Raw genomic sequence first — 57,049 nt, forward strand, 5'->3', positions numbered from 1 at the left:
CAGCGCCGGCGAGTGAGACAAACTCATTTTAATCGTGATGATCACAAGTTCTTCTCATGATCCGTAGCGCTGCGCCACCGGCGCTGGATGGACACCTGGTTCAACGCGCTCGTCTCAATGTCCAACCTGCACCGTGGCGTGTACGTAAGCCGGGCGTCGATGGCATCATCACGCGCTATGAAGTTTTCGATGTCCGCCCTCTCCGATCGACCAAGGAATAGTCCCGATGCGTATCAAAACACGGCTGGCCGGTGCCACGGTGCTCCACCCGGACGCCACAGCGCAGACCGGCTGGATCAATCCATGACGGCCATTTTCCGGCCGCGTCCGACCTTGATCTGTTTGCTGCTGTTGCTGGTGCTGGTGTTCTGGCTGTCCCTGGCCCTCGGACCGGTGAGCCTGCCGCTGGGCGATACCTTGCTGGCCGGGATGCGCCTGATGGGGTTGCCGCTTGACGGGGGCGACACACAACAGGCGGAGCTGATCCTCGGGCAGATCCGTCTGCCGCGCAGCCTGCTCGGCATCGCCGTGGGCTCGGTACTGGCGTTGTCCGGCGTGGCGATGCAGGGGTTGTTCCGCAACCCCTTGGCGGACCCGGGCCTGGTCGGCGTGTCCGGCGGTGCCGCGCTGGGTGCCGCCCTCGCCATCGTCGGCGGCAGCCTGCTGGGTGGGGTGCCACCGGCAATCGAACCTTACCTGCTGTCGGTCAGCGCCTTCGCCGGTGGCTTGATCGTTACGGCGGTGGTGTATCGCTTCGGCCGCCGCAACGGGCAAACCGACGTTGCCACCCTGCTGTTGGCGGGGGTGGCGATGACGGCCATGGCCGGTGCCGGCGTGGGTCTGTTCACCTACCTGGCCGATGACGCGACCCTGCGCACCCTGACGTTCTGGAACCTGGGCAGCCTCAACGGCGCCAGCTATCCGCGCCTGTGGCCATTGCTGATCGTCACTGTGGGCGTGGCGCTGTGGTTGCCACGTCGCGCGGCGGCACTCAATGCCATGCTGCTGGGCGAGTCGGAGGCCCGTCACCTGGGCTTCGACATCGAGCGCATCAAGCTTGAGCTGGTGTTGTGCACGGCGCTCGGCGTCGGCGCGGCCGTCGCGGCGGCGGGCCTGATCGGCTTCATCGGCCTGGTGGTACCGCACCTGATGCGCCTGCTGGTCGGCCCGGATCACCGGGTGTTGCTGCCCGCGTCGTTGCTCGCCGGTGCCAGCCTGCTGTTGCTGGCCGACCTGGCCGCGCGCCTGCTGTTGGCGCCGGCCGAATTGCCGATCGGCATCGTGACCGCACTGATCGGCGCGCCGTTCTTTCTTTATCTGCTGGTACGAGGGCGTTCCTGATGCTGCGGGCAAATAACTTGCTGGTACGTCGTGGCAACCGCACGGTACTGGCGAACATCGATATCCAATTGCGCCCCGGCGAAGTGCTCGGCGTACTGGGACCGAACGGCGCCGGCAAAAGCACTCTGCTCACCGCCTTGTGCGGCGAACTGCCAACCAGCGAAGGCACGGTCAGCCTCGACGAGCGTCCACTCGCCGACTGGCCAGGCCAGGAACGGGCCAGGCGCCTGGCCGTGCTGCCGCAGAGTTCGAGCCTGAACTTTGCGTTTTCGGTCAATGAAGTCGTGGGCATGGGGCGCCTGCCTCACGCCAGCGGCCGCGTGCGCGATGGCGAAATCGTCGCCGACGCGCTTTCAGCGGCCGATGCGCTTCATCTTGCCGGGCGCAGTTATCTGGCACTGTCCGGCGGTGAACGCCAGCGCGTGCATCTGGCGCGAGTGCTCGCTCAACTCTGGCCGGGGGCCGAAGGGCAAACCCTGCTGCTCGATGAACCGACGTCGATGCTCGATCCGCTGCACCAGCACACCATTTTGCAAGCCGTACGCGACTTTGCCGAGCGCGGTGCAGCGGTGCTGGTGATTCTGCACGACCTCAATCTGGCTGCACGCTACTGCGATCAACTGCTGTTGTTGCAACAAGGCCTGCCCCACGCCTACGGTCCACCAGCAGAGGTGTTGACCGCTGAGGCGCTGGCGGCGGTGTATGGCCTGGAGGTGCTGATTCACCAACACCCGGAACGCGGCCACCCGTTGATCATCGCGCGCTGATTCCGTCCCCTCCTTCATTGATCGAGGGGGCTTCTGTCTATTCAAGGAAAACCGATGCGCTTTCTGTTGCTGTGTGCGTTCAGCCTGTTGGCTGCCTGCCAAACCCATTCTGTAACGCCGCCCCCGGCGCCGATTGCCCCGCAAGGACGCGATCACGCCGACCTCGGCGTCATCCGCGAACTGGCCAGCGGTCGCACGCTGACACCGCAGGAACTGGTCGAACGCCTGGCCGCCGCGCCGCGGGTTCTGGTCGGCGAACAGCACGACAACCCGGACCACCACGCCCTGCAATTGTGGTTGCTGCGCGAGCTGGCGGCACAGCGTGCCCAGGGCAGCCTGCTGATGGAGATGCTCAATCCCGACCAACAGGCCAAAGTCGATGCCGCGCAAGCCGCGACCCGCGCTGGCCAGCCGCCAGCCGATACGTTCAAGGCGCTGGCCTGGCAGACCAATTGGGACTGGAGCGTCTATGGTGCCCTTGTCACCTACGCGCTGCGCCAACCCTATCCACTGCTGGCGGCGAATCTGGACCGCACGCAGATCATGCAGATCTATCGACAGCGCCCTGAGTTGAAAGGCGAAGCGTCCACCACCCGACAGGTGCAGGCGACCTTGCTGGACGACATCCGCCAATCCCATTGCGGTCTGCTGCCCGAATCACAAATGCCGGCCATGCTCGCCGTGCAGCAACAACGCGACCGGCGCATGGCCGAGCGCCTGATGGCCGCGCCGACGCCGGCGTTGCTGCTGGCCGGGGCCTTTCATGTGCGCAAGGACCTGGGGGTGCCGCTGCACTTGAAAGACCTCGGTGCCGGTGAAGGCAACGCCGTGCTGATCCTCGCCGAAGCGGGCAAGACCGTGACCGCCGAGAGCGCGGACTACGTGTGGTACACGGCCGCACAGCCGGAACAGGATCATTGCGCGAAGTTGCGCCGTTAATTCTGGCGAGGGAGCTTGCTGTGGCGAGGGGAGCTTGCCTGTGGTGAGGGGGCTTGCCCCCGTTGGACTACGAATTAGTCCCAAACCCGCATAATGCGGTATGTCAGGTAAACCGCATGCAACTTATTGCGACCGCTTCGCGGTCGAACGGGGGCAAGCCCCCTCGCCACAAGAGCACTATTGCCCTCTGCCGAACATGCTGCGGCGCGACACTATGTCACGCCTCTGTGCCGGTCCAATGGTCGTATCCACCCCGCCGCTACCGGCACAGTTTGTTAACATCCCCACGTTTTTTCGTCTGTACAGTCACCACGCTGTCAGTTTCAGCCTGTTCAACAGGATGCTTTTTTCCATGAGTACTTTGTATACCCGCCGAACTGTCCTGCAAGGCATGGGCCTGTTGAGCCTGGGCCTGCTCGCCGGTTGCGACGACAGCAGCAAGCTGTCGTTCAAGTACGGCAAAGACCTCAGCGACAAGATCATGGGGCGTAACTTCAAGCTCACGAACGCCGAGGGCGAAACCAGGATGCTGGGCAGCTATCGCGGCCTGATGCCAATGGTGTTCTTCGGTTTCACCCAGTGTCCGGCCGTGTGCCCGACCACGCTGGCCCGTGCCGCCCAGGCCAAAAAGCTGATGGGCCGCGATGGCGAAAGGTTGCAGGTGATCTTCATCACCCTGGACCCGGAGCGCGACACACCAGAGCTGCTCGACAAATACGTCAAGGCTTTCGACCCGAGTTTCGAAGCGCTGTACGGCACCCTGGAACAAACCGCCGCCACCGCCAAGGAATTCGGCGTGTTCTTTGAAAAAGTCCCGAGCGGCGATACCTATACCCTCTCCCATACCGCGACCAGTTATGTCTTCGACTCCCGGGGCAATCTGCGCCTGGGGCTGTCCGCGTCCCTGACGGCCAAAGAGTGCGCAGAGGACCTGCTCACCGTGATGGAGGTTTGCTGATATGAACGCCCCGCAGGCTAAAAACCGTTTCGCACAACGCTGCAAGCAACTGGCACTGGGCTTGTCCCTGGTCGGCCTGGCCTTCCAGGTATCGGCACAAACCCGGGTCGACGACGCCTGGGTCCGCGCCACCGTAGCCGGCCAACCATCGAGCGGCGCCTTCATGACCGTCACCGCGAGCAGCGACAGCAAACTGTTGAGCGTGCAAACGCCGGTGGCAGCTCTGGTGCAGATTCATGCAATGAGCATGAAGGACGACGTGATGAAAATGCAGCAGGTGGACGCCGTGGCACTGCCGGCCGGTAAAGCGGTGAGCCTGGATCCCAATGGCTACCACATCATGCTCATGAACCTGACGGGCCAGATCAAGGAAGGCGACAAGGTGCCGCTGACCCTGACCGTGGTAGATGCCAAGGGCGAGAAAGAGTCGATCCAGGTTGAAGCCGTTGCCAAGGCGATTGGCACCATGGATCACGGCAACATGGCGCATGATCACAGCAAGATGAATTGAGCTTCCTCGCAATACCAAAAAGATCGCAGCCTGCGACAGCTCCTACGAAATCGGTGTAGGAGCTGCCGCAGGCTGCGATCTTTTTTTAGATCAAAACCTCAACTCAAACGAGCTTGAGCACGACGTTGATGTTGTTGCGCGTGGCTTTCGAATACGGGCAGTACTGGTGCCCGGTGTCGACGATTTTCTGGGCGGTTTCACGGTCCAGCCCCGGCAGGCTGACATTGAGCCGCGCCTGGAGCAGGTAGCCGCCCTCATTCGTGCCCAGGTCGACTTCCGCATCGACCGCCACATCCTTGGGCAACGCCACTTTCATTTCCCGGGCTGCCACTTGCATGGCGCCGATAAAGCAGGCTGACCACCCGGCAGCGAACAATTGCTCGGGGTTGGTACCGCCACCGCCCGCACCTGGCGACGAAAGCTTCACATCGAGGATGCCGTCGGAACTGCGGGAGGCGCCGTCACGCCCGCCGGTGGTGTGGGTCTGGGCGGTGTACAACACTTTATCGATCTGGTTCATGCTGACCTCCTGATTGAGTTGTAGAAAACCGGTTTAACACCCCCATCCGGTCGCCGGGATGGTCAATCAATATAGACGTCACCGGCCCGTGCCGCAGTCGATCCGACCGGCGCCCGCTTCTTCCTTATTTGCGCGCCAACTTGTACCTGACGCAGTCCTCATAAAAGCTTTGCCGCACAGCCGTCGGTTTCAATCGCGACGAACTGTCATAAGTTTGCTCTGTAATACCAAGAGCCATCATGCGCATCCATGTTTTTGAGAACTTGTAGGCCTGGATTTTCTGCCGTGCGGCGTACAGGGAAACCCCTGAGAGCTTGAGCTCCTGTGCCCTTGCAGCAGTGCCCGCGCCCCAACTGCACATGTATTGATCCTGGGTGGCCAGTTCTTTGGCTTGCGCCGAATTGGTGATACCCGCAACAACTAGCGGAATTAACGCGATCCATACCTTGCGCATCTTGACCTATCTAACTAGTTGAAAATGAACTAATTTTGCGGGGGATTTTTTAACTTGGGGGCCAGCATCGTGCCTTTTTTGCAAATGAGTGCAAAAAAAGAGATGGCTAAAGCCATTTCTTGCGAGTTTTCAATCCTTTGCTATAGCTAAGACTCTCAATCGCCAACTAAGTGAGGCAACGGAATGTCAGTCGCAAAAAAAATGAGTGTAGGGCAACTGACAATGTTGACCGCCGTCAACATGTTGGGCTCAGGCATTGTGCTACTACCGACGAAACTAGCGGAAGTCGGTGCAATTTCGATTCTTTCCTGGCTGGTGACGGCCACCGGCTCCCTGGCTCTGGCCTACGCCTTTGCGCGATGCGGGATGCTCAGCCGCAAGACCGGCGGCATGGGCGGTTATGCCGAATACACGTTCGGTAAAGCCGGTAACTACATCACCAACTACACCTACGGCCTCTCACTGTTGATTGCCAACGTGGCGATCAGTATTACCGCGGTTGGCTACATACAGACGTTGTTCGGAATAAAACTTGATTCACTGCAGGTAGGTCTCGCGACCATTGCCTTGTTGTGGATCACCACCTTCGCCAACTTTGGCGGCGCGCGCATTACCGGCCGGATCGGCGCGATCACCGTCTGGGGTGTGATTGCACCGGTGGTGCTGGTGTCCACGGTGGGCTGGTTCTATTTCGACAGCAGCGTCTACGCCGCTGGCTGGAACCCTCATGACAAAGGCTGGTTCGAAGCGGCAGGCGCCTCGGTGGCGATCACCCTGTGGGCCTTCCTTGGCCTGGAATCGGCTTGCGCCAACACCGACGCGGTGGAAAACCCTGAGCGCAACGTACCGATTGCGGTGCTGGGCGGCACCCTGGGTGCGGCGGTGATCTACATCGTCTCCACCAACGTCATCTTCGGTATCGTCGGCAACGAAGAACTGGTCGCGTCCACCGCGCCGTTCGGCCTGGTGTTCGCCAAGATGTTCACCCCGATGATCGGTGACATCGTGATGGCGGCCATGGTGCTTGCCTGCATCGGTTCGTTGCTGGGTTGGCAGTTCACCATTGCCCAGGTGTACAAAAGCTCGGCCGACACCGGTTACTTCCTGTCGATCTTCGCCAAGGCCAACAAGGCAGGTACACCGATTGTCGGCATGCTGGTGCTGCTCGCCGCACAGACCGCGCTGGCCCTGCTCACCATCAGTCCCGACCTGAGCAAGCAGTTCGACACCCTGGTCAACCTCGCGGTCGTGACCAACCTGGTGCCGTACATCCTGTCCATGGCCGCGTTGATGACCATGCAGAAAGTCTCCAATGTGCCGGAAGGCAAGGCGCTGGCCACCAACGTCATTGCGCTGATCGCAGCGGCCTACAGCTACCTGGCGCTGTACAGTTCCGGCGAGCAGGCCCTGATGCTCGGTGGCGTCGCCACGATCTTCGGCTACACCCTGTTCGGCTTCGTCAACAACCGCCTGATCCGCCTCGAAGCACTCAACAACAGCGTACCGACGCAAACCGTCAGCGCGCAGCACCTCACTGCCGCGCCAGTGCCGGTGAACAATCTGAATAAAGCCACTCTGGAGACTCAAGCATGACGGACTATAAACATTCGCTGGGCATGCTGGCGCTACTGGTCAGCAGTCCGCCGGACAAACGAACGGTGTTTGGCCGCGCCCTGGATCATCTGGTCCACGATGTAGAGGGACGTGGCGTCAGTGTTCTGGCCTCGGAAAGCCTCTCGGATGCCGCATCGATCCTGCGTTCGGACCCTGCCGTTCAGTGCGTGCTCATCCGCTGGGAAATGGACACCAGCGAAGGCCACGCCGACTGCATCAAACTGCTGGTCAAACTGCGCGAGCGCAACACCCGCGTTCCGGTGTTCCTGATCAGTGACCGTACCACCGCGTCGAGCATTCCGTTGCTGGTCATGCAACACGCCGACGACTTCATCTGGCTGCCCGAAGACACCACCGGTTTCCTCAGCGGGCGCATCCTGGCCGCCATCGAACGCTATCGTCAGGCGGCCCTGCCACCGATGTTCGGCGCGCTGGTGAAATTTGCCCGCACCTATGAATACTCCTGGCACACCCCGGGCCATGCCGGCGGCACCGCGTTTCTCAAGAGCACCGCCGGGCGCGCCTTCTACGAGTTCTTCGGTGAAAACCTGCTGCGTTCCGACCTGTCGATCTCGGTCGGCGAACTGGGCTCCCTGCTCGATCACAGCGGCCCCATCGGCCAGGGCGAACGTTATGCCGCCAAGGTCTTCGGTGCGCACCGCACGTACTACGTGACCAACGGTTCGTCGATGTCCAACCGCGTCATTCTCATGGCCAGCGTCACGCGCAACCAGATCGCCCTGTGCGACCGCAATTGCCACAAGTCCGCCGAGCATGCGATGACCCTGTCCGGGGCCATTCCGACCTACCTGGTGCCGACCCGCAACCGCTACGGCATCATCGGCCCGATCCTGCCGCAGACCCTGAGTGCCGAAGGCGTGAAAGCCGCCATCGCCAACAACCCGCTGGTCAAGAAAGGCATCGACCCGACGCCGGTGCACGCGATCGTCACCAACTCGACCTACGACGGCCTGACCTACAACGTCACCCGCGTCGAAGAGTTGCTGGGCGAAAGCGTCGACCGCCTGCACTTCGACGAAGCCTGGTACGGTTATGCGCGCTTCAACCCGCTGTACAGCGGACGCCATGCCATGCACGGCAACCCGGCCGACCACGACAAGTCCAAGCCGACCGTGTTTGCCACCCAGTCGACCCACAAGTTGCTGGCCGCCCTGTCCCAGGCCTCGATGATCCACGTGCGCGACGGCCGTAACCCGATTGAACATGCGCGCTTCAACGAGTCGTACATGATGCACGCCTCGACCTCGCCGAACTACGCGATCATGGCGTCCTGCGACGTCAGCTCGGCGATGATGGAAGCGCCAAGCGGACAGATCCTCACCAGCGAGTCGATCGAAGAAGCCATCAGCTTCCGCCAGGTTCTCTCGCGCATGCACAACGAGATGCTGAGCAAGGACGACTGGTTCTTCACCTGCTGGCAGCCGCCGACCGTACAGGTGGGCGCCGCGACCGTGCCGTTCCATGAGGTCGACCCGGTTACGCTGAAAACCGACCCGAACTGCTGGGTCCTGCACCCGAACGCGGTATGGCACGGTTTCGGCGACATCGAAGACGGCTATTGCATGCTCGACCCGATCAAGGTATCGGTACTTGCCCCGGGCATGGGCGACGACGGCAACCTGCTCGCCTCCGGTATCCCGGCCTGTGTGATCACGGCGTACCTGGGCCGCCAGGGTATCGTGGTCGAGAAAACCACGGATTTCACCATCCTGTTCCTGTTCTCCATCGGTATCACCAAAGGCAAGTGGGGCACGCTGCTCAACGCCCTGCTCGACTTCAAGCGCGACTACGACGACAACGCCGAACTGGAGCTGTGCCTGCCCGACCTGTACAACGCCAACCAGCGACGCTATGCCGGCATGGGCCTCAAGGATCTGGCCGACGAAATCTTTGCCGCCATGAAGAAACACAAGACCACCGCCAACATGTCCCAGGCCTTCGGCACCTTGCCAAAAGCCGAATTCAGCCCGGTGGAGGCCTACGAGAAACTGGTGCGCAACGACATCGAACTGGTCACCCTCGAGCAAGCCGCCGGACGCCTTGCCGCCACCGGTATCGTGCCGTACCCGCCAGGCATCCCGCTGCTCATGCCAGGTGAGAACGCAGGCCCCGCGGACGGTCCGCTGCTGGCGTATCTCAAGGCACTGGAAGCCTTCGACAAATCCTTCCCCGGCTTCACCCATGACACCCACGGGATCGAAGTCGAAGACGGCGTTTACCGGATGCTGGTACTGAAGTAAGTCAAGCAGGCTCACCGCAACCCCCTGTGGGAGCGGGCTTGCTCGCGAAGGCGTAGTGTCAGTCGACGCAATTGTCGAATGACAGGACGCTTTCGCGAGCAAGCCCGCTCCCACATTTTTTTAGATCGTCTTCACGCCAAAATCCCTATGGGCAAACTCAATCACCGCGCTCTATGATTGATCCCCATGACCACCACCGCTCCAATTCGCTCACCCTGCCCGCCCGGCGCCTGCGACTGCGGGCGTGACCCGCTGCTGGAAACACCAGGGGCGGACCTGCGCATTCTGTTTCTGACCCGCAACGAAGAAAAACGCCTGATCGAACGCCTGGAGAATCTGCAGAGCCTGAGCGATCTGGAGCACCTGCAACGGCGTATGCTCGAACAGTTGGGCATCCGCGTGGACATCGCCCCCGGCGTCAATGAGGTGCGCACCATGCGCGGCATCGGTATCCAGATCGGCGAACTGCCGGGGCTGTGCCGCAAGACCCGCGCCAACATCCCGGCCGCCATTCGCCGAGCCATGGAAAAGCGCCCGGAAATTGCCTACGAGCTGCTCAATGCCAACGACCTGTTGCGTGACGCCTGATGAAGCCCATTCTCGAATTCCCCCTCACCGACGAGATTCTCACCTCGTTCGCCCTGGCCATCGGCGCCGACCTGCAGGGCTACCGCAACCACATTTACCGGGTGCTGAATTTCCATGCGGCCCTCAGCGGTACCGAAGGTTTGCCCTCGGATGCCGTACAGATCGCAGCGGCGTTTCATGACCTGGGTATCTGGACCGATGACACCCTTGACTACCTGCCGCCGTCCATTGCACTGGCCACTGAATATCTCGACAGCCGACATCGCCCGCAACTCAAAGATGAAGTCAGTGCGTTGATACTCGAGCACCACAAGCTGCGTCGGTATCACGGCGCCTGTGCCGACAGCGTCGACCCCTTCCGCCGGGCCGACCTGGTGGATGTGTCACTGGGCCTGGTCCGCTTCGGCCTGCCTCGAAGCTTCATCAAGACCGTGCAATCGACCTTTCCCGATCACGGTTTTCACTCGATGCTGATGAAGCTTTCCGCCCGCCAATTACTCCGCTCGCCCCTACGGCCGCTGCCCATGTTTCGCTGGTGAAACAGGCGTCTGTCAGCCCCCCGAAAATGCACCGAAACAGGATCAGTGGTCGTACGTGAGTCGCGGCGCACTGCTATGCCTTCCTTGGGAGATTTCGCTGCAAGCCAGCCAGGACGGAACTGCAAACCCAAGCGTGGCCACGGCCCGGCACCAGCCAGGTACGCGCAATGACAGGTGCCGATGCGCAACAGGAGGTGGCCGATGTTATTCATCGTCAGTTGGACAATCAGCCCGGACAACCGTGATGCCGCAATCGCACGTTTCCTCAAGACCGGTGGCGCGCCGCCCGCAGGCGTTACCATGCACGGACGCTGGCACGCCGTAGGGAGTTCGGCCGGCTTCGGCATTGCCGAGGCGAGCGATCTGGTGCCGATTCAAAAATGGGTGCTGGAATGGAACGACCTGATGAGCATGGACGTGCACGCCGCATTGACCGATGAGCAAATCGCCCCATTGCTGGCCGCCACTGCAGCCCGGTAATGACGATGCAGGCGGCGAGTATCGCTCGCCGCCCGATTTGACCCGCGCATTGACCAGTCCGCCCTTGCGGTGCAAAGCGCCTGAAACACTCACTTTCTGACTAACCAATACTGGATATTTTGTAATTCAAACCTACGCTCTTGGCGGGGATTACGAATTTCAATGACGGTCGGGGGCTCGTCTCGATGTACTCACGCAGGTACGCAGGAGCTCTACATGAATCGGACAACCTTATCCTCGATGTTTGCGGTACCGCTGTTGCTGTCTGCAATGGCAATTCCCGGCCTGACCCTGGCCGCCGACAAAGCCCCCAACATCCTGGTGATCATGGGCGACGATATCGGCTGGTCGAACATCGGCGTCTACAACCAGGGCATGATGGCTGGCAGAACACCCAACCTCGACCAACTCGCCGCTGAAGGCATGCGCTTTACCGACTATTACGCCGAGGCCAGTTGCACGGCCGGGCGCGCCAATTTCATCACCGGCGAACTGCCGATTCGCACCGGCATGACCACCGTCGGCCAGGCCGGCTCGCCCGTGGGTATTCCCGCCGAAGCCGTTACCATCGCGACTGCGCTCAAGGCCATGGGGTATGCCACCGGCCAGTTCGGCAAGAATCACTTGGGTGACTTGAACGAGTTCCTGCCCACCGTGCACGGCTTCGACGAATTCTTCGGCTACCTCTATCACCTCGACGCCATGGAAGACCCGGCGCACCCCAACTATCCGCAAGAACTGCTCGCCACCGTTGGCCCGCGCAACATGGTCCACAGCTGGGCCACCACCACCGATGACACGACCGTCATGCCGCGCTGGGGCAAGGTCGGCAAGCAGAAAATCGAAGATGCCGGCACGCTCTATCCGGAGCGGATGAAAACCGTCGACGACGAGATTCGCGACAAGGCCTTCTCGTTCATCGACAAGGCCAAGCAGGACAACAAACCGTTCTTCGTCTGGCTCAACCCGACCCGCATGCACATCGTCACGCACCTGTCCGACAAATACGAAGCCATGCGCAACTCGCAAAATGGCTGGTCGGAACAGGAAGCCGGCATGGCGCAGCTCGATGACGTCGTTGGCGATGTCCTGGCGAAGCTGAAAAAAGACGGCATGGACGACAACACCATCGTCATTTTCACTACCGACAATGGTGCGGAAAACTTCACCTGGCCGGACGGCGGCACCACCCCGTTCGCCATGGGCAAAGGCACGGTCATGGAAGGCGGCTTTCGGGTGCCGGCGATCATTCGCTGGCCGGGCAAGGTGCCGGCCAACCAGGTCGCCAACGGCATCATGTCCGGCCTGGACTGGTTCCCGACCCTGGTCGCAGCGGCGGGCAACCCGAACATCACGGCAGAGCTGCTCAAGGGCAAACAATTGGGTGATACAACCTACAAAGTTCACCTGGACGGCTATGATCAAACACCAATGATCACCGGAAAAGGTCCGTCGAACCGGCATGAAATCTTCTACTTTGGAGAGAGTGCCCTGGGTGCAGTGCGCATAGACGACTACAAATATCGCTTCATTGACCAGCCGGGTGGATGGATGGGGGCTAAAGTTGCTGTGGACGTGCCGATCCTGACCAATCTTCGACTCGACCCGTTCGAGCGCATGGGGTGGCCGGAGAATCAGGCCGCGCAGGGTTCGCAACAATACTTCGACTGGTTCAAGTACCAGTTCTGGCGCTTCGTATTCGTGCAGCAACAAGTCGCCAAACTGGCCGAAACCGCGATCGAGTTCCCGCCGATGCAAAAAGGCGCGAGCTTCAACCTTGACTCGGTGAAAGCCAAGATCGCAGCAGCACGGGCCGAGATGGCCAAGTAAACAGCCGAATCCACGGGTGGCCGGCACCGTCCACCCGTGTTCGAAATGGACATTTGCTGAGGTAGATACATGCCGACCAGAACATTTGCCCGATCTGCATCCGCGCTACTCGCCCTGTGCTGCCAACAGGCCTGGGCCGGCGGCATTATGCTTTACGAAATCGGCACCGATAACGCCGGCCTGGCCAACGCCGGTGCCGCTGCCCGGGCCCAAGGCCCCTCGACCATCGCCAGCAACCCGGCGGGCATGAGTTACCTGCCCGGCACGCAAATCACCGCCGGCTTGCAGGTGCTGTACGGTGACTTGAGCTTCGACCGCGACGCCGGCACCAACACCCCGGGCAGCGGCAGTGGCAACGCCCTCGACCCGATTCCCGGCGGCAGTTTCTTCATCAGCCATGAACTGGACGAACACTGGAGCGTCGGTTTCGGCCAGTACGGCGACTTCGGGTTGGCGGTCAACTACGACAACGACTGGTCCGGACGCTACTTCTCGCAAAACGCCAGCCTGCTCGGCCTGTCGTTGGTGCCGAGCGTGGCTTATCGCTTCAACGAGCAGTGGTCGGTGGGTCTGGGCGTAAAGGCCATGTACGGCATGCTGCAAGCCCAGACCGCGATTGACCGCTCGCCGTTCGGCTTTACCGACCGCACCGACGGCCAATTCAAGTACAAGGACCAGGATTGGGGTTTCGGGGCGAATGTCGGCGTGATCTACGCCCCGCAAGCCGGCACGCGGATTGGCCTGACCTACACCAGCCAGGTCGATCTGGACTTCGAGGACCGGCTGGATGTGAATGGCGATGGTCGACTACTCGAGCGCGTCAACAACACCAAGACCGAACTCGATGTGAAGGTGCCGCAAACCGTCACCCTGAGCCTGTTCCAGCAACTGGACCGGCAATGGGCCTTGCTGGCCTCGGTCAACTGGCAGGACTGGTCGGAATTCGGTGACATCGGCGTGCAGGTCGACACCACCGCGGTCGGTGCGCAATCGACAACGGTCGACGCCGACTTCAAGGACACCTGGCACCTGTCCCTGGGGGCGCAATACCAGGCCACCGAGCAATGGCTGTGGAACGTCGGCGTGGCGTACGACAGCAGTGCCGTGTCGGACGGTCACCGCAGCGTGATCGTGCCGATGAACGAATCCTGGCGCATTGCCACAGGAGCCACCTATGCTCTGAACAAGGACACCGATATCAACGTCAGCTGGGCCATGGTCTGGCTCGGCGACATGCCGGTTGACCAGACCAAGTCCGTATCCGGCAATCAGATTTCCGGTGAATTCGACAATGCCTGGATTCAAGCCCTGAGCGGGAACATGACCTGGCGATTTTGATGTCTTGTAAACGAAACAACGACGATTTTATCCAAGGAGTAGACACCACTATGAATCTGTCCCGAAAACTGCTGGTCGGCGCTGCGCTGACAAGTCTGTTGCTAGGCGGTTGCACCTCGAAAGTGACTGAGAAGGAACAGTACTCAGGCTTCCTGTCCAACTACAACAACCTGCAGGAAGTCGAAACGCCGAGCGGTGGCACCGCGATGCGCTGGGTCAGCCCTTCGTGGAACCCGAACGCCTATGACACCGTGGTGTTCAACAAGCTGGAGCTGTACCCGGCGCCCAAACCCGATGAGCGGGTCAACCAGCAGACGCTGACCGACATTCAGAACTACATGACCAGCAAGGCCAAGGCCACGCTGGGTCAGCGGTACCGTGTGGTGTCGTCCCCTTCGGCCGCTCCGGCGGGTTCCCGGCCCCTGATCATGCGCGCGGCGATTACCGGGGTGAACGCCGAGAACGAAGGCATGAAGTGGTATGAAGTGGTCCCCATTGCGGCCGTCGTCGGGGCCACCCAGGCAGCCACCGGTCACCGTGACCAGGACACCACCCTGTTCATCGAAGCCGAGTTCATCGACGCGAAGAGCAATCAGACCGTGGCCAAAGTGGTGCGCAAGGTGTTTGGCACTACCCTGGAAAATGAAAGCCAGAAGATTACCGCCAAGGACTTCAAGGCGGCGATCGACAAACTGGGTACCGACTTCCAGGCGTTCCTCAAGTAACACCCCACCCTTGTGGCGAGCGAGCTTGCTCGCGCCGGGCTGCGTAGCGGCCCCAGGACTGTCGGTTACGACATGTTTTGCGACTGCTGCGCAGTCGAGCGGGAGCAAGCTCCCTCGCCACATGAGGGGGCCTTCCTGATCCTTGCGGTCACTTCTTCATCCCCACCCGCCGGCGCATTTCGGCAGTGATCGCCTGCCGGGTCTTGCGCATGTCCGCCCAGGGTTCATCACCGACTTCAGCCAGGCGTTCAAGCGCATTGTGCAGGTTCCACTGATTGCCGCCCTTGAGTTCGGCAACCTCTTGGCGAAAGATCGGCATCGACACCGGCAGGCCCTCACGGGTACGGACGGCGTAGGCGCAAATGGTGGTCGCGCCCAGGCCGTTGCGCAGGTAATCGATGAAGATCCGCCCCACCCGGTTCTTCGGTCCCGACACCGCCGAAAAACGCTCGGGCAGCAGCCTGGCCATGTGGCTGACAATGGCATGGCTGAAGTCCTTGACCTCATCCCAGCCGAGCTTGCGGGTCAGCGGTACCACCACATGGATGCCCTTGCCGCCGCTGGTTTTCAGAAACGCCTTGAGCCCCAATTCATCCAGCACCGACAGCGTCAACTCAGTGGCCTCGATCATGCGTTTCCATGGCAGCGCCGGGTCCGGGTCAAGGTCGAGGACAAAACGGTCCGGCTTGTCGAAGTTGACCGACGTGGCGTTCCAGGTATGCAACTCCACGGTACTCATCTGCACCGCGCCAATCAGCGCCTCGGCATTGTTGATCAGCATCATCGGCTGACCGGTGAGCTGCTTGTCCAGCGTGGCGATGCCGGGGATCGCCAGGTGCTCGGCATTCTTCTGGAAAAACAACTCGCCTGCGATACCGTCCGGTGCACGCACCAGCGCCACCGGGCGGTCCTTGAGTTCGGGCAGGATCCACTCGGCGACACTCGCGTAGTACTGCGCCAGTTGCAGCTTGGTGGTGCCGCTGCCGGGGTCGATCACCCGGTCCGGGTGAGTGATGCGCACCTGCCCCGCTTCCAGGCCGGTTTGCGAGGGTGCGGGGTCGGGCTTCTTTTGTGTGGCAGCGGTTTTTTTCGCAGTGGAGATTTTCACGGTGTTCGCGCGCTCCTCGGTGATGTCGTGTGCCGGTTTGTCATTGCGCAGGCCATGGAAAACAGCATGGCGCACTGAGCCGTCCCGGGTCATTTCAGCGAAAGCCACTTCTGCCAGCAGCTTCGGTTTGAGCCAATGCACATCCCTGACCTCGGCACCGCCGGGTGGATTGACCACCGACGGTTTTTTCACCTGCAACGGCTTGAGCTGCTCATGAAGGCTGCGCAGCGTCGCTTCGTTGAACCCGGTGCCGACTTTGCCGGCATAGCGCAACTCGCCAGTGTCGCGGTCATGCAGCCCCAGCAGCAGCGCGCCGAAGGCATGGCGCGAGCCTTTCGGCTCGGTGAATCCGACGATGACGAACTCCTGCCGATGCCGGCATTTGAGCTTGACCCAGTCACTGCTGCGCCGGGAGACATAGGGCGACCCCAGACGCTTGCCGATCAAGCCTTCCATGCGCATCTGGCAGGCGCTGTCGAGCAAGGCATGCGGCTCCTCGCCAAACGACTCGGAGAAGCGCAGCAAGGGCTGGTCATTGGCTTTGAGCACAGTCGCCAGCGCGGCCCGACGTTCTTCTACCGGCACTTCGCGCAAGTCCACGCCATTGAGGTACGGCAGGTCGAACAGGTAGTAGAGAATGCCATCGTTGCGCTGCGCCTCGAAGGCGTTTTGCAACGCCTGAAAGTCCGGCACACTCTGGTCGTCGGCCACCACCATTTCGCCATCGAGCCACGCCGATTCCAGGCCCAGCGCGACCAGGGCCTGGGCCTGCTCTGGCAGTTTGTGGGTCCAGTCGTGGCCATTGCGGGTGATCAGCCTGACGTCACCATGGTCGATGCGGGCCATGATCCGGTAGCCATCGAACTTGATTTCGTAGCTCCACGCGCCGTCCGGGACCCTGTCCACCAGCGTCGCCAATTGCGGCTTGAGCAGGTCCGGCAACCTGGCTTTGCGGGCGCCGGTCAATGGCGATGGTTTTTCCTTGCGTGAGCGTTGGGCGGCTGGCTCGCCAGTCGCCGAAAAATCGCGCCTGTCATCGAGGTTGCGGGGCATGGCTCACCTGCTTCGCGCCAGGACGTCGGATGCAAACGTCTCTTAACCAAGCAGAGCCGGCGAGCGGCGCAATAATTCAATCGGTGTTGAAAAGGCCCGGACGGACGGGCTTGTGGCGCGTGCTCCCCCACAAACCTGTAGGAGCTGGCTTGCCAGCGAAGAGGACGGCATGACCAGTATTGAGGTTGCCTGACACGCCGCCATCGCTGGCAAGCCAGCTCCTACATATGGATGTGTCATGTAGCCGGTCAGGCAGTGCCCTTGGCCTGCTGCTCCAGATGCAATTGCAACTCTGGCTCGATCTGCAATGCCGCGGCCAGCTCATCCAGATAGTTGCGCTCGGCGTCCTGCTGGTCGTCCACCAGCATCACGCTGGCCAGGTACATCTCCGAGGCCATGCCGGGGTCGGTGGCCGACTGCGCCACTTCATTGGGGTCCAGCGGCTTGGCGACCTCATCGTCCAGCCATTGCTGCAATTGCGGATCGTCGGTGTGACGGCCGATTTCAGTGCTGATCATCTGTTTTTCGGAATCATCGATCCGGCCATCGGCCTTGGCCGCGGCAATCAATGCCCGCAGGATCGCATGGCTGTGTTCCTCGGCTTCCGGGCCGGCCAGCAAGTCCACTGTGCGCGGCGCTTCCTGGGGGGCCGACGCCTGGCTGCGTTGCCAGGCCTGATACGCCTGGAACGCCATCATGCCGAGGGACGCCAGCGCCGCGTAATTGGTGCCGCCACCGGAGCGGCTTTGCGGTGCGCCGCCCATCGGCGAGCCGCCGCCCAGCAAACCACCGAGCAAACCGCCCAACCCTGCGCCACCGCCGCCCGCACCCGCACCGGCGCCACCGCCCAACAACCCGCCGAGCAATCCGCCCAGGTCGCCGAGCCCGCCTTGGGCCGACGCGCCACCGCCCCCCTGTTGCGCCATCGAGCCCTGGCCGGCGCGCAGTAACTGTTCGAGCAGATCGCTGGTGTTCATGACGCTTGTCCTCTTGGGAAGGGTTCTGTCCAGACAGGCAACGATAGACCTCGCAGACGAATGTGCCAGCGCCGTTGGGCTGACACGCCCGCGTCACGGCGGATTGTCCGGGGTATTTTTTTTCAGCGCGGCTAAGATTCATAGGTGGTGAACCTTATCCGCGGATACCCGGTCGATACCTGCAACCCGACCCGGTTGCCACCGTCCCTTATGTGGGGCGTCAACTGGCTTGCTTCATTTACTGGAGAACGCCCCTGTGATTTCAACCCTGTACATCGCCAGACTCAAAGCATGGGGCGCCCATGGTTTTACGGCCACCGGCGTGGTCACCGCTTTCCTCGCCACCCTGTCCCTGCTGGATAACCAGCCGACCCATTGCCTGCTGTGGCTGGGTGTCGCCCTGATCGTCGACGGACTGGACGGCGCACTGGCGCGCAAGGTCAACGTGCAGTCGGTGTTGCCGAGCTTCGATGGCTCGATCCTCGACCTGGTGATCGATTACCTGACGTATGTGTTTATCCCGGCGCTGTTCATCTATCGCTACATCCCGTTGCCGGACTACACCCTGCTGCTGAGCGTGTCGCTGATTCTGGTGTCGTCGCTGTTCTGCTTCTGCAACGTCAACATGAAGAGCAAGGACAACTACTTCCAGGGCTTCCCCGCCGCCTGGAACGTGGTTGCCCTGTGCCTGTACATCATCGCCCCGTCGCCGTGGATCACCTTCCTGACCATCATTGGCCTGGCCCTGCTGACCGTGACCCGGATGAAATTCCTGCACCCGTTCCGCGTGCGCCGGTTCATGCCGATCAACATTGCGGTGACGGCCATCTGGTTGCTGTGCAGCTTGTCGCTGGTGCTCAACCATCCGTTGATCAACCCGATGGTGATGGGGCTGTGGCTGCTGATGTCGGCGTATTTCCTCGGTATCTGCTTCTGGCGCACGGCGCTGGAGTGGTTCGACGAATCGCGGCTCAAGTAGCCATGCCGGTCCATATCGTTCAACTGGGTTCGCCGCGTCGCCCCGACGAAGGCTTGCGCCTGGGCACGGTACGCCGCCCTCCCCGTGGCGTACCGAAAGCCGAATTCGCCAGCCGGGACTTTTATGATGTCTGGCAGCCCTTGCTGGCACCCAGCGCGGAACTGGTGGCCGAAGCCAAGGCTGCGCAGGGTGCCAAGGCCTGGGAGGTGTTCCGGCGCAAGTTCAAGGCCGAGATGAACCAGCCCGCTGCCAGCCAGATGCTGGACTTGCTGGCTGCGCTGTCTCACGGGACGTCCTTGGCCGTGGGGTGTTATTGCGAGGATGAAGCGCATTGTCATCGGTCGGTGTTGCGCGAGTTGCTGGAGGCGCGGGGGGCTGTGGTGGTTTAGTTGCCATGGCGGCTCCACCTCTCTGTGTGTTGGGGTTCAACATCAAAAGATCGCAGCCTGCGGCAGCTCCTACAGGGGGACGGCATTCACAATGTAGGAGCTGCCGCAGGCTGCGATCTTTTGATCAACGCCGCGTGATCACCACCTCCAGGTACTCACTCGGCACCACCAGCGACTTGTCGCCCGCCCGGTTCATCCGGTTGATCAGCTCGGTGAGGTCCGCTTCCAGCGCCTTGGCGCCATCCGCCGGCAGTGCGGCGAAGGCTTTGTGCATCGGCCCGTACCAGCTGCGGAAGGTGTCGATGAAATGCGCCGTCGAGCGATAGCGGAAATTGAACGTGCGGCGCGTCACCTGCAGCAGGAATTCCCGCTCGTCGAAATGCTCGTGCAGCCAGGCTTCGGTGCCCCAGCGCGAGGGTGGATTCGCTCCCGGCGCAGGTGGCAGGTGCTGGCCCAGGGTCTTGAACATCTGGCCGACGAAGCCTTCCGGTGTCCAGTTGGCCAGGCCGATCCGCCCGCCCGGGCGGCAGACTCGCGCCAGCTCCGCGGCGGCCTTGGGCTGGTCCGGCGTGAACATCACCCCGAACGTGGAAAGCACGGCGTCGAAGCTGCCGTCGGCGAAGGGCAAGGCTTCGGCATCGGCGACCTGGAAAGCGACCTTCAGGCGTTCTGCCCGGGCCCGCTCTTCGCCGCGCTCGAGCAAGGCGGCGACATAGTCGGTGGACGTCACCTGGCAGCCCCGGCGCGCGGCCGCGAGGGTCGCGTTGCCGTTGCCGGCGGCGACGTCGAGCACGCGCTCATCGCACAACAGGTCGCAGGCTTCGGCCAGTTGCTCGCCGACGATTTGCAGGGTGGTGCCGATCACGGCGTAGTCGCCGCTGGCCCAGGAGGCCATCTGGCGGATTTTCAAGGCAGTCAGATCAATGGGTGTACTCATGGAGGCAGTCTCTGGGTTGAAACACGTATCGGGCCTGATCGCGGTTACTCCGCTGTCGTCGGATCGATGATGTTCATGACCTGGGAAATGCGATTGGCGGGAAAACCACTGATCCTGGCATGCTCCTGGATCTGCGCCTCGCTCGGCGAGATGTACACGCAGTAGAGCTTGTCACCGGTGACATAGCTCTGCAGCCACTGTACCTCCGGCAACTCACGCAAAGCCTGGCAGGACTTTAGCGAAGCGGCTTTCAAATCCCTTTCCGACAGGGCTCCGGCGCCCTGGATCTCACGTTCAATGACGAACTTAGGCATGGCAACCTCTCTTTATTGTTCTGGATGGCAGGGCGCATTCACCCTGTGATCCAACTATCGTCCTGACGGGCGCTGGCGTCCTGCCCGATCGTCGCCCAAGCCTGCCCGATCGTCCGGAGATTCCACACGGCGCACCGACGCGTTCACAATCAGGAATCCTGTCACGGGGAAATCCCTATGGACGCTCTGTCACAGACCCTGCGGGTGGTGCACCTGGTCGGCGCGATCTTCATCAACGCCCGATTCACCGCGCCCTGGTGCTACCAGTCGCCCAGCGCCGACACGGCCGCGCCGTTCCTGGAGCCCGATGCGGAACGGGTGGTGATCTTTCACCTGATCACCGAGGGCGAGTGCTACGTCGAGCTGGGCGATGACCCGCCGCTGCTGCTGAGCGCCGGCGACGTGGTGATCTTCCCCCAGGGCGACGCCCATCGCATGTGCTCCCGACCCGGATTGCCCCCGGCCACGGGTGCGCGACTGGATGCGGTGCTGGCACGCCGGCCCCGTCAGCTGAGCTATGGCGGTGGTGGCGCGGTCACCCGCCTGGTATGCGGCTACCTGGCGTGCGACACGCGCCTGGCGGGCATGTTGCTCAAGGGTTTGCCACCCGTGGTGCGGGTCAATGTGCGCGATTCGAGTGCCGGTATCTGGCTGGAATCCTCCGTGCGCTACGCCCTCGCCGAAGCCCGCTCGCCCCGCCCCGGCGGCGAAGGGGTCCTGGCCAAACTCGCCGAAGTGTTGTTCATCGAAGTGCTGCGCCTGTACATGAACGAACAGGGCGAAGGCCGCACCGGCTGGCTGGCCGGAGTACGCGACCGCATCGTCGGCGCCGCCCTCAACGCCTTGCACAAAAAGCCCTGCCACGCCTGGACGCTGGACGAACTGGCGCGCACCGCCAGCACTTCAAGATCGGTGTTGGCCGAGCGCTTCCAGCAACTGGTAGGGGTATCGCCGATGCAGTACCTGACGCAATGGCGGATGTTGCTCGCCGCCAACCTGTTGCGCAGCAGCAACAACTCATTGACGCGCATCGCCGAGGAAGTGGGTTACCAGACCGATACCGCCTTCAGCCGCGCCTTTCGACGCGAGTTCGGTGCACCGCCAGCGGCGTGGCGGCGTGGTCAGGAGAAAAAAAACATGGCCCACGAGGCTATGCCCGTGAGCCACTGATCAGGCCGTTCACGCCGCTGGCGCGCTGGCCTTGGCCTCCTCCAGCAACTGCTGGATCACTTTCTCCTGCGTGTCGTAGCTACCTTCGCCGAAGTGGGTGTAACGCACCTGCCCCTTGGCATCGATGATGTAGTGCGCCGGCCAGTACTGGTTGTCGAAGTTGCGCCAGATCGCGTAGTTGTTGTCGATCGCCACCGGGTAGGTGATGCCGTATTCCTTCACCTTGTCCCTGACGTTGTCGATGATGCGTTCAAAGCCGTATTCAGGCGTGTGCACACCGATCACCACCAGTCCGTCCTTTTCATATTTCTTCGCCCAGTCCTTCACGTACGGCAGGGTGTGCTTGCAGTTGATGCAGTCGAAGGTCCAGAAGTCCACCAGCACCACCTTGCCTTTGAGGGCTTCGTTGGTCAGTGCCGGTGAGTTGATCCAGTCCACCGCGCCGGACAGCGACGGCATCGGGCCCTGGGCGTTGCCCATGGTGCTGTCGGCCTGGACCTTGCTGACCAGGTAATCGACGACTTTCGGCACGGTCTCCAGCACGCCTTTCTCGATACGGCTGACACCTTGCGATGAGGTGTTGGCCAGCAACAGGTCATTGGCCCCCGTTGCGATCACCACCGCACCGGCCAGCACCGCAACCCCGGCGCCCCGGCGCAGCCAGCCAGTGACCGGAATCGACGGTTTCAAGCGATTAACCAGGCCACGGCCGGCAAAGATCAAGGCACCCAGGGACAGCGCACTGCCGGCGCCATAGGCCACCAACAACAGGCTGGTACCGGCGTTCGCGCCCCGCAGCATGGCGCTGGTAAGAATCACTCCGAGGATTGGCCCGGCGCAGGGTGCCCAGAGCAGCCCGGTGGCGACACCGATCATGATCGACGCCAGCGGCCCGGACACCTTGCGCGAGTCCGGGTCGATGCGATTGCCCAGCAGCACGAAGGGGCGCGCCAGCCAGTCACCGACCCGGGCGGAAATCAGTGACAGGGCGAACAGCACCATGACGAACAGGGCGACGTGGCGGCCGGTGTTGCTGGCCTGTATCACCCACTCGGTGCTGACCACGGCCAGGCTGGAGACCAGGGCGAAGGTCAGGACCATGCCACCGAGGGTCAGCAGGATCGAGGAACGTGTGCGATCGGCCCCGGCGAACAGGAAGGGCACGACCGGCAGGATGCACGGGCTGAGGACGGTCAATATGCCGCCCAGGAAAGCGATGAGTAACATGGGATCACCTAATACAAATCAGAGGACGACACACGATCATTGTGGGAGCGGGCTTGCTCCGGGCGGCGTTCCGACGAAGAGGCCGGTACATTCAATGGAGATGTCACCTGCAAGGCCGCCTTCGCTGGCAAGCCAGCTCCCACAGTGGATTGAGGTGTTTTCAAGCTGTCTGTTCATCCAGCAACTGCCCCTGAGGCGTGCGGCTGGCACCGTTCTCGGCGAGCATCTGGCCTTGCGGCGTGCGGCTGGAACCGTCTTGCGCAAGGAAGCCCTGGGTGCCCTTCTCCGCCACGGGCGTCAGCTGGAAGCAGGTGTTGCTGCCGCAGGCGCTTTGCTCGACAGAGGCGTTGGCATGGGCTGCCGCACCGGCGACGGAAAAGGCGATGGCGGTAAGAAAGCGGGATACGTTGTTCATGATGTCCTTCCTGATTCAATGGGATTAGGCGGTCGTTGATCGCAGCACTCAGTTTTCCGAGTTGCAGTGGTCGGCGAATTTGCTGTAATCCAGCACCTGGGTTTTCGACTGGGAGTCGAGGTACGTCAGCCGTGCATTGACCACACCGCAGGAAGGCGTAGCGTCCTCAGTCAGCGAAACCACTTTCCTGATGTCAAGATGGCTGCCGTAAGTGTAGGTTTTTGGCGCAACATCGGCTTCGGCGCGGGCCGACAGGGTGCAGATGTTCAGGGCGGCAAACAGGCAAGCGGCGTAAACGGCTTTGGTGTTCATGGCGAGTTCCTCAAGGTTTCAACAGGTCGTTGGTTCGTTGGGCCGAGGCGCTCTGGTTTGCCTCGATGGAACCTATTAAAAGCCTGCGAGGTATCTCGTCTGTGTCGGGAATCGGCGTGAATCAATCGGTACGTATCAGAACCGCGCGCAGATACAGAGCAATACAAAACCCCTGAAAATCGGCTTTTTTGCCTTCGTGTGTATCCCCAGGCAGGCCGGATACACTGCAATACAAAGGGCGGCAGGCGACCCCGCCCGGGCTCGATAGACTGTGTGGCATTCTCCATTCATCAGAGGTTTGGCCCAATGGATCACGTTGATCACATCCTCATCGTTGACGATGACCGCGAAATCCGCGAGCTGGTAGGCAACTACCTGAAGAAGAACGGCCTGCGCACCACCGTCGTGGCGGATGGGCGGCAGATGCGCGCGTTTCTGGAAACCACCCCGGTGGACCTGATCGTGCTGGACATCATGATGCCGGGGGACGATGGCCTGTTGCTCTGCCGCGAATTGCGCGCCGGCAAACACAAGGCCACGCCGGTGCTGATGCTCACCGCGCGCAACGATGAAACCGACCGCATCCTCGGCCTGGAAATGGGCGCCGACGACTACCTGGTCAAACCCTTCGCTGCCCGTGAGCTGCTGGCGCGGATCAACGCGGTGCTGCGGCGCACCCGCATGCTGCCGCCGAACCTGGTGGTGACCGAAGCCAGCCGCCTGTTGGCCTTCGGCCGTTGGCGCCTGGACACCTCGGCACGTCACCTGCTCGATGAAGACGGCACCATGGTCGCCCTGAGCGGCGCCGAATATCGACTGCTGCGGGTGTTTCTCGATCATCCGCAACGGGTGCTCAACCGTGATCAATTGCTCAACCTGACCCAGGGCCGCGACGCCGATCTGTTCGATCGCTCCATCGATCTTTTGGTCAGTCGCCTGCGCCAGCGCCTGCTCGACGACGCCCGCGAACCGGCCTACATCAAGACCGTGCGCAGCGAAGGCTATGTGTTTTCCCTGCCGGTGGAAATCCTGGGCGATCAATCATGACGCGGGCGCTGCATTGGCCGCGGACCCTGGCCTCGCGGCTGTCGCTGATTTTCCTGATCGGCTTGATCCTCGCCCAGGCATTGTCCTTCGGTGCGCAGTACTACGAACGCTACGAATCCTCGAAAAACACCATGCTCGGCAACCTGGAAACCGATGTTTCCACCTCCATTGCCATCCTCGACCGCCTGCCCGCCAATGAACGGGCCGGGTGGCTCAAACAACTGGAGCGGCGCAACTACAGTTACCTGCTCGACGAGGGGTCGCCGGGCACACCCATCCGCACCGACATGCCCGATGCGCCCATTGCCATCGCCTCGATCAAGGACGCCATCGGCCACGATTATCCGATGACCTTTACCGACATCCCCGGGCCGAAAAAACACTTCCAAGTGCACCTGAACCTGGCGGATGGCAGCCCGCTGACCATTGACCTCCGCCCGGCGATGGTGCCGCTGTCGCCCTGGCTGCCCATCGTGTTGCTCGGGCAACTGGCGCTGATGCTCGCCTGTTCCTGGCTGGCGGTCAGAATCGCCATCCGCCCCCTCACCCGCCTCGCCGATGCCGTCGAAACCCTGGACCCCAACGCCCACCCCGTGCTCCTGGACGAAAAAGGCCCGACCGAAGTCGCCCACGCGGCCAAGGCCTTCAACGCGATGCAGGCACGCATCGCGGCGTACCTGAAGGAACGCATGCAATTGCTCGCGGCGATCTCCCACGACCTGCAAACCCCCATCACCCGCATGAAACTGCGCGCCGAGTTCATGGACGACTCCAGCGAAAAAGACAAACTGTGGAACGACCTGGGCGAGATGGAACACCTGGTACGCGAAGGCGTCGCCTACGCCCGCAGCATCCACGGCGCCACCGAAGAAAGCCGCCGCACCGACCTCGACTCGTTCCTCGACAGCCTGGTATTCGACTACCAGGACATGGGCAAGGACGTTCAGCTCACAGGCAAGAGCACCACCGTCATCGACACCCGCCCCCACGCCCTGCGCCGGGTGCTGGTCAACCTGACGGACAACGCATTGAAATTTGCCGGAGCTGCCGAGTTGCGCGTGGAAAAACAGGCCGACGGCAAGCTGTCGATCAAGATCCTCGACCGTGGTCCGGGGATCGCCGAGGAAGAACTGAAGCAAGTGATGGAGCCGTTCTACCGCGTGGAAAACTCCCGCAACCGCAGCACCGGCGGCACCGGGTTGGGACTGGCCATTGCCCAGCAACTGGCGATCGCCATTGGAGGGTCGTTGACCTTGAGCAATCGTGAAGGGGGTGGGTTGTGCGCGGAGCTGAAATTGCCGGGGTAGAGGCATTGGCTTGGGGGTGAGGATGTTCGACCAGCCGTAGAATCTCCCACAGATGCCTACCGGCCGACCTGGTACTGATGGAAGAGTGTTTCCCTGTAGGAGCTGCCGAAGGCTGCGATCTTTTGATTTTGATTTTTGACCATGTCGAAAGGGCGGAAGATCAAGATCAAAAGATCGCAGCCTTCGGCAGCTCCGACAGACCGAGCGTTAGCTCGCCTGCCGCTCTTGATCTTGATCCACCCGCCCCCGAAGATGAATACCGGAGCGAGGGGCCGTACGTAAGGGTGAAACCGCCAGCCGCCATTACATGAATATCGGATATGTACCCAACAAAGACTACACCCCCAGACGAAACTGCTTGGGCGTAATCCCAAACCGCTTACGAAACGCCCGAATAAAATTACTGGGCTGCCGATACCCAAGCCGCTCGGCAATTCGCTCAATCGGCTGATCGCCGGCCGTCAACCAATGCCGCGCCAACTCCAGACTGTCGCTACGACTCTGTTGCGCGGCAGCAGTCTGCCAATGCCGCAACATGCTCTGATGCAAAAACGCATTAGCCCCCAGCAACGGCTCATCCAGGCTAACCGCTGGCAGGCTCAAACACGGATGTTCCCCCTCCAGCACCTCGATACCCACGCTACGCAACCACTGCCCGGCAGCCTGCTGCGGCGTCAGGCGCACGCTGACAAACACCTCGGCCGGCGCCCGCCCCAAACGTCGGGCAATGTTGCGCACCAACGTCAGGGTCGCCGCGTCGAGGCCGAAAAAGTGCGCCTGCCGGTCAGCATTGCGCAGATGCAGGCGAGCCTGCCCGTCACCCTCCTCCAGCTCCGCCACCACATAGTTGGTCACCCGTGGCAGGAAATCAGTGAAGCACGCCAGGCTCGCGCGCAGGGTGGCGGCGGAGTCCAGCAGGATGTTCAAACCCCGCAACGTGGTGGTCGCCATACCATTGACCAGTTCACAGCCAAACGACACCCCCGCGCCCGCACGTTCGCACTCGTTCCACAGGCGCTCGACCAGGTGCGCAGGCACATGCAGATCCTGCCCTTCGAGCAACGAAAGACAGATGCCGGCCCGTTGCAGCAGTTGCTCCTGGCACAGGCCGGACTGCCGGGCATGGCTGAGAATGGTGCGGGTGAAGGCGCTGGAAATGAACGGTTGGCAGGTCATGGCACGTTACGGCGAGAAGACAGGCGTGTACTTATGCCAGCCTCTGTGCTATCGATCCAATGCATTAAAAGTATCCGCAAAATGCAGGAGACGCATGATGGATCTACGACAACTCCGCCACCTTGTCGCCCTGGCCGATTACCGCAATTTCGGGCGTGCGGCCGAGGCGATCAACCTCAGCCAACCGGCCTTCAGCCGCAGCATCCAGACCCTGGAGCGCGACCTCGACTGCGCGTTGGTGGAGCGCAGCAGCCGCGAATTCCGCCTGACGGGCCAGGGTGAACTTGTGCTGCAACATGCCCGGCGCCTGCTCGCCGGCAGCCAGGCCTTGCACAACGAACTGACGCAATACAACGGCCTGACCGGTGGCGAGTTGCACTTCGGCTGTGGCCCGTATCCGGCCCAGGTGCTGGTGCCCGAGGCGCTGGCGGAATTCATCCAGGCGCACCCGGCGATCCGCATCAGTTTTCACCAGGGCGACTGGGAACAACTGGCGGTCTGGCTTCGTGAACAGCAGATCGAATTCCTCGTGGCCGACGCGCGGTACTTCACCGGCGACCCGCAGTATCAGGTACAGCTGTTACGACCCCGGCGCGGGCGGTTCTTTTGCCGTGTCGGTCATCCGCTGGTGCAACAGCAGGACCTGTCCCTGCGCGCCCTGCTCGACTACGCGGTGGTCGGCACGCGAATACCGCCGATGATCCGCAAGATCCTCGCCGACGCGCAGGGCGAGGCGGACTTCAACCCGAGCGTGGAATGCGCGCAGTTTGATGCCATCCGCCGCGTGGTGATGCGCTCGGACGCGGTGGGCATCGCGACCATGGAGGCCCTGGCCGAACTGGTCGAGCAGGGCCAGATCCGCCTGCTGGAGTTTGCCGACGTGCCCAAGGGCGACCCCGGCCTGCAATTGCACTACGGCATCGTCAGCCGCGCAGGACACTCCCTGACACCGGCGGCGCTGGCGATGGTCGAGGCGGTGCTGACGGTTGACCGGCGTTTGCTGGCGTCGAACTAGGCCCCTCAAGCAGCTCCACAAATCCATGTGGCGAGGGGGCTTGCCCCCGTTGGGCTGCGAAGCGGCCCTAAAACTGCCAGCCTGTTTCTTCGGGTAGAACCAACATTGGTATTACGACCGCTTCTCGGTCGAACGGGGCGATGCGGCGTTCCGACAAGCCCCCTCGCCACATTGCAATGCACAACCCTGGTTGGGTGGGCGTCACGCCCGCCGCGCCAGCGCCTGCAATGCCCGGGGCTCACCGAGGGCGCGCAGCAGGCAATGCATCGCCTCCTCGCGGCTGCGCTCGAAGCGATAGCGGGACTCGATGTACAGCGCCAGTTTCAACTCCACGGGCTCGTCCAGGGGCAGCGGCACGTGTTGCAAGCCCAGCACACTGGCGACCCGGCTTGGCAGGCTGATGCCCAGCGGCTGGCGATCGGCGATCAGTTTCGCGGCCAGGGTGCTCTGGGTGCTCATTGCGATATGGCGGCGCAGGCCTTTCAAGCCAAGCTGCAAGTCCACCGGGCTGAGTCCGTCGCGGCGGCTCGACACCTGAATCTGCGGTTGCTCCAGGTATTCCTGCAGGGTGCGCGGCGGCGCCTTGAGCGCGGCGCCATAGGCAAACACGTAATGGTCCGCGGGCAATGCCTGCTTGTGCAGGCCAGCAAGCCCCGCCAGCGGCTGGTCGAGATCGATCAGGATATCCAGCTTGCCGCTGGCCAGGTCCTGCAAGGCGTCACGGCGCCGGGGCTGGAAATAGCGCACCTGCCAATCGGCATGGGGCGATTCGAGCAAGGCATCGAGCAGCACCGGTTGCAGGCAATCCAGGCAACTGATGCGCAGCAGCGGATTGTTCTGCCGCGCAGCGGGGATCATGCGCAAGCCATCGCGCAATGACTCGAGTGCCGCACGCACGTAGTCGGCCAGACGATGGGCGACCAGTGTCGGCGTCACGCCCAGGCGACTTTTGATGAACAGCGGATCGCCGCACAACTCGCGCAGGCGACGCAACGCGTTGCTCATGGCCGGTTGCGACAGGCACATCACCTCGGCGGCACGGGTGACGCTGCGCTGCTGGTAAATCGCATCGAAGGCGAGCAACAGGTTCAAATCGAGCTGGCGTAAATCAAGCATGGTCTTGCTCCGGCAAATCGCTTAACGTCGGGCAGCCTAACCAGTGTTCCGGAACAAGCTGTGAGCCCTACATGACAAAAAGCGATCAGCCACTGCACGATCAAGCCATACCCAATGCGTTCTACGCGCCGACCCTGCTGCCGGCCATCGAAGAGTTGCTGGCCCGTGGTGTGGACCGCGAACACATCGAAGGCCTGTTTCGTCGCAGCCTGTTCGAGTTGCGCACGCCATTCATGCGCGTTCCGCTGTTCATGTCGCGGCGCTTCTGGGCGTTTGCCCTGGAACGGACCGGCGACCCGCTGATCGGTCTGGCGGCCGGTCGGCGCTTCGTTTCCACCGCCACCAATGGCCTGACGTACCTGTTCGATGTGGCCGAATCACTGGACAGTGCCTGCCAGTATTTCGTGCGCTTCTTTCCGTTTTTCAACGGGCACTTCCAGGCGCAGATCCTGCGCGGCGGCGACACTGTCGAACTGCGTCTGCTTGATCGCGGCAGCGTGAAAGCCAGCACAGCCACCGCCGATTACATCCTCATCAGCCTGTGCAGCATGTTGCGGCGCAAGTTCCTCGCCAGCGGCCTGGAACGCGATCCGGTGCTGGGCATCGGGCTGACCGGGCCCTGCACCGCCAACCCGCAGAATCACGAGCAAGCCTTTCGCGCCCCTGTGCAATGGCAACAGGCACAACACTCGATCCGCCTCGATCCACAACTGTTCGTCATCCCGTTGACGCCGGGCAATCATGAACTGGAGCAGACACTGGTCGAACTGCTGGAGCAGACCCGACGCAACAGCGAACCGAACTTGCTGGAGCAAGTCTGCGACCACTTGATCGTCGACCTTGCACAAGCCAACTGGCAGCAATGGTGTAGCGCCCAGCACCTGCTTGAGCGCACCGCAGCCCGACGTTTGAAGGCATTGGGCTGGAGTTTTTCCGAGTTGCTCGACGAGTACCGCCGCTTCCGGGCCGAAGATTTTTTGCAGGGGACAGACCTGGAGCTGGTGGAGATTTCCGATCGCCTGGGCTACAGCGATGTACAAAGCTTCAACCGTGCCTGCCTGCGGTGGCTGGGGTGCGCGCCGGGCGCCTGGCGAGCCCGGCAGGGACAATAAAAAGGTTCTTTGCTCATTCCCGGGAAACTGTAGGAGCCAGGTAAAGCTCCCACAAAAACCAGGCTCGTGCGTCACGGGTGCCATTGGTTTTTGCGTCCCCCCGGTTTCCAGCTACAAATGATGGGTGGGTTGAGTGTCCGCAATCCTGACAGCGATTGTCAGGGGTCGGACGTCGATGGATGGCTGCGGTTTTACGGATGATCAGGCGCATGGCTCAAGGCAAGTATCGCTCCGACATAGATGGGCTGCGCGCTGTCGCGGTGATTGCCGTGCTGCTGCATCACCTCAAGGCCGGTCTGTTGCCCGGCGGCTATGTGGGCGTCGACATCTTCTTCGTCATCTCGGGATTCCTGATCACTTCCCAGGTGTTTTCCGAGGTCAAGCGCAATGCGTTCTCGCTCAAGGGGTTTTATCAGCGGCGCATCAACCGCATCGTGCCGGCACTGGCGACGGTGCTGCTGGCGACCGTGATCGCCGGCGCCTTCATCCTGTCTCCGGTCGACCTGGTCCGGCTCAATGTCAGCGCCCTGCTCTCGCTGCTGGGTGTCTCGAACATCTACATCTGGGTCAAGTACGGTAACTACTTCGCCGCCGATGCCAGCGAAGCGCCTTTGCTGCACACCTGGTCGCTGGGAATCGAAGAGCAGTTCTACGTCATCTGGCCGCTGTTCATCGTTTTACTGTATCGCCTGGCGCCGCGTTACGTGTTGCCCGTGCTGGCCATCGGCGTGGTGCTGGCAGTGGGGGTTTCCGAGTACGCGACGGGGGTCTTCGCCACGGCGGCCTACTACCTGCTGCCCACGCGTTTTTTCGAACTGATGCTGGGCGGGCTGTTGGCGATCTACCTCCATTCACCGCGCGTGATCGGCAAACGGGCGGCCCATGGCTATGCATTGGCGGGCTACCTGCTGATCGGTTTCTCGCTGTTTGCCTTGAACCCCAATTCCACCTTTCCCGGGATCAACGCCCTGATTCCCTGCCTGGGCGCCGCCTTGCTGATCCTGGCCGGCAGCGGTGAACGCCACTCACGCTTGCTCACCAGCCGGCCCATGGTGTTTATCGGCCTGATCTCCTACTCGCTGTATTTGTGGCACTGGCCGCTGATTGCCTTCCTGAACTACGTGGAAATCCCCATCGACCTGCCCGTGGGCGCGCTGCTGATTGCCGCCTCTGTCCTGCTGTCGTGGCTGTCCTGGCGGTACGTCGAGGTGCCGTTTCGCCGTACCGGGGCAGGCCTGCACTTCGCCCGGGTGTTCACCTGCCGGTTTGCCCTTCCGGCGTTGGGGCTGGCCGTGCTGGCGGGGCTGAGCCTGCAGTTCAACGGTTTTCCACAACGCTTCAACGCCGACGTTTCAGCGCTTGAAGCGATGACCCAGAACAAGCCTGCCGAGGTCCGCAGCGGCTGCCATGTGCCCAACGCACTGTACAAGACCGAACCCAACGAGCACTGCCGATTGGGCGCAACCAAGGATGAGCTGGACGGCATCATGATCGGCGACTCGTTTGCCAATCACTTCACCGGCATGGTCGACATCCTGGCCAGGCCCAACAACATCATGCTCATGGACTACACCATGGACTCCTGCCCGCCGATCCTCGGCTACACCGCCGAAATGCCTCCGGTGTATGCGGCCCATTGTGCTAAACGCAACGAACGGGTGTTCAGCCTGATCGAGCAGAACAAGTATCGCTACGTGGTACTGGCGGCGATCTGGCCCAAGGATGACCGGGCCAGGGATCTGGTCGAAGCGAGCCTGCGGCGGGTGGTGGAGAACAGCGGCCAGGTGATCGTCATCCTGAGCAACCAGCACATCGAAAAGGCCGCGAGTTGCCCGATTCGCCGGCTGATGTTCGGCACCGGGCGCAACTGCTCGGTCGCCCAGAGCACACTGGCGCCCTATTGGGCGGACGTGCGGGCCAGGTTTCCGCAGATACGCTTCATCGACCCCAATCAGGTGATATGCCCGGCCGGCGTGTGCAGTCCGATCATCGAGGGTCAGTTGCTGTACCTGGACGACTCACACTTGAACGAAGTGGGCTCGCGGTTTATCGGCCACACCTTGCTCGATCGTGGCTTCTCCCTGCTGCACGACCCCAAGGCCAACCCGCAAACCGCCGACGCAAGGTCGGGTGCCAGCGTGGTCAATTGACCCCACCTCCCCCCGCTCACGGGCGCCCGGCAGAAGGTGCGCCCGGCTCATGAAACAGCCACTGACCCGCCCCCCCTCGACCTCTAGGATCGTTGAATTTGCCATGCCCCGACAGGCACGTGCCAATAGATTGTCGGTCGATTCTTGACGATAGCAAATGGCCACACGCGCGTAAGAGTAGTCGGAATTTGGGGGAAAGCGTCAAGAAACCGGTGACTCAAATCTGACACACTCAAGCTGCTACAACCCTTGTATTTCGCGGCTTACGACCGTTTATCGCTTTCTTTGGATTTTCGCCAATCGCCCAAAATCGGGGGAAAACCCAACAGTGGTGCGAGGTTGATGGCATTTGGCCCCCCGAGTTTGGGGGTGTCTTGCCCTTTTAACATGCCGGATGGTTGACGCGGTTTTCCGAGGCTGGTCTATACCCCTTTTTACAGTTTTCACTTCGCGACTCTCCACCGTCTTACGAGGCACGCCAATATGGACGTGAGCGTATTTGGTACGGGCTATGTTGGCCTGATACAAGCAGCGGCACTGGCCGATGTCGGGCATCGTGTCCTGTGTGTCGACATCGACCCGAACAAGATCCGGCAACTGCAACAGGCCGTGCCACCGATCAGCGAGCCAGGGCTTTCCGGCACCCTTGAAGAAAACATCAAGGCCGGTCGCCTGCTCTTCACCACCCAGGCCAGCGATGCAGTGGAGCATGCCGATCTGATCTTCATCGCCGTCGGTACGCCCGCCGACGAAGACGGTTCCGCCGACCTCAGCCATGTGCTGAACGTGGCCCGGCAGATTGCCAGTTTCATGGAGGCCGACCGCACCCTGATCATCAAGTCCACGGTGCCGGTCGGTACGGCGGACCAGGTCAATGCCACCGCTGTCGAAGAGTTGCAGCGCCGCGGCAAAGGCTCGTTGAAGGTTCGCGTGGTGTCCAACCCGGAGTTTCTCAAGGAAGGCAGTGCCCTGGCCGATTGCATGCGTCCGGACCGGATCATCATCGGTACCGCTGACGATGAAGCCCGCAGCCAGATGAGCGACCTCTACGCGCCGTTCTGCCGTAACCGCGAAAAACTGATGTTCATGGACAATCGCAGTGCCGAGCTGACCAAGTACGCGGCGAACGCGATGCTGGCCACGCGCATCAGTTTCATGAACGAACTGGCCAACCTCACCGAGTTGCTGGGCGCCGATATCGAAGCGGTGCGCAAAGGCATCGGTTCGGACCCGCGCATCGGTTACCACTTTATCTACCCCGGCTGCGGCTTCGGCGGTTCCTGCTTCCCCAAGGACCTGCGTGCCCTCCTGCACACCGCCGAGCAAAGCGGCATGCCCTTGCGTCTGCTGCGCAGCGTGACCGAGGTCAACGACCGCCAGCGCCATATTCTGTTCAGCAAACTCAAGGCGCAATTCCCCGGCGGACTGGCCGGCAAATCCATCGCCGTGTGGGGCCTGGCGTTCAAACCCAACACCGATGACATGCGCGAAGCCCCCAGCCGTTATCTCATGGAGGCACTCTGGGCCGAAGGCGCAAGCGTGCAGGCCTACGACCCGGAGGCCATGTCCGAGTGCCGGCGCCTCTACGGCTACCGTGACGACCTGCACCTGTGCGCCACCCGCGATGACACACTCGAAGACGCCGATGCCCTGGTGATCTGCACCGAGTGGAAGAACTTCCGCGTGGTCGACTTCGACCTGCTGGCGAGCAAACTGCGCTGCCGGGTGATCGTCGACGGGCGCAACCTCTACAACCCGGAACAGGTGGCGGCTGCCGGCCTGCACTACAGCGGCATCGGCTTGCGCCACATCGTGCCTGAGGCCGTGCGCCCATGAAGATTCTCGTCACCGGAGCGGCCGGTTTCATTGGTGCCCATTGCGTGCTGCGACTGTTGCGCGATGGCCACCAGGTATTCGGCCTGGACAACTTCAATAGCTACTACGACCCGCAACTCAAGCACGATCGCGTGCGTTGGGTGCAGGAGCAGGCACGCCCTTTCCAGCTCGCAACGGTTGACCTGGCCGATACGCCGGCCATAGAGGCGCTGTTTGCCAGGGAGAAACCAGAGGTGGTGATCCACCTCGCGGCCCAGGCCGGTGTGCGCTACTCCCTGGAAAATCCCCGGGCCTACCTCGACAGCAACTTGAACGGTTTCCTGAACATCCTCGAAAGCTGCCGCAACCACCCGGTCAAACACTTGATCTACGCCTCGTCCAGCTCGGTGTATGGCGCCAACCAGCACACACCCTACTCGGTGCGCGATGGTGTCGATCATCCGCTCTCGCTGTATGCCGCGACCAAGAAGTCCAACGAGTTGATGGCCCACAGCTACAGCCACCTGTTCGGCATTCCCTGCACCGGGCTGCGCTTCTTCACGGTATACGGCCCCTGGGGACGGCCTGACATGTCGCCGATCCAGTTCGCCCGGGCCATCGCCGAAGAGCAGCCACTGAAGCTGTTCAACCACGGCGAGCACCAGCGCGACTTCACCTACATCGACGACATCGTCGAGAGCATCACGCGCCTGATCGAGTGCCCACCGCAAGCCAATGATCAATGGGACCGCGAACACCCGGACCCGGCCACGAGCATGGCGCCCTGGCGGATTTTCAACATCGGCGGCCAGCACCCGGTAGCGCTCAAGGATTACCTGGCGCTGCTGGAAAAACACATGGGGCAAAAAGCCCGGGTCCAGCTACTGCCGCTGCAGCCCGGCGATGTCCTCAATACCTGCGCCGATGCCAGCGACCTGGCTCGCGCGACCGATTTCCAGCCGCGCATCGAGCTGGATGAGGGACTTGGGCGCTTCGTCGCCTGGTTCCGCGCTTACTACTAACCAAGTAATTAAACAATTAACACTAATCAGACAAGTAATTAACTGACTAATACCAATTAACTAAGTAACAAAGCGATCAAAAACAATTAACTAAACAATAATCTGTTTAGCACTAACTAACTGCCTATCGCCCACGCCGCACGCGGCTGAACTTTGCGGAGGAATTATGACTGGTCATGAGAAAAGTGTGCCCCTGGACACAATGCGCAGAGACAAGCGCATGGACCCTGAGCACCGCATGCGCATGGACGCCGCCATTCACATGCAGGGACGTGGCTGGATTACCGGTCGCGATGGTGGCCGCCCCTGGACCCTGTCGCGCACCAACCGCGTGTTGGCCAGCTGCGGTGCGCTGCTGATTCTGGTGCTGATTGCGCCGGTGCTGCTGGGCCTGGCGCTGGCCATCAAATGCACCAGCCCGGGGCCGGTGATGTTCGTGCAGAAGCGCACCGGTTACCGCGGCCGCCTGTTCGGCATGTACAAGTTCCGCACCATGGTCATCAACGCCGAGGAGCTCAAGGAGTCCCTGCGGCACCTGAACAAGCACGGCGCCGACGCCATCGATTTCAAGATCGACCAAGACCCGCGCATCACCGGCATCGGCGCCTTTCTGCGACGCACCAGCCTCGACGAGCTGCCGAACCTGTTCAATGTCGTGACCGGCGACATGCGTCTTGTCGGCCCCCGGCCCACTTCGTTCAACGCCTACCGCTACAAGGACAAACACCTCGTTCGCCTGAGCATCTACCCCGGCATGACCGGCCTGTGGCAGATCTCCGGGCGCAGCAATATCGACTTCGACCAGCGCGTTGAGCTGGATCTGCGTTACATCGCCCAACAGAGCCTGCTGCTTGATTTGAAGATTCTGTTGAAAACCCCTTTCAAAGTATTCAGCGGCCACGGAGCGAGTTAAATGGACGGTTCAACTGCTAAAAGCCTCAGCATTGCCAGCCCGAGCGAGTCCAACCTGACATCGACCGTGCTGGACCAGGACCTGCGGATCCTGTTCCTGACCGCCGCCAACCCCGGCGCGGGCACCACCACCAGCGCCCTGGCGCTGGCCAGCCAACTGGCACAGATGAGCAGCGGCCTGGTGCTGCTGGTGGACGCCAGCCAGTCGGCGACCAACCTCACGCAACAGTTGGGGCTGACCAGGGAACGGGGGTTTCACGACTTGCTGTTCAACACCCAGAACCCGCCCTTGTTGCAGGACTGTGTGGTGAACGTGTCCAGCCTGCCGTTCCACGTACTACCGTTCGGCCGTCACTCCCGGGGCAACGAACACCTCACACCTGAACGCCTGGGCCCGCTGCTCGATCAACTTGGCAGTCAGTACCGCTTCGTGGTGATCGACGGCGATGCCGTGTATTCGGATTCCGACACCCTGGCCATCAGCACCCAGGCGGACGGCGTGGTCATGGTCGTTCGCTCTGAAGACACTCGCTGGGAAGTGGCCCAGGCCGCGGCCCAGCGCCTGAGCCAGGCTGGCGCGAAACTGGTCGGCAGCGTGTTCAACCGACGCAAGTACTACATGCCCAAGTGGCTGTACAAAAACCTGTGAGCCACCAGAAAGGATGACGCCATGAACGCCAAGATGCTTGTCCTGCTGTTGCTGCCGCTTGCAGGTTGCTCCAGCACTTCCTCCGACCAGTCCCAAAGCATGCCGGTGCAGATCCTCACGGCCCCGCCGGCCAACGCCCAGGCCACCGACGTGCCCAAGGTCGAGCAGACCCTGCGGCCACAGGATGTACTGGACGTGATTTTCCACATCAGCACCAGTGGTTCCGACGCCTATCGCGTGCAGTCCGGGGACATGATCTCGCTGAACTTCACCGCCGCCAGCCAGCTCAACGGCAACCAGTTGGTGCTGCCCGACGGCACCATCGAACTGCCTGGGGCCAACACCTCGGTGAAAATCGAGGGGCTGACCCGCGATCAGGCACGCGAAGCGATTCAGCGCGCCTACGACCGCAAACAGCTGTTCCAGCCCAACCGCAATCAGCTGTCGGTGAATCTGGTGAGCCCGCTGACCAATGAGCAGAACCTCAAGTCCGTGCTCAACCACCCCGGCACCGGCATGAGCCGGGAAATCACCGTGGGCACCGACGGCTACGCCAGCTTCCCGGAAATCGGCGCCGTGCCGCTGCAAGGCATGACCGTCAACCAACTGGAGGCCTTCCTCAATAAACGCTACGCCACCTTGCCGGGGCGCATGACCGTGGACGTGCTGCTCAAGTCCACCGCCGGCAACGAGATCTTTGTGCTGGGTGAAGTCGGCCAGCCGGGCTCCTACCCGATCCGCCGCCCGGTGTCGGTGCTTGAGGCCCTGACCATGGCACGCGGCTCCAACGTCAAGGCGCGCCTGGACTCGGTGATGATCATGCGGCGCAACGGCAACCAGGTGGTCGCGCATCGATATGACGTGGAGAAAGCCTTGTCCGGCGATGCCTCGCAGATCGCCTACCTGCAGGCCGACGACATGCTGTACGTGCCCAAGACCAAACTGGCCAGCGCCGGCGAACTCGCCCGGCAACTGGCGGACGTGGTGTTGTTCCAGGGCGTGGGCATGAGCTTCAGCTATCGCGTCGACAACAAAGACAGCAACGACTAACTCTCAGGTGACCGCCATGAATCCAAAGGAAAACTACCTGCATGAGTTCTTCAGGATCTTCTTCGCCAACAAGCAGTTGGTGAAACGAGTATTCCTGGTCTTTGCAGTGATCGCCGTGGTCTTGCCGCTGATGCTCAAGCAGAGCTTCGATATCACCGCCCAGGTGATCGTGCAGTCCAAGAAACTCTCCCAGGGGGATGCCACCAGCACCCTCAACCAGGAGAACGCGTCCTTCATTCCGCCGTCGCTGGCGGACATGGAGACCGAAAGCAATATCCTGCGTTCGCCGGCCTTGATCCGCCAGACCATCGGTCAGTTGCGCGAAAAGGGTGAATACACACCGCCCGTGAGCGTCTTCAACAAAGTGCTGGTGCAGCCGTTCAAACGCTTTGTCAGCAATCCCGTTCGCGAGCAAGTGATCAACCCCCTTCGCAACATGCTGGGGCTGCAGACCGATCCGGTACGCGACACCGAGCTCGATGTGCTCACCCAGGAAGCGTCCGACGCCCTCAAGGTGGAAACCTTGCCGGGCTCCAACGTGATCTCGATCGTCTACAGCTTCCCTGACCCGGCCCAGGGCACCCGCTTCGTCGCCGCCCTGCTGCAGAACTACCTGGTCAACCGCCAGGAAATGCAATCGATCGACCTGCCGCAGAGCTTCTACGAAACCAAGAAGTTGCAGTACCAAGTGCGTCTCGATGGCCTGGAAGCCAACCGCCTGGCCTTGCTCGAAAGCATCGGCTCGTCCGATCCCAAGGAAGAAATCACCTTTCGCCTCAACGCGATCAACACCGAGGAGCAGGCGCTCAACCTGTATCAGGACCGGTTGCTGCAAAGCCAGCGCTGGCTCGAATACCTGAAAACCAACCTGGCCACCGCCAACAACGCCAGGTTCAACGACTACACCTTTCCCTACACCTTCACCACCACGGTCGACAACGTCGCTTTCGAAGACCGCGAGATCAAGCAATTGGGTGAGCAACTGACAACCCTGGTCAGCCGCTACATGAGCGACCTGGCGATCTTTCAGCCCGGCAGCGAACCGATGCTGCTGGCACGAGAGCAAATCACCCGCACCCGTGGGCAGTTCTTGAAGATTGTCAGCAACCGGATTCAGGAGCGCACCAGCGACCTGGCGACGATCAGTTCGGTCATCGACCAGAAAACCGCGCGCATTGCCGAGTTCAAGAACCGCATCCACCAGTTGCAGGAAACCCAGAGCAAGCTGCGGCAGATGGACACCGAGATCGATGCGTTGCATGCGGCGTTCTCCACCTATGCCCAGCGCTTCGCCGAAAGCAGCACCGCGCGCGCGCTGGACAACGACCTGTCCAACGCCCGGGTGCTCAGCCCGCCGTTCGAACCGACCGAAGCGGCGTTCCCCAAACCGCTGCTGATCATTCCGTTCGGGCTGTTCACCGGTCTGCTGCTGGCGATTGCCCTGGTCTACGTGCGTGAGTTCTTCGACCACCGCTTCAAGCACCCTGCGCAAATCACCCATGAACTGGGCTTGCCGGTGCTGCTGGTGCTCAACGACCAAAGCACCCTGCCGAACAATCCGCACAGGAACTGGAGCGTTCCGGCCCTCGTGCATTGGGTGCGCAATTGAACGCGGCGCTCGGCACCCCCCGCGACCTGCCGATCATTCATTTGCTCAGCAGCGGCGGCTTCTATGGGGCCGAGCGGATGCTGCTGGACCATTGCCTGGCGACGCCGGGGCAGCACCAGGTGCTGTTTCTCGATGCGCCGCCAGAGCTGATCGCGCGTTTTCGCCAGGCCGGTGTCGATTGCCTGGGCTGCGCGGGCCTGGGCGCGTTGCTGGGGCATTTGCGTCAGCGTCGGGACCGGCGGCCACTGATCAATACGCACAACTTCAAGGGCCTGCTGTTCGGCTGGGTCGGCGCCACGCTGTTGCGCCTGCCCCTGGTAATCACCCAGCACGGCTTTACCCCGCGCAGCCGCAAGCAGAAGTTCTACACCTGGCTGAGCCTGCAACTGTGTCGCACGGCTTCGGTGGACCGGGTGGTGTGTGTCGCCGAAAGCATCGCGGCGCTGCATCGCCAGGCCAACGTGCGCACGGACAAGTTGCAGGTGATCCCCAACGGCCTGCCGACGGCCTGCGACCTGCTGCCGCACAGCGGCGCACGTCAACGCTGGCTGGCCGGTTACGTCGGGCGCCTGAGCAGTGAAAAAGGCCCGGACCTGTTTCTCGATGCGCTGATCCCGTTGTGTCAGCAGTATCCGCAACTGGATGCGGTGATGCTCGGCGACGGGCCGGAGCGGGAAAGCCTGCAGGCGCGCATCGACGAGGCCGGCATGCAGGCACGCATCACGTTGCCGGGCTACCAGACCGACATGCGCGTCTGGTGGCGGCAACTCGATGCGCTGGTGATCAGCTCGCGCACCGAAGGCACGCCGATGATTCTGCTCGAAGCGATGCAGGCCGGCGTGCCGGTGGTGGCCTTTGGCGTCGGCGGGATTCCCGATGTCCTGCAGGACCGCCACAACGGCCTGCTTGCCGCGCCCACCGACAGCGCCGCCCTCGCCCGCCAGATCGGCACGCTGGTGCGGGACCCGGCACTGGCCGGCGAGTTGATCGACAACGCAAAACGTACGCAACGGGATCGCTACGACCTCAAGGCCCTGGCCGAACGCTGGTCGCAGCTTTACATCCGCACTGCACGGGAGGCACGCGCGTGATCTTTCCGCTCTCGATCGTCAGTTTGCTCGGCCTGGTCTGCCTCGGTTTGCTGGCCAGCCCTTATCCGTATCTGGCGCCGGGCGCGGTGCTGGGCCTGGTGGGTGTCGCGGTGCTGTACCGCAAGCCTGCCTGGGGCCTGCTGGGCATTGTCGCCATCCTGCCGTTCGAGGGTCTGTTCAAGGACAACGCGTTATCGGGCTCCAAATTCCTCGGGGCCTCGCTGGCGCTGATCCTGATGCTGCAACTGGCGATTCGGCAACTGCCGGCCGATCGCCTGCGCAGCAATATCTGGCACTTGCTGGTCGGTTTCATGCTGCTGTACCTGCTCAGTCTGTTGAACACCGACGACATGGGCATCTCCCTGGGCCACCTGCGCGAATTGAGCGTCGGCCTGATTCTGTTTGTCATCACCCTGCTGGTGGCGCGTGAGTTGAACCTCGACATGTTCGCCCGACTGGTCGCCATCAGTGTCGCGGTGACCTGCGCCATGGCCATGTTCTCCACCAAATACCAGGACGCCGGCCGTGCCTCCGGGCTGCTCAAGGACCCGAACAACTTTGCCCTGCTGATCGCCTTTGCCGTGCCCATGGCGCTGTTGCTGGTGGTGCGCAGCCCGAACCTGTTGCAGCGGTTGTTCTGGGGGGGCTGCACCCTCCTGTTGCTGGGCGGCATGACCAAGACCGATTCCCGTTCGGGGCTGGTGGTGTTGTTCCTCAGCCTGTTGATCGGTGCGTGGCATTACCGTGCGCAATTGCCACGCATTCGCCCGCGCCACCTGGGCTTTGCCATGCTCGGCCTGGCGATTGTGATTCCGCTGGGGTTGTATGCGATGCCGGCCGGTTACGTGGCGCGCATCCAGTCGCTGAGCATCCTCAGTTCCGGGGCCAAGAGCCAGGACCCGTCCCTGGGCCGTCGCGCCTCCTACATTGTGGTCGGCAGCGCGATGATCGCCGAGAACCCCTTGCTCGGCACCGGCCCCGGCACCTTCCCGCTGCATTACGCCACCACCGGTTACGCCAAGGCCTTTTCCATCAAGGGCGAGACGCAAGACCTGTACCGGCGCGCCCACAACACCTACCTGGAAATCTTCAGTGAACTGGGGATTCCCGCCGGCCTGATGTTCGTCGGTATGCTCGCCCTGGGCTTGTACAACCTGATTCGCGCCCGCCGGGCCTGGCTGTTGCGGGGGGACGCAGCGCGAGCCGATGTGATGACCCACCTGAGCATGAGTTTTCTGTCGTTGACCTTGTTCCTGATGTTCCTCAGCGCACCGAACCACAAGTACCTATGGATCATGCTCGCGTTGACCAGCGTACTGCGCACCAAGGCCGAAGAAGCCCCGTTGACGGAGGTCAGGGCATGAACCGCATCAGTATCGTCATCCCGATGTACAACGAAGCCCGGCACATCGCCCGGACCCTGTTCGCGGCACAACATGCCGCCGATGCGGCCAAGGTGCAATGCGAGTTGATCGTGGTCGACAACGGCTCCGACGACCAGGGCCCGCACATCGCCCGGGAGTTCGGCGCCCAGGTGCTGGTCCTGCCAGGCCTGCTCATCGGCGCATTGCGCAATCGCGGCGCGGCGATCGCCCGGGGTGAATGGCTGGCCTTTATCGATGCCGACATCGAGATGCCGGAGAACTGGTTCAAGCTGCTGTTCGACCTCGAATCCGCCGGCCAGGCCGATGTCATGGGGCTTGACCTGCACACCCCGGCCGAAGCGCCGTGGTACGCCGATGCCTGGCAGCGCCGCACTTTGCACCCCGATTCGCAGCCGTTGCATGTCGTGCAATGGCTGCCCAGTTCCAATCTGCTGATGCGCCGTCGCTGGTTCGACAAGGTTGGCGGTTTCAATGAACAACTGCGCACCGGCGAGGACAAGGAACTGACCATGCGCCTGGCCGATGCGGGCGCCAAGCTGCGCTCGGTGAACCGGAGCGTGGCGCTGCACTGGGGCTACGAAGGCAGTTGGCGCGAATGGATGGGCAAGGAGCTGTGGCGCCAGGGCAGTCATCTGCAACTGCTGCGCACCCATGGCCCGAGCCTGCGCCTGCTGCGTTTTCCGCTGCTGTCGATGGCCGCCTGGGGGATCGACTTCCTGGCCATTTCCGCCCTGTTCGACGGCTTCCCCCACCATGCGGTGCTGATGCTGTTACTGACCGTCCTGCCCGCCCTGGGCCTGAGCCTGCGCCAGAGTGCCAAACACCACGACATGCGCCTGACCCTGCAACTCTGGGGCCTGCACTGGGTGCGCCTGCACCTGGCGGGCGCCGGATTCATCCTCAGCCTTTGTCATTGGAATGCCAGGAGGCCCGCCCGTGGCTGAATTCATTTTCTGGTTGTGCCTGTTGCTGCCGGTCTACGCCTACCTCGGCTATCCCCTGTTACTGACGTTGCTGGCCCCCTTTTATCGGGCACCGCGTCATGGACCGGCGCAACCGATGGACGTGAGCATCGTGATTGCCGCACATAACGAGGCGCGGCATATCGAGAAAAAACTGCGCACCGTGCTGGCCCAGGATTACCAGGCCCGCTCGCTGCACATCATCCTCGCCAGTGACGGTTCGACCGACGACACCGTGGCCTGCGCCCGCAGGGTCGATGATCCGCGCATCAGCGTGCTCGACCTGCCCCGCCAGGGCAAGGCGGCGACGCTCAATGCCGGGGTCGCGATCAGCAGCGGCGAGATCCTGGTGTTCACCGACGCCGACAACCAATGGTCCAGCGACACCCTCGGCCATCTGCTCGCACCGCTCGACGACCCGCAGGTCGGTGGCTGCGCCGGGCACATGGTGATCCCGGTGACCGGCAAGGGCCTGAGCATTGGCGACAGCCTGTATCGGCATTATGAAGGCTGGCTGCGCTACGTGGAAAATCGCACCGGTTGCATGGTCTCCGCCGACGGCGCCTTGCTCGCCCTGCGCCGCGAGTTGTTCCAGAACGTGCCGACGGAGGTCAACGACGACTTCTTTATCAGCACCTGCGCCCCGGCGGCCTTCAAAAAGATTGTCTACGTGCCCCAGGCCCAGGTGATCGACCAGGGCGTGGACGAAGCCGACAAGCAGTTCCGCCGCCGTCAGCGGGTCACGGTCGGTGGCCTGCAAAGCCTGGCCCAGCGCCGCGCGCTGCTCAATCCGCTGACCCACGGCCTGTATGCGATTGCCCTGATCAGCCACAAGCTGATCCGGCGACTGGCGCCGATCCTGTTGCTGCCGTTGCTGCTGAGCAATTTCTGGCTGTGGGAAGACCACGGCTTCTATCGCCTTAGCCTGATCGCGCAACTGCTCGGCTACACGGTGGCCATTGCCGGCCTGCTGGATTCGCAACACCGCTTGCCCAAACCCTTTCGCCTCGCTGCGTTCCTTCTGGTGACCCTTGCCGGTATGAGCATTGGCCTGTGGCAGTTCCTGCGCGGTCAGCGTTACGCCCAATGGAACCCCGAGCAAAATCGATAAGAGGCGCGTGCCATGGCGATCAAGCAATTGTTAAAACGCACCAGTGGCTGGCTGTACCTCAATTCCCCGGTCGGGCGCAATCGACTGCACGGCGCCGGGGTGATCCTGATGCTGCACCGGGTGCTGGCCAGCGACCGGGCCGCCGCATTGCCCCACCGCAATGAACTGTGCGTCGGGCCAAAGGCGTTTGAACACCTGCTGCTGTGGTTGAAGAAACACTTCGACTGCGTGCCGCTGATGGACATCCTGCAACCCGGCACGCCACGCTCGGAACGGCCGAAAGTGACGCTGACCTTCGACGACGGCTGGCGCGACAACGCGGTGAATGCTTTTCCGTTGCTGCGGGAATACCAGGTGCCGGCGAGCATTTTCCTGTCCACCGATTTCATCGGCAGCCGCCAGCGGTTCTGGTGGGAAAGCATCGGCGAAACCCTGTGGAACAGCCATGGCGAACAGGCACGCCGGCACCTGATCGAACGCTTGCAGCTCGCGGGGCGTCCGCTGCCGGCACTGTGCGATGACCCGCACGAGCAGCGCCGCAGCCTGGCGTTGCTGAATTTCCTGCAGAGCCTGAAGACCCTGTCGCCACCGGACCTCAATCGCCTGACCGACGACTGCCCGCAGGAGTCGTTGCCCCAGGCGCTGGACTGGCAGCAGGTGCGTACGCTCGAAGCGTCCGGCCTGGTGCGCTTCGGCCCCCACGGTGCCAGCCACGCGATCCTCACCGGTCTCGACGATCAACGCCTGGACGAAGAACTGAGCCGCAGTCGCGACGCGCTGCTGCACGGTTGTAACCGGCCGCTGCCCGTCTATTGCTACCCCAATGGCGACAACGATGCACGGGTGCGCCAACAGGTGGCCAGGCAAGGCTTCCCGTTTGCCCTGGGCACCGGCACCGGCCTTTATCGCGGGGCCGAAGATCCGCTGGCCCTGCCGCGCTTCGGCGTCAGCCAGCGTACCGCACGCAATCCCGAGCTGCTGTCCTGGCGCATCTACCGTGGGGCACGTCCATGAGTCGCAGCCACTACCTCAAGCATCTGGCCCTGAGCATGGGCACCAAACTGGCGATGATCGCCTTGCGCCTGCTGCGCAACGTGCTGCTGGCGCGGATTCTCGGCCCCAGCGAGCGCGGCCTGTTTGCCTTGCTCAGCACCCTGCCCGACCTGATCAGCGCGGCCACCAGCGGCGGCTTGAACTCCGCGGTGGGTTATCAGGCGGCCAAGCAACGACCGATGGGCTTGCTGCTCAGCCAGGTGCTGGTGTTCGGTTGCCTGCTGGCGGCGTTGCTGACCCTGCTGGTGGTGGCGCTGACCCGCGAGTTCGGCAGTGAGCTGGACATCACCACGCAATTGGGCCTGCTCGCCTGGCTGTTGCTGCTGGCGGTGCCGCTGACGGTGCTCAAAAGCGGTTTGCTGACCTTGCACAACGCCTCGGGCGGCGTGGTCGCCTTCAATGCCTTGCGCCTGATCGAATCGCTGGCGCCGCTGTTGCTGTTCCTCGCCTTGTTCTGGATGTGGCAAAGCGCGGCGCTGGAAGCGGCGCTGATCAGCTGGCTGGCGGGCATCAGCCTGGTGGTGCTGGTCGGCTGGGTGTGGCTCAAGCGCAACCAGCCACTGACCCTGCAATGGGACCGCGCCAGCCAGAACGAACTGCTGCGCTACAGCGCCCGCAGCCATCCGGACCTGCTGTTCCAGCAAGTGATCCTGCGCTCCGACTACCTGTTCATCGGCGCCCTGCTCGGCAGCACCGCGCTGGGTCACTACGCCATGGCCAGCGCCGCCGCCGAGTTGTTGCTGATCGTCCCGGAAGCGGTCACCACGCCGCTGATGAAACGCCTGCTGCAACAGGAAGAAGGCATCGACAAAGTCACGCCGCTGGCCTTGCGCCTGACAGCCACGGTGATGCTCGGCGCCTGCCTGAGCATGGCGCTGATCGGTGAATGGCTGATCGTCACGCTGTTCGGCGTGGCCTACCAACCGGCCTATCCGGCATTGCTCGCCCTGCTACCGGGCCTGCTCGGGCTGTGCTACGCGAGCATCCTGCGCCTGGACTTGCTGGGCAAGAATCGCCCGGGATCGATTTCGTTGTTGATGGGCCTCGGTGCCCTGCTCAACCTGGCGCTGAACCTGGTGCTGATCCCGGCCTATGGCATCGTCGGTGCGGCAGCGGCCTCGTCCATCGCCTACCTGGCAGTGACGGTCGCCCTGCTGGTGATGTATTGCCGCCTGAGCCAGGTGCCGCTCTGGCAAACCCTGATCATCCTGCCCAGCGATATCGCGCCGATGCTGCTGGTGCTGCAACGGAAGTCGGCATGAAGTATTTCGCGCTGCTGGTGAGCCTTGGCCTGAGCGTCGACGTCTATGCCGGGCCGATGCGCTGGGCCGATATCCGCGACGGCAGCCTGTACCTGCAAACGGATCGCCCCGACACCCTGAACGTGCAATGGGTGCCGGCGTGGCAGGCCGGGGCCAACGAAGAACATCTGTATCTGCTTGATGGCCAGGGCCGGCTTGCGGGCGAACGAGCGATTGCCGCCGCCGAGACCCAGGGCAGCCAGCGCTGGCCACTGACACCGGGTGCCAGCAGTTATCGCCTGGAGATTCCGGGCTACAGTTTCCGCCGCTACCGCGTGGAACACGATGAGCGCACGGTGGCGCTGTTCGCACCGGCCAAGGTGCATTTCAGCGCGGAAACCCGTGACGGCGACGAGCTGTATTTCAAGGTCGCGGCCGGGGAGCACGCCGTCCTCGCCGGCAAGTTCCACGATGGCGTCCAAGCCCTGCAAGCCCAGCGCGTGGGCGACGGCAAGCAACTGACGTTGCCCCTCAAGCCCTACCGCGCCTATTGGCAATTCGACCAGGCCGAGCTGCCGGTCGCCGACAGCGATCAGGTTTGGCGCCTGCGCCTGCAAGGCAGCGGCAAGGCGGCGTTCTGGCTCGATGGCACGGCCAATCTGTTCGCGCAGAATCCGCAACAGCTCAAGCCGCTGCGCGAGGACGATGGCCGGACCCGGTTGACCCTGCACAAGGACCTGCTCGGCAACACGCCGGACCTGGGCATCGCCCTGCCCTACGTGATGCCCCCACCCGCCAGCTTTGCCGTGCTCGATGCGCTCAAACCGCAGGCGGCGACCTACTACAGCCTCGTCGACATCATGGCCACGCGGCCGCACTACGAAGACGCGTTCCGTCGCCTGTACCAGGAGCGGTTCGGCATCACGAAGGACATCACCCTGTTGGCCGGCAGCCAGCGCCAGGCCGAACTGCGCGCCGACAGCACCAGCCATGGCGGCCTCGAGGCCTGGCTGGCCGCGACCCGTGCCTTGGGCGGCAAAGGCACGCACTACATCGGCTTTGCCGACGAGCCGAACCTCAATTACCCGGACTACGCCAGTTTCCAGACCCAGTTCGACAGCATGGCCCGGCAGGTACGCGGCAACCCCGACAATGCCAGGGCCGGTGTGCGCATCGCCATCCCGGCCAGCTCGCGTTTTATCAACGGGCCGCTGTCTGAATACGCCGGCGAGCGGCGCGGCATCGATTGGGCCCGGCGCCTGCTCAAAGACAACGGCGAGCAGGTTGACGCCCTGGCCTGGCACGAATGGATGATCCGCGACCTGCTCGCGACCCGTGTCTACCGCGACAGCGTGCGCCGTGCCGCCGAACTGGTGGGGCTCGACGCTCAGGGGCGGCCGCGCAAGGCCTTGTTGCTCGACCAGACCAACATGTCCAGCGGTGCCAGCCTCAGCCCTTACGATCAGGAAACCCACTACGCCTCGCTGTGGTGGGCCTCGGTGGTGATCAACGCGTCCCAGGACGGCCTGCTCGACATGCTCGGCTGGTTCCAGGCCGCGGACGAGCCCGAGTACCCCAAGGGCATGCTGCGGGTGCTCGGCGATGATCGTTTCGAACTCAAACCCGTCGGCCTGGCCCAGCAGTTCATCCGGCAACACTGGCTGAGCCAGGTGGTGCGCCTGGACAACGATGCCTTCGAAGTCGATGCGCTGGCCATGGCCGACGACCTCAAGCGCACGCTGCTGGGGGTGAACAAGGGCACGCGTTTGCAGCGTGTCGACCTCAGCGGTGTGGCCTGCCCGCTGGGCAAGGGCGCCCTGCGTTACTTCGGTGCCGACAATCGCAGCCGCGACGCGCCCTTCAACTGCCGGGACGGTCGCGTGAGCTTCGAGCTGCCCGGGCAAACCCTGTTCGCCCTCAGCTGGATTGCCTCATGACCGCCCCGCTTGTGCTTGGCCGTGTCGGCATTTCGCCGCGCGCAGGAATCTCTCCACTCACGGGCAATCCCGTCAGGAGCCAACAACATGAGTGCAATGCACAAACTCAGCGAACACATCAAGCAAAGAGGCCTGAGTGCCACCCTGAAAAAAGCCTGGAAGCACTACGTGTTTTCCCACCAGGAACTGCTGTGGATGGAGCGGGACCTGGTCAGCCCGGTGCCACCGCACAAACTCAAGGCCTACCCGCCGCTGCGGGTCGCGAGCATCACCCCGGAGAACGCCGTGGCCTTCACCCGTCACTTTGGCGACCGGGTCGAGACCATGGCCGAACTGGCCCGCGAGGGCTACACCGGGCAAATGCACCTGGACGACAAGGGTGACGCGGTGGCGTTCATCTGGGGGGCCGCCCGCAACTATCACGACAAGCACTACTACGGTTGCTGGTTCCCGGTGCAGCCAGGGGAATTCTTCGAGTTCGGTGGCGAGCTGGCCAGGGCCTACTGGGGTACCCGGCTGTCGATGGACCTGCAAACCGAGCTGTGGAAAGCCATGCACGCCCAGGGCTGCAACAAGGTGGTGGACGTGTGCGAGTGGCATAACATCCCGGCACTCAAGCTGCATATTCGCACCGGCTACAGCGAACAGGGACGGATCACCAACGTCTACGAACTGTTTGGCCGTTGGCGTTTCTTCCGCGAAACACGCTACACCGGCTCGCGCCTGGAAACCTTGCGCAAACCTGTGCGTGAACCTGCCACCGCCGAGGCGACGTGATCCCATGACGCTACGATTCGAATGGCACACGTCGTTGTGCACCCACGACTTTCCCGCGGCGGCTTACGAAGCGTTGCGTCAGTGCGTGACGGACCACACGCCGTTCAACACCCTGGCCTGGCTATGCGCATCAGAACAGGCACTCAAACCCGGCGAGCGGTTGCACGTGCTGCTCGGCTGGCGGGGTGACGAACTGGCGCTGTGCCTGCCGCTGGTGGCGTCCGTGGAGCGCTTTGCGCGTGTGCCCTTTCGGGTCCTGCATCATTTGGGCTTCCCCCTCGCCGACCGCCTCGCGCTGCTGACCAGGCTGGACGGCGACGCTTTTGGCAAGGCGCTGACGCAGATCCGCCAGCGCCTGCCCCATGCCCTGCTGCAATTGAATGAACTGGCCGGTGCCACGGCCCAGGCCCTGGCACCGTGGCAGGCGCTCAGCTCGACCGCCGAACAACGCCTGAGCTGTCGGGTGCCGGTGCATCTGATCAGCGAGGCCGACCATCAGGAAGTCTCCGGCGATCCGCGCTACAAGCTGCGCCGCGCACGCAAACGCATCGCCGCCTGTGGCGCCCGGGTACGGCGAATTACCCCCGACGCGCTGACCATGGGGCCGCTGTTGCAGGAAATCAGTGAAGTCGAAGCCGTGAGCTGGAAAGGCGATGAAGGGGTCGGGATCTTTTCCGATGCACGCCATCGCCAGTGGATGGACCGCGCCTTCACCGCACTGGCCGCCCGCGGCCTGGTGCGCGTGGTGGTGCTGGAACTTGAGGGGCGCTGCATCAGCTATCGCCTCGGCTTGCTGGAACAGGGTCGGCTGTACGACTACAACCTGGCGTTCCTGCCGCAATATGCCGATCTGGGCAGCGGCCGGGTGCTGCTCGAAGAGTGGATTCGCTGGGGCCTGGAAGACCACTGGCAGTGGATCGATGCATCACGGGTCAGCCTGGAAAACTCCAGCCATCAACTGCACGAACGCATGACCGGGCAACTGGAACACTGGCGCTGGAGTTTTTACTCCTGGCGCCCGAGCGGTCTGGTGCTGGGGCTGGCCTTGCGGGTCTGGCAACGCTTCAAACCCCGATGGCAGCAATGGCGTGCCCGGCAAGTAGCGGCTGCAGTCGCCACCCCGGCGCCTGTCGCGACACCGGCTGTCAAAACACCTGCGCCCACGGAAAAACTCAAGGAGGCCGAACATGCCCCGGCAAGTGATAGTCAACGCTGACGACTTCGGCCTCAGCGCCTGCGAAAACGCGGTGATCCTCGGCGCGTTCCAGGCCGGGCTCATCAGCTCCGCCACCGCCATGGCCAACATGCCGGCGTTCGAAGCGGCCTGCGTCCTGGCCCGGCACCCGTTGCTCGAAGGTCGCATCGGCCTGCACTTCAACCTGACCTACGGCCGCCCGTTGAGCCAGAGCATTGTGCAGCGCCCGACCTTTTGCGACGGCGCCGGCGTGTTCGACCTCAACCTGCGCCGCACCCGCCTCTGGCTCGGGCGCCGGGATCGCCACGCCGTGCTCGAAGAACTTGAAGCGCAGTGGCAACGCTGCCTGGACAACGGCTTGCGCCCCAGTCACCTGGACTCCCATCAACACGTGCACAACATCTGGCCGATCGGTGAGATCGTCGCGCGCTTCGCCGCCCGCCAGGGGGTGCCCGTGCGTCTGGCGCGCAACCTGGGGCAAAACCTCAGCCTGCCCAAACGCGTGTTCAAGGACCTGCTCAACCGTCGCCTGAGCCACCTGGCCGGCGCCACCGCCAACTACGTGTGTACCCCGGTGGATCTGCGCAACGGCGCGCCGCCGCCCGACGGACTGCTGGAAATCGTCGCCCACCCGAACCGCCTCGGCGCCGACTTCGGTGATGCCTACCTGGAACCGGGAGAGTCCTTGAGTGCGTTGCTGGAACAGCGTTTGCCGGGTGTGCCGCGGGTGGCCTATACCGCTCTGGAGTAACACCGCCCCCCTGTGGGAGCGGGCTTGCTCGCGAAGGCGTCAGTTCAGGCACCCATGATGTCGCCTGACACTGCGCCTTCGCGAGCAAGCCCGCTCCCACAGGTTGTACACCTTTCAATCGGCTGTTTTTTCCTCGCGAACACGTCCGGGACGAGCAGCTTTTTGACGCCTGAAAACCGTGTCAACACTGAAACACAACTTGAAATACATTGATGGCGAGGACATGGCCATGCAATTGCCATTAGTGATCTATACCCATCACTGCCTTCACCACACACCACCAATCCTCGGTTAAAGGAGGGATTCATGAGCGTACTCGACAAGCTTCACGAACACATCAAGCGCAAGGGCCTGGGTCGCACGTTCAGTACGCTGTGGAAGCGCTATGTGTTCTTCCACTGGGAGTTGCTGTGGATGGAGCGCGACCTGGTCAGCCCGGTACCGCCGCACAAGCTGCGGCCCTATTCTCCCGTGCGCCAGGTGACCATCACCCCGCAGAACGCCACGGCGTTTGCCAAGCACTTCGGCGACCGCGTCGGGACCATGGCCGAGCTCGCCGCCGAAGGTCATACCGGGCATATGTACCTGGATGACGAAGGCCATGCGATCGGTTTCATCTGGGGCAGCACCCGGGACTATTTCGACCGTCACTATTACGGCTGCTGGTTCCCGGTCAAGGAAGGCGAGTTCTTCGAATTCGGCGGCGAAATGACCCGCGCCTACTTCGGCACCCGCCTGTCCGTGGATGTCCAGGTGGCCCTCTGGGAAGCCATGGCGCTGCAAGGCTGCAACAAGGTGGTGGACGTCTGCGAGACCCACAACATCCCGGCGCTGAAACTGCACATCCGCATGGGCTACCAGGAACAGGGCCGCGTCACCCACGTCTACGGCCTGTTCGGCCGCTGGCGTTTCTTCCGCGAAACCCGCTACAGCGGCTCACGCCTGGATCCGCTGCGCAAACCGGGGCGGCCGGTGGTGACACAGGCGCAGGCCGAGGCTTGATTCCGGGGTTATCCGCTTTACCGCGTCGTCCCCATCGCGAGCAGGCTCGCTCCCACATTTGATCTGTGTCGTTCACAAATCCGGTGTGGGAGCGGGCTTGCTCGCGAAGGAGTCGCCTACATCTTCCTCAGAAAAAAACCAGCTGATCGCGGAAATGTCTGACTGCTCATCTGTATCCATTTGGATACATTCGAGTAATGAATTCTTGTCCAGCAGCCGATATCAAACGCGCAAAAAAAATGGCAAAGGAGGTTTGACCATGAGCCAGACTTTGACGAATTTCGACATGGCGGCACTGCTCGACAGTGATGAAGCCATTAGCGAGTACCTGTCTCAGGTACTGGCAGACGGTGACAACGAGGAGTTTCTTCGCGCTATCGGCTATGTGGTGAAAGCCCGTGGCATGACACAGATTGCCAAAGACTCGGGAATGGGTCGCGAAAGCCTCTACAAAGCCTTCGCGCCCGGAGCAAAACCACGTTTTGATACGGTCCTGAAGGTCATTCATGCCCTGGGCATAGATCTCTGCGCGCAGCCAGGGCACACGGTCAATCACTCAAATCTCTGATTTGATTCCGCGCGTTATGTCACTGGCTTCACCACCACCCAGGTAAAACACAACGGCAACTGCGCCACCTGCTGCTGATAGCGGTCATACAGTTCTTCGCGGTTGGAGTGCGGGTATTCCTTGAAGTGACGGATCTGCAGGCCTGCGGCAATGGCGGCGCCGAAGAGGTCGCCCAGGGTGTGGGCGAACCAGTAGGACGGCGCGGCCGGCTGTTCGACCTTGCCCTCGTAGACGATCGGTTCGTGCTGCACGAAGGGTTCGCGACGGAAGTATGAACTGGTCGGGCGAAAAGGATCGGCGTCCTCGGGGTCGAACATTTCCAGGAACGGGTGGGTTTCGTACACCACCAGCGCGCCCCCCGGTTTCAGCGTACGCGCCACATGGCGGAAGAATTCGCCGATGTCCGGCATCCAGTTCAAGACCCCGATGGTGATCAGCGCCAGGTCGAAGCGCTCCTGCAGTGGCGCAGGCAAGTGGTGAATGTCCGCTTCGATGAATTGCGGCGCATGGGGCGAGCGGGAAGCCAGTTCCCGTGCCTGCTCGAGAAATGCGCCGGACTGGTCGACGCCCACCACGCTGCGCGCGCCCAGGGCGAACAGCGACAGGCTTTCGCGGCCGTTGTTGCAGCCCAGTTGCAGCACCTCCTTGCCGTCGACACCGGTCTGGGCCAGCAAGGCGGTCAGGGTGTCATCCAGACAGGAAAAATCCGCCTGTTCCACGCCCTTCAACAAGGCTTGCCATTCGCTGGAGTCTTTGTGGTGACGGGCGGAGTCATTCCAGGCTTCGCGGTTGCTGGCGATGGCTTGTTCTTTTGTCGGCAGTTCCATTGCACGCTCCAGGGTTCGGGTCGTCGAATTGACCGGCGGAGTCTAGATCAAGCCCATCCTGACAGATGTTGCGAACTTGTAATCCGCGCAGCGCCGACGGCTGCCCCCGGCGCCAGCTATAGTTAATGACCTTGGAAGAATGTGGTTAAACCGAACTAGCAGGTGTTGCCATGAAAAAGACCGACCTGACGCTTTTGTTCGCCTTCTGCCTGAGCCTGTCCGCTGCGGCCCGTGCCGACGACTTTCCAAACACCACTGACTACAGCAGTGAGTTCAACTATTACGGCGCCGACCAACCCTTCGCCCACCCCGCACCACCGTCCATGAACATCATCCCGCCGGGCTCATACATCCCGACCGCGCCCGGGGATTTCATTCCGGTTTCAAGCCAGCACGTGTTTACCGACTCGCGCCTGCCAACCGTGGCCGATGCCACGGTCCGGGTGTTTATCCGCTCCTACGATCCGGAGCGTGGCGTCTACGTGAACCAGGAAGTCGAGAATCCCGGTTGCTTGATGTCCTGCCTCAGACAGGGTCCGATGTTGCAGTGATTACCACTGGCGCTTGTCCGGACGGGCGAGGCCGAGCTTCTCGATCCGGTAGCGCAACATGTCACGGCTAAGGCCCAGCAGGCGTGCCGATTTGGTGACGTTCCAGTCAGTCTTGTCGAGCATCTTGCGCACCATGTCGCGCTCCACTTCCGGCAGGTTCATGGACTCGCCGCCGTTGTAGGACGGACGCTGTTCGCTGAAATGCTGCGGCTCGTGATGAAACATCGGTGGCTCATCCACCAGGCTCAGGCAGACGTTCAATTGATGGGCGGCGATGGTGTCGCTTTGCGCCAGCAACACGGTTTGCTCGAGCATGTTGCGCAATTCGCGTACGTTGCCTGGCCAGCTGTAGCTGAGCAGCAACTCTTCGGCCTGGTTGCTGAAATACAGGTTCGGCTTGCCGTAGCGTTTGCCATGCAGCCCCAGGAAGTGCCGGGCCAGCAGCAGGATATCGGCGCCACGTGCGTACAGGCGCGGCACCTTGATTGAAATGATGCGCAGGCGGAAAAACAGGTCGCGGCGGAATTTGCCTTGCTGGACCATCTGTTCGAGATTGCAGTTGGTGGCGCTGATGACCCGCAGATCGACCTTGCGCTCCTTCACCGAGCCGACCCGGCGAATGGTCCGGTCTTCCAACAGCTTGAGAAGCTTGGCTTGCAACAGCAGGTCCATTTCACCGATTTCATCGAGGAACAGCGTGCCGCCATCGGCCGCTTCCACCAGCCCCATGCGACGGTCCTTGGCGTCGGTGAAGGCACCTTTCTCGTGGCCGAACAGCTCTGATTCCACCAGGTTGGAAGGAATCGAGGCGCAGTTGAATTCAATGAACGGGCCTTTGCTGCGCGGGCCGTCGAAGTGCAATGCCCGGGCCACCAGTTCCTTGCCGGTACCGGTCTCGCCTTCCACCAGGACCGGCGGCAGATCGCTGTTGGCCATCCGCCGTTCGGCGTCGAGCAACTGGCTGATGGTGCCCTTGAGATACACCATCGGTGCCGACTCGCCAATCAGTGCCTGCACCCCCGACTTCTGGGCCTCACGCTCCTGGTAGAAGGACAGCGTGCGCTCCATGCGGTCGGTCGCCAGGGCCTTGTCGAGCAGCAGCTTGAGTTCCGGCAGGGCCACCGGTTTGGTGACGTAGTGAAAGGCGCCCTCTTTCATTGCCACCACGGCGTCTTCGACGTTGCCGTAACCGGTCATCATGATCACTTTCAAATCCGGCGCGCTGATGCGCAGCTTCTGGATCAGGTCGTGACCACTCATGCCCGGCAACGAGTTGTCGGTCAGTACCACGTCAGGTGCGAAAGAACCCAATTGCTCCAGTGCATCTTCAGCCGAGTGGCAGACGGTCACCTCGAAGTCCTTGCGCTCCAGGTAAGTCTGAATATTCTCGGCGAGGATCTCGTCATCCTCGACCAGCAGAATGCTGTGCTCCATATACCCCTCCCGTTGCCACTTTGAAATTGAGACAAACACGGGTTCCTTCCTGCTCCCGGCTGGTCAGATCGACCGAGCCGTCAAACCGCTCCATTATTCTTTTGACCAGGGCCAGGCCCACACCCAATCCACCTTGTTTGGTGGTGAAAAACGGCTTGAAGACCATTTGCTGTTGTTGTTTGGACATCCCTTTGCCGGTGTCGGTCAGGATCATGCTCAAGTAGCCGGGCACCGGGGAGTCGATCTCGATCGTCAGCATGCCCCCCTTGGGCATGGCTTCCAGTGCGTTGGCAAACAGGCTATTGAGTATTTGCGTCAGTAGCACCTGGTGGCTGACGACCGGTGGCACGCTGGCGGGAGCGAAACGCACTTCGACGTTCGAACGCTTGATCAGGGACTCAAAGGCACTCAGGGTGTCGTCGATGGCGAGCACCAGGTCGACCGATTCAAAGTCGTCATTCATCGGCCGCAACGACACCAGCAACTCCCGGACCCAACGCGACATCCGGTCGACCTGATTGATGATGTCGCCAATGTTTTTCTGCGCCGGCTGGCTGGCGATATCCTGGGCCAGTTCGGCGCTGGAACGGATGTTGGCCAGTGGATTACGCAAGCTGTGGGCGACCGCCGAGGACATTTCCCCCAGGGCGACAAAGGTTTCGTTGGCGATCAGCTGTTTTTGCTGGCTTTGCAACAGCATCGCCGCACGCCGCACGATCCAGAACAACCCCAGGTAGATCGCCGCCCCGCCAATCAGGGTCGCCAGCCAGATCGCCTTGAAACCACGCTGGATGCGCCCCACCAGGTCCACCGGTTCCTTGTAGATCTCCACCATGGCGATCACTTTGCTTTTGTCGGCGTTGAACATCGGAATGTAGTTCTCGACGAACAGGTATTCCGGTTCGTGCAGCAGGCGCTGCTCGGGACGCTCTTCATCGATCTGGTGGTAGCTGGTGGACACCGGCGATTTCATTTCGAAGGATTCATCCAGTTCATTGTCGTCCTCGATGCGCACGCCGATCAACTCGGAGTTGGTCGACCAGACCACGGTGCGGTCCTGGGCGTACACAGTCGCCAGCAGGATGTCCGGCAGATGCTCCACATGGTCGAGAAACTCGGCGCGTGCAGCGGCCCGGGATTCGGGGCGGACGTCGGCGTAGGCATGATCCAGTCGCGGGTCGAGCATTTCGCCCATGGTTCTGTCCGGCGAAATTCCGGCATGACGGATTTCGGCCTCGCCGATGGCCTGGATGAACTGCGCGGTCAGCATCGAATCGCGCTCGATGCTTTCATCGACCACGAAGCGCGTGGAGATGTAGCCCAGCCCCAGCGCCACCACGGCGATGATGAAAAAACTGGCCAGGGAGAACCAGCGTAGCAAGTTGAACTGCGGCCGCCACCCCTTGCGCGGCGCTGCCGGGGCCTGCGGCGCAGGTAC

At 62.2% G+C, this 57,049-nt stretch carries 54 protein-coding genes (1 of these 54 only partly in view); 40 read left to right on the top strand and 14 right to left on the bottom strand.

Annotated elements, in window-relative coordinates:
- The first annotated feature begins 357 nt into the window (after positions 1-357).
- From KW846_RS18520 to KW846_RS18540, 5 genes are all read left to right on the top strand, one after another.
- The gene (locus KW846_RS18520; protein WP_218484349.1) at positions 358-1,341 is read left to right on the top strand and encodes an iron chelate uptake ABC transporter family permease subunit; all 984 of its coding nucleotides are present in this window, start codon (positions 358-360) and stop codon (positions 1,339-1,341) included.
- Entirely contained in the window at positions 1,341-2,108 is a 768-nt protein-coding gene (locus KW846_RS18525; RefSeq protein ID WP_218484108.1) for a heme ABC transporter ATP-binding protein, read from the top strand. Before KW846_RS18520 ends, KW846_RS18525 begins: the two co-directional genes overlap by 1 nt.
- Positions 2,109-2,162: 54 nt before the next feature.
- Positions 2,163-3,047 carry a ChaN family lipoprotein gene (locus KW846_RS18530; RefSeq protein ID WP_218484110.1) on the top strand — a complete coding sequence of 295 codons (885 nt, stop codon included), beginning with the start codon at positions 2,163-2,165 and terminating at the stop codon, positions 3,045-3,047.
- A 352-nt stretch (positions 3,048-3,399) separates the two neighbouring features.
- A complete protein-coding gene (locus tag KW846_RS18535; protein WP_015094590.1) occupies positions 3,400-4,005 on the top strand; it encodes an SCO family protein in 606 nt (201 codons plus the stop codon).
- 1 nt (position 4,006) lies between these two features.
- Positions 4,007-4,516: a copper chaperone PCu(A)C gene (locus KW846_RS18540; protein ID WP_102701693.1), complete on the top strand. Its 510-nt coding sequence runs from the start codon at positions 4,007-4,009 to the stop codon at positions 4,514-4,516.
- Positions 4,517-4,619: 103 nt separating this feature from the next.
- Here the strand turns inward: KW846_RS18540 and KW846_RS18545 are convergent, their stop codons facing one another.
- Complete coding sequence (locus KW846_RS18545) at positions 4,620-5,036, bottom strand: organic hydroperoxide resistance protein (RefSeq protein ID WP_095968188.1); 417 nt, start codon at positions 5,034-5,036, stop codon at positions 4,620-4,622.
- Between the two features lie 124 nt (positions 5,037-5,160).
- Complete coding sequence (locus KW846_RS18550; protein WP_218484112.1) at positions 5,161-5,490, bottom strand: hypothetical protein; 330 nt, start codon at positions 5,488-5,490, stop codon at positions 5,161-5,163.
- Positions 5,491-5,673: 183 nt separating this feature from the next.
- On the opposite strand from KW846_RS18550, the gene potE reads away from it, so the two are divergent.
- The 8 genes from potE to KW846_RS18590 all read left to right on the top strand — a co-directional run bounded on the left by potE (position 5,674) and on the right by KW846_RS18590 (position 14,865).
- Positions 5,674-7,083: a putrescine-ornithine antiporter gene (gene potE / locus KW846_RS18555; protein WP_007978081.1), complete on the top strand. Its 1,410-nt coding sequence runs from the start codon at positions 5,674-5,676 to the stop codon at positions 7,081-7,083.
- Positions 7,080-9,365, top strand: coding sequence for an Orn/Lys/Arg decarboxylase N-terminal domain-containing protein (locus KW846_RS18560; RefSeq protein ID WP_007978079.1), 2,286 nt, complete (start codon positions 7,080-7,082; stop codon positions 9,363-9,365). The genes potE and KW846_RS18560 overlap by 4 nt, the downstream gene beginning before the upstream one ends.
- 186 nt (positions 9,366-9,551) lie before the next feature.
- Positions 9,552-9,953, top strand: a complete 402-nt coding sequence (locus tag KW846_RS18565; protein WP_007978077.1) for a hypothetical protein — start codon at positions 9,552-9,554, stop codon at positions 9,951-9,953.
- Complete coding sequence (locus KW846_RS18570) at positions 9,953-10,492, top strand: HD domain-containing protein (RefSeq protein WP_218484114.1); 540 nt, start codon at positions 9,953-9,955, stop codon at positions 10,490-10,492. The genes KW846_RS18565 and KW846_RS18570 overlap by 1 nt, the downstream gene beginning before the upstream one ends.
- A 201-nt stretch (positions 10,493-10,693) precedes the next feature.
- Positions 10,694-10,972: a DUF3303 domain-containing protein gene (locus tag KW846_RS18575; protein ID WP_116263655.1), complete on the top strand. Its 279-nt coding sequence runs from the start codon at positions 10,694-10,696 to the stop codon at positions 10,970-10,972.
- Positions 10,973-11,188: 216 nt separating this feature from the next.
- Positions 11,189-12,802: an arylsulfatase gene (locus tag KW846_RS18580; RefSeq protein WP_218479984.1), complete on the top strand. Its 1,614-nt coding sequence runs from the start codon at positions 11,189-11,191 to the stop codon at positions 12,800-12,802.
- A 69-nt stretch (positions 12,803-12,871) separates the two neighbouring features.
- Positions 12,872-14,140: an OmpP1/FadL family transporter gene (locus tag KW846_RS18585; protein ID WP_218484116.1), complete on the top strand. Its 1,269-nt coding sequence runs from the start codon at positions 12,872-12,874 to the stop codon at positions 14,138-14,140.
- Between the two features lie 50 nt (positions 14,141-14,190).
- Positions 14,191-14,865, top strand: a complete 675-nt coding sequence (locus KW846_RS18590; RefSeq protein WP_218484117.1) for a DUF3313 domain-containing protein — start codon at positions 14,191-14,193, stop codon at positions 14,863-14,865.
- Between the two features lie 148 nt (positions 14,866-15,013).
- Here the strand turns inward: KW846_RS18590 and ligD are convergent, their stop codons facing one another.
- Both ligD and KW846_RS18600 read right to left on the bottom strand, forming a co-directional pair.
- On the bottom strand, positions 15,014-17,026 hold the full coding sequence (ligD, locus tag KW846_RS18595; RefSeq protein ID WP_218484119.1) for a DNA ligase D: 2,013 nt from the start codon (positions 17,024-17,026) through the stop codon (positions 15,014-15,016).
- A gap of 248 nt (positions 17,027-17,274) precedes the next feature.
- The gene (locus KW846_RS18600) at positions 17,275-18,003 is read right to left on the bottom strand and encodes a tellurite resistance TerB family protein (protein ID WP_218484121.1); all 729 of its coding nucleotides are present in this window, start codon (positions 18,001-18,003) and stop codon (positions 17,275-17,277) included.
- Positions 18,004-18,259: 256 nt separating this feature from the next.
- Between KW846_RS18600 and pcsA the strand changes: the two genes are divergently transcribed.
- Positions 18,260-18,982 (top strand): phosphatidylcholine synthase, encoded by a 723-nt coding sequence (pcsA, locus tag KW846_RS18605; protein ID WP_218484123.1) that lies wholly within the window; start codon positions 18,260-18,262, stop codon positions 18,980-18,982.
- Positions 18,983-18,984: 2 nt separating this feature from the next.
- A complete protein-coding gene (locus tag KW846_RS18610) occupies positions 18,985-19,371 on the top strand; it encodes a DUF488 domain-containing protein (protein ID WP_218484126.1) in 387 nt (128 codons plus the stop codon).
- 124 nt (positions 19,372-19,495) lie between these two features.
- On the opposite strand, the gene KW846_RS18615 is transcribed toward KW846_RS18610, so the two are convergent.
- Entirely contained in the window at positions 19,496-20,308 is an 813-nt protein-coding gene (locus tag KW846_RS18615) for a class I SAM-dependent methyltransferase (RefSeq protein WP_218484129.1), read from the bottom strand.
- 44 nt (positions 20,309-20,352) lie between these two features.
- Positions 20,353-20,622, bottom strand: a complete 270-nt coding sequence (locus KW846_RS18620) for a DUF4242 domain-containing protein (RefSeq protein WP_218484132.1) — start codon at positions 20,620-20,622, stop codon at positions 20,353-20,355.
- Between the two features lie 177 nt (positions 20,623-20,799).
- Here KW846_RS18620 and KW846_RS18625 point away from each other — a divergent pair, with 177 nt between their 5' ends.
- On the top strand, positions 20,800-21,792 hold the full coding sequence (locus KW846_RS18625) for an AraC family transcriptional regulator (protein WP_218484135.1): 993 nt from the start codon (positions 20,800-20,802) through the stop codon (positions 21,790-21,792).
- Positions 21,793-21,801: 9 nt separating this feature from the next.
- Here the strand turns inward: KW846_RS18625 and KW846_RS18630 are convergent, their stop codons facing one another.
- The 3 genes from KW846_RS18630 to KW846_RS18640 all read right to left on the bottom strand — a co-directional run bounded on the left by KW846_RS18630 (position 21,802) and on the right by KW846_RS18640 (position 23,746).
- The gene (locus KW846_RS18630; RefSeq protein ID WP_218484137.1) at positions 21,802-23,019 is read right to left on the bottom strand and encodes a cytochrome c biogenesis protein DipZ; all 1,218 of its coding nucleotides are present in this window, start codon (positions 23,017-23,019) and stop codon (positions 21,802-21,804) included.
- Positions 23,020-23,179: 160 nt separating this feature from the next.
- Complete coding sequence (locus KW846_RS18635) at positions 23,180-23,434, bottom strand: hypothetical protein (RefSeq protein ID WP_095968207.1); 255 nt, start codon at positions 23,432-23,434, stop codon at positions 23,180-23,182.
- Between the two features lie 48 nt (positions 23,435-23,482).
- Positions 23,483-23,746: a DUF2790 domain-containing protein gene (locus tag KW846_RS18640; protein ID WP_007978355.1), complete on the bottom strand. Its 264-nt coding sequence runs from the start codon at positions 23,744-23,746 to the stop codon at positions 23,483-23,485.
- A gap of 306 nt (positions 23,747-24,052) precedes the next feature.
- Between KW846_RS18640 and KW846_RS18645 the strand changes: the two genes are divergently transcribed.
- Together KW846_RS18645 and KW846_RS18650 are read left to right on the top strand one after the other, a co-directional pair.
- Complete coding sequence (locus KW846_RS18645; RefSeq protein ID WP_008050458.1) at positions 24,053-24,793, top strand: response regulator; 741 nt, start codon at positions 24,053-24,055, stop codon at positions 24,791-24,793.
- Positions 24,790-26,100: an ATP-binding protein gene (locus KW846_RS18650; RefSeq protein WP_218484139.1), complete on the top strand. Its 1,311-nt coding sequence runs from the start codon at positions 24,790-24,792 to the stop codon at positions 26,098-26,100. The genes KW846_RS18645 and KW846_RS18650 overlap by 4 nt, the downstream gene beginning before the upstream one ends.
- Before the next feature lie 336 nt (positions 26,101-26,436).
- Here the strand turns inward: KW846_RS18650 and KW846_RS18655 are convergent, their stop codons facing one another.
- The gene (locus KW846_RS18655; RefSeq protein WP_218484142.1) at positions 26,437-27,276 is read right to left on the bottom strand and encodes an AraC family transcriptional regulator; all 840 of its coding nucleotides are present in this window, start codon (positions 27,274-27,276) and stop codon (positions 26,437-26,439) included.
- A gap of 94 nt (positions 27,277-27,370) precedes the next feature.
- Between KW846_RS18655 and KW846_RS18660 the strand changes: the two genes are divergently transcribed.
- Entirely contained in the window at positions 27,371-28,291 is a 921-nt protein-coding gene (locus KW846_RS18660; protein WP_256356785.1) for a LysR family transcriptional regulator, read from the top strand.
- Positions 28,292-28,492: 201 nt separating this feature from the next.
- Here KW846_RS18660 and KW846_RS18665 read toward each other — a convergent pair whose 3' ends face one another.
- Complete coding sequence (locus tag KW846_RS18665; protein WP_218484144.1) at positions 28,493-29,407, bottom strand: LysR family transcriptional regulator; 915 nt, start codon at positions 29,405-29,407, stop codon at positions 28,493-28,495.
- A 71-nt stretch (positions 29,408-29,478) separates the two neighbouring features.
- Here KW846_RS18665 and KW846_RS18670 point away from each other — a divergent pair, with 71 nt between their 5' ends.
- From KW846_RS18670 to KW846_RS18765, 20 genes are all read left to right on the top strand, one after another.
- Positions 29,479-30,519 (top strand): AraC family transcriptional regulator, encoded by a 1,041-nt coding sequence (locus tag KW846_RS18670; protein WP_218484147.1) that lies wholly within the window; start codon positions 29,479-29,481, stop codon positions 30,517-30,519.
- Positions 30,520-30,728: 209 nt separating this feature from the next.
- Positions 30,729-32,669, top strand: coding sequence for an acyltransferase family protein (locus KW846_RS18675; protein WP_218484149.1), 1,941 nt, complete (start codon positions 30,729-30,731; stop codon positions 32,667-32,669).
- A gap of 483 nt (positions 32,670-33,152) precedes the next feature.
- Complete coding sequence (locus tag KW846_RS18680; protein WP_218484151.1) at positions 33,153-34,505, top strand: UDP-glucose/GDP-mannose dehydrogenase family protein; 1,353 nt, start codon at positions 33,153-33,155, stop codon at positions 34,503-34,505.
- Positions 34,502-35,506 carry an NAD-dependent epimerase gene (locus KW846_RS18685; protein WP_218484153.1) on the top strand — a complete coding sequence of 335 codons (1,005 nt, stop codon included), beginning with the start codon at positions 34,502-34,504 and terminating at the stop codon, positions 35,504-35,506. The genes KW846_RS18680 and KW846_RS18685 overlap by 4 nt, the downstream gene beginning before the upstream one ends.
- Positions 35,507-35,672: 166 nt before the next feature.
- A complete protein-coding gene (locus KW846_RS18690; protein ID WP_218484155.1) occupies positions 35,673-36,419 on the top strand; it encodes a sugar transferase in 747 nt (248 codons plus the stop codon).
- The gene (locus KW846_RS18695) at positions 36,420-37,067 is read left to right on the top strand and encodes a CpsD/CapB family tyrosine-protein kinase (protein WP_007973826.1); all 648 of its coding nucleotides are present in this window, start codon (positions 36,420-36,422) and stop codon (positions 37,065-37,067) included.
- Positions 37,068-37,088: 21 nt separating this feature from the next.
- Positions 37,089-38,117, top strand: a complete 1,029-nt coding sequence (locus KW846_RS18700; RefSeq protein WP_218484156.1) for a polysaccharide biosynthesis/export family protein — start codon at positions 37,089-37,091, stop codon at positions 38,115-38,117.
- 16 nt (positions 38,118-38,133) lie between these two features.
- Positions 38,134-39,726, top strand: a complete 1,593-nt coding sequence (locus KW846_RS18705) for a Wzz/FepE/Etk N-terminal domain-containing protein (RefSeq protein ID WP_218484158.1) — start codon at positions 38,134-38,136, stop codon at positions 39,724-39,726.
- Positions 39,723-40,817 carry a glycosyltransferase family 4 protein gene (locus tag KW846_RS18710; protein WP_218484161.1) on the top strand — a complete coding sequence of 365 codons (1,095 nt, stop codon included), beginning with the start codon at positions 39,723-39,725 and terminating at the stop codon, positions 40,815-40,817. Before KW846_RS18705 ends, KW846_RS18710 begins: the two co-directional genes overlap by 4 nt.
- Positions 40,814-42,181 (top strand): O-antigen ligase family protein, encoded by a 1,368-nt coding sequence (locus tag KW846_RS18715; protein WP_218484163.1) that lies wholly within the window; start codon positions 40,814-40,816, stop codon positions 42,179-42,181. The genes KW846_RS18710 and KW846_RS18715 overlap by 4 nt, the downstream gene beginning before the upstream one ends.
- The gene (locus tag KW846_RS18720; RefSeq protein WP_218484165.1) at positions 42,178-43,146 is read left to right on the top strand and encodes a glycosyltransferase family 2 protein; all 969 of its coding nucleotides are present in this window, start codon (positions 42,178-42,180) and stop codon (positions 43,144-43,146) included. The genes KW846_RS18715 and KW846_RS18720 overlap by 4 nt, the downstream gene beginning before the upstream one ends.
- The gene (locus KW846_RS18725) at positions 43,139-44,275 is read left to right on the top strand and encodes a glycosyltransferase (RefSeq protein ID WP_218484168.1); all 1,137 of its coding nucleotides are present in this window, start codon (positions 43,139-43,141) and stop codon (positions 44,273-44,275) included. Before KW846_RS18720 ends, KW846_RS18725 begins: the two co-directional genes overlap by 8 nt.
- Positions 44,276-44,287: 12 nt before the next feature.
- Positions 44,288-45,289: a polysaccharide deacetylase family protein gene (locus tag KW846_RS18730; RefSeq protein ID WP_218484170.1), complete on the top strand. Its 1,002-nt coding sequence runs from the start codon at positions 44,288-44,290 to the stop codon at positions 45,287-45,289.
- A complete protein-coding gene (locus KW846_RS18735) occupies positions 45,286-46,590 on the top strand; it encodes a lipopolysaccharide biosynthesis protein (protein ID WP_007973813.1) in 1,305 nt (434 codons plus the stop codon). The genes KW846_RS18730 and KW846_RS18735 overlap by 4 nt, the downstream gene beginning before the upstream one ends.
- Positions 46,587-48,506, top strand: a complete 1,920-nt coding sequence (locus KW846_RS18740) for a hypothetical protein (RefSeq protein ID WP_218484172.1) — start codon at positions 46,587-46,589, stop codon at positions 48,504-48,506. Before KW846_RS18735 ends, KW846_RS18740 begins: the two co-directional genes overlap by 4 nt.
- 87 nt (positions 48,507-48,593) lie before the next feature.
- Positions 48,594-49,283: an N-acetyltransferase gene (locus KW846_RS18745; protein ID WP_116581604.1), complete on the top strand. Its 690-nt coding sequence runs from the start codon at positions 48,594-48,596 to the stop codon at positions 49,281-49,283.
- Positions 49,284-49,287: 4 nt separating this feature from the next.
- A complete protein-coding gene (locus tag KW846_RS18750; RefSeq protein WP_218484174.1) occupies positions 49,288-50,499 on the top strand; it encodes a GNAT family N-acetyltransferase in 1,212 nt (403 codons plus the stop codon).
- A complete protein-coding gene (locus tag KW846_RS18755; RefSeq protein WP_116581602.1) occupies positions 50,471-51,229 on the top strand; it encodes a ChbG/HpnK family deacetylase in 759 nt (252 codons plus the stop codon). Before KW846_RS18750 ends, KW846_RS18755 begins: the two co-directional genes overlap by 29 nt.
- 306 nt (positions 51,230-51,535) lie before the next feature.
- Positions 51,536-52,231, top strand: coding sequence for an N-acetyltransferase (locus KW846_RS18760; protein ID WP_116581601.1), 696 nt, complete (start codon positions 51,536-51,538; stop codon positions 52,229-52,231).
- 259 nt (positions 52,232-52,490) lie between these two features.
- A complete protein-coding gene (locus KW846_RS18765) occupies positions 52,491-52,799 on the top strand; it encodes an addiction module antidote protein (RefSeq protein WP_007973802.1) in 309 nt (102 codons plus the stop codon).
- A gap of 14 nt (positions 52,800-52,813) precedes the next feature.
- Here the strand turns inward: KW846_RS18765 and KW846_RS18770 are convergent, their stop codons facing one another.
- Complete coding sequence (locus KW846_RS18770; RefSeq protein WP_218484176.1) at positions 52,814-53,626, bottom strand: bifunctional 2-polyprenyl-6-hydroxyphenol methylase/3-demethylubiquinol 3-O-methyltransferase UbiG; 813 nt, start codon at positions 53,624-53,626, stop codon at positions 52,814-52,816.
- Positions 53,627-53,796: 170 nt separating this feature from the next.
- Between KW846_RS18770 and KW846_RS18775 the strand changes: the two genes are divergently transcribed.
- Positions 53,797-54,177 carry a hypothetical protein gene (locus tag KW846_RS18775; RefSeq protein ID WP_218484179.1) on the top strand — a complete coding sequence of 127 codons (381 nt, stop codon included), beginning with the start codon at positions 53,797-53,799 and terminating at the stop codon, positions 54,175-54,177.
- Here the strand turns inward: KW846_RS18775 and KW846_RS18780 are convergent, their stop codons facing one another.
- Positions 54,178-55,611, bottom strand: a complete 1,434-nt coding sequence (locus KW846_RS18780) for a sigma-54 dependent transcriptional regulator (protein WP_102701425.1) — start codon at positions 55,609-55,611, stop codon at positions 54,178-54,180.
- On the bottom strand, positions 55,580-57,049 hold the 3' portion of the coding sequence (locus KW846_RS18785; RefSeq protein WP_218484181.1) for a sensor histidine kinase. The gene runs 24 nt beyond the window's last position; only the last 1,470 of its 1,494 coding nucleotides appear in the window; the start codon falls outside the window, past its right edge — the gene reads right to left on this strand; it ends in the stop codon at positions 55,580-55,582. The genes KW846_RS18780 and KW846_RS18785 overlap by 32 nt, the downstream gene beginning before the upstream one ends.

Source organism: Pseudomonas sp. PDM32, from assembly GCF_019219225.1.
Taxonomy (GTDB): Bacteria; Pseudomonadota; Gammaproteobacteria; order Pseudomonadales; family Pseudomonadaceae; genus Aquipseudomonas; species Aquipseudomonas laurylsulfatiphila.

What these genes read in the sequence shown, in the direction of transcription:
- KW846_RS18775 (WP_218484179.1), top strand. Translation starts at nt 53,797, where the DNA reads ATGAAAAAGACCGACCTGACGCTTTTGTTCGCCTTCTGCCTGAGCCTG.
- KW846_RS18645 (WP_008050458.1), top strand. Translation starts at nt 24,053, where the DNA reads ATGGATCACGTTGATCACATCCTCATCGTTGACGATGACCGCGAAATC.
- KW846_RS18730 (WP_218484170.1), top strand. Translation starts at nt 44,288, where the DNA reads ATGGCGATCAAGCAATTGTTAAAACGCACCAGTGGCTGGCTGTACCTC.
- KW846_RS18755 (WP_116581602.1), top strand. Translation starts at nt 50,471, where the DNA reads ATGCCCCGGCAAGTGATAGTCAACGCTGACGACTTCGGCCTCAGCGCC.
- KW846_RS18540 (WP_102701693.1), top strand. Translation starts at nt 4,007, where the DNA reads ATGAACGCCCCGCAGGCTAAAAACCGTTTCGCACAACGCTGCAAGCAA.
- KW846_RS18530 (WP_218484110.1), top strand. Translation starts at nt 2,163, where the DNA reads ATGCGCTTTCTGTTGCTGTGTGCGTTCAGCCTGTTGGCTGCCTGCCAA.
- KW846_RS18695 (WP_007973826.1), top strand. Translation starts at nt 36,420, where the DNA reads ATGGACGGTTCAACTGCTAAAAGCCTCAGCATTGCCAGCCCGAGCGAG.
- KW846_RS18655 (WP_218484142.1), bottom strand. Translation starts at nt 27,276, where the DNA reads ATGACCTGCCAACCGTTCATTTCCAGCGCCTTCACCCGCACCATTCTC.
- KW846_RS18545 (WP_095968188.1), bottom strand. Translation starts at nt 5,036, where the DNA reads ATGAACCAGATCGATAAAGTGTTGTACACCGCCCAGACCCACACCACC.
- KW846_RS18600 (WP_218484121.1), bottom strand. Translation starts at nt 18,003, where the DNA reads ATGAACACCAGCGATCTGCTCGAACAGTTACTGCGCGCCGGCCAGGGC.
- KW846_RS18575 (WP_116263655.1), top strand. Translation starts at nt 10,694, where the DNA reads ATGTTATTCATCGTCAGTTGGACAATCAGCCCGGACAACCGTGATGCC.
- KW846_RS18615 (WP_218484129.1), bottom strand. Translation starts at nt 20,308, where the DNA reads ATGAGTACACCCATTGATCTGACTGCCTTGAAAATCCGCCAGATGGCC.
- KW846_RS18670 (WP_218484147.1), top strand. Translation starts at nt 29,479, where the DNA reads ATGACAAAAAGCGATCAGCCACTGCACGATCAAGCCATACCCAATGCG.
- KW846_RS18680 (WP_218484151.1), top strand. Translation starts at nt 33,153, where the DNA reads ATGGACGTGAGCGTATTTGGTACGGGCTATGTTGGCCTGATACAAGCA.
- KW846_RS18720 (WP_218484165.1), top strand. Translation starts at nt 42,178, where the DNA reads ATGAACCGCATCAGTATCGTCATCCCGATGTACAACGAAGCCCGGCAC.
- KW846_RS18565 (WP_007978077.1), top strand. Translation starts at nt 9,552, where the DNA reads ATGACCACCACCGCTCCAATTCGCTCACCCTGCCCGCCCGGCGCCTGC.
- ligD (WP_218484119.1), bottom strand. Translation starts at nt 17,026, where the DNA reads ATGCCCCGCAACCTCGATGACAGGCGCGATTTTTCGGCGACTGGCGAG.
- KW846_RS18630 (WP_218484137.1), bottom strand. Translation starts at nt 23,019, where the DNA reads ATGTTACTCATCGCTTTCCTGGGCGGCATATTGACCGTCCTCAGCCCG.
- KW846_RS18705 (WP_218484158.1), top strand. Translation starts at nt 38,134, where the DNA reads ATGAATCCAAAGGAAAACTACCTGCATGAGTTCTTCAGGATCTTCTTC.
- KW846_RS18760 (WP_116581601.1), top strand. Translation starts at nt 51,536, where the DNA reads ATGAGCGTACTCGACAAGCTTCACGAACACATCAAGCGCAAGGGCCTG.
- KW846_RS18650 (WP_218484139.1), top strand. Translation starts at nt 24,790, where the DNA reads ATGACGCGGGCGCTGCATTGGCCGCGGACCCTGGCCTCGCGGCTGTCG.
- KW846_RS18735 (WP_007973813.1), top strand. Translation starts at nt 45,286, where the DNA reads ATGAGTCGCAGCCACTACCTCAAGCATCTGGCCCTGAGCATGGGCACC.
- KW846_RS18620 (WP_218484132.1), bottom strand. Translation starts at nt 20,622, where the DNA reads ATGCCTAAGTTCGTCATTGAACGTGAGATCCAGGGCGCCGGAGCCCTG.
- KW846_RS18525 (WP_218484108.1), top strand. Translation starts at nt 1,341, where the DNA reads ATGCTGCGGGCAAATAACTTGCTGGTACGTCGTGGCAACCGCACGGTA.
- KW846_RS18625 (WP_218484135.1), top strand. Translation starts at nt 20,800, where the DNA reads ATGGACGCTCTGTCACAGACCCTGCGGGTGGTGCACCTGGTCGGCGCG.
- KW846_RS18590 (WP_218484117.1), top strand. Translation starts at nt 14,191, where the DNA reads ATGAATCTGTCCCGAAAACTGCTGGTCGGCGCTGCGCTGACAAGTCTG.
- KW846_RS18665 (WP_218484144.1), bottom strand. Translation starts at nt 29,407, where the DNA reads ATGCTTGATTTACGCCAGCTCGATTTGAACCTGTTGCTCGCCTTCGAT.
- KW846_RS18535 (WP_015094590.1), top strand. Translation starts at nt 3,400, where the DNA reads ATGAGTACTTTGTATACCCGCCGAACTGTCCTGCAAGGCATGGGCCTG.
- potE (WP_007978081.1), top strand. Translation starts at nt 5,674, where the DNA reads ATGTCAGTCGCAAAAAAAATGAGTGTAGGGCAACTGACAATGTTGACC.
- KW846_RS18610 (WP_218484126.1), top strand. Translation starts at nt 18,985, where the DNA reads ATGCCGGTCCATATCGTTCAACTGGGTTCGCCGCGTCGCCCCGACGAA.
- KW846_RS18635 (WP_095968207.1), bottom strand. Translation starts at nt 23,434, where the DNA reads ATGAACAACGTATCCCGCTTTCTTACCGCCATCGCCTTTTCCGTCGCC.
- KW846_RS18765 (WP_007973802.1), top strand. Translation starts at nt 52,491, where the DNA reads ATGAGCCAGACTTTGACGAATTTCGACATGGCGGCACTGCTCGACAGT.
- KW846_RS18780 (WP_102701425.1), bottom strand. Translation starts at nt 55,611, where the DNA reads ATGGAGCACAGCATTCTGCTGGTCGAGGATGACGAGATCCTCGCCGAG.
- KW846_RS18700 (WP_218484156.1), top strand. Translation starts at nt 37,089, where the DNA reads ATGAACGCCAAGATGCTTGTCCTGCTGTTGCTGCCGCTTGCAGGTTGC.
- KW846_RS18570 (WP_218484114.1), top strand. Translation starts at nt 9,953, where the DNA reads ATGAAGCCCATTCTCGAATTCCCCCTCACCGACGAGATTCTCACCTCG.
- KW846_RS18770 (WP_218484176.1), bottom strand. Translation starts at nt 53,626, where the DNA reads ATGGAACTGCCGACAAAAGAACAAGCCATCGCCAGCAACCGCGAAGCC.
- KW846_RS18640 (WP_007978355.1), bottom strand. Translation starts at nt 23,746, where the DNA reads ATGAACACCAAAGCCGTTTACGCCGCTTGCCTGTTTGCCGCCCTGAAC.
- KW846_RS18750 (WP_218484174.1), top strand. Translation starts at nt 49,288, where the DNA reads ATGACGCTACGATTCGAATGGCACACGTCGTTGTGCACCCACGACTTT.
- KW846_RS18740 (WP_218484172.1), top strand. Translation starts at nt 46,587, where the DNA reads ATGAAGTATTTCGCGCTGCTGGTGAGCCTTGGCCTGAGCGTCGACGTC.
- KW846_RS18580 (WP_218479984.1), top strand. Translation starts at nt 11,189, where the DNA reads ATGAATCGGACAACCTTATCCTCGATGTTTGCGGTACCGCTGTTGCTG.
- KW846_RS18685 (WP_218484153.1), top strand. Translation starts at nt 34,502, where the DNA reads ATGAAGATTCTCGTCACCGGAGCGGCCGGTTTCATTGGTGCCCATTGC.
- KW846_RS18690 (WP_218484155.1), top strand. Translation starts at nt 35,673, where the DNA reads ATGACTGGTCATGAGAAAAGTGTGCCCCTGGACACAATGCGCAGAGAC.
- KW846_RS18550 (WP_218484112.1), bottom strand. Translation starts at nt 5,490, where the DNA reads ATGCGCAAGGTATGGATCGCGTTAATTCCGCTAGTTGTTGCGGGTATC.
- KW846_RS18660 (WP_256356785.1), top strand. Translation starts at nt 27,371, where the DNA reads ATGATGGATCTACGACAACTCCGCCACCTTGTCGCCCTGGCCGATTAC.
- KW846_RS18585 (WP_218484116.1), top strand. Translation starts at nt 12,872, where the DNA reads ATGCCGACCAGAACATTTGCCCGATCTGCATCCGCGCTACTCGCCCTG.
- KW846_RS18675 (WP_218484149.1), top strand. Translation starts at nt 30,729, where the DNA reads ATGGCTCAAGGCAAGTATCGCTCCGACATAGATGGGCTGCGCGCTGTC.
- KW846_RS18560 (WP_007978079.1), top strand. Translation starts at nt 7,080, where the DNA reads ATGACGGACTATAAACATTCGCTGGGCATGCTGGCGCTACTGGTCAGC.
- KW846_RS18745 (WP_116581604.1), top strand. Translation starts at nt 48,594, where the DNA reads ATGAGTGCAATGCACAAACTCAGCGAACACATCAAGCAAAGAGGCCTG.